Annotated in this window: 48 protein-coding genes and 1 pseudogene (2 of these 49 only partly in view); 25 read left to right on the forward strand and 24 right to left on the reverse strand. The window is 68.5% G+C overall.

Going from position 1 to position 56,487, the window contains the following annotated elements:
* Together ACR80S_RS02210 and ACR80S_RS02215 are read right to left on the reverse strand one after the other, a co-directional pair.
* Positions 1 to 848: the 5' portion of a putative selenate ABC transporter substrate-binding protein gene (locus ACR80S_RS02210; protein ID WP_435400675.1), read on the reverse strand. 10 nt of this gene lie to the left of the window's left edge; the window shows 848 of its 858 coding nt (coding positions 1–848); it begins with the start codon at positions 846 to 848; the stop codon falls past the left edge of the window.
* Positions 849 to 945: 97 nt separating this feature from the next.
* Positions 946 to 1,812 carry a MurR/RpiR family transcriptional regulator gene (locus tag ACR80S_RS02215; protein WP_435400676.1) on the reverse strand — a complete coding sequence of 289 codons (867 nt, stop codon included), beginning with the start codon at positions 1,810 to 1,812 and terminating at the stop codon, positions 946 to 948.
* Positions 1,813 to 2,041: 229 nt separating this feature from the next.
* Here ACR80S_RS02215 and zwf point away from each other — a divergent pair, with 229 nt between their 5' ends.
* From zwf to ACR80S_RS02230, 3 genes are all read left to right on the forward strand, one after another.
* Positions 2,042 to 3,550, forward strand: coding sequence for a glucose-6-phosphate dehydrogenase (gene zwf, locus ACR80S_RS02220; protein ID WP_435402460.1), 1,509 nt, complete (start codon positions 2,042 to 2,044; stop codon positions 3,548 to 3,550).
* Positions 3,551 to 3,651: 101 nt separating this feature from the next.
* Complete coding sequence (pgl, locus tag ACR80S_RS02225; RefSeq protein WP_435400678.1) at positions 3,652 to 4,320, forward strand: 6-phosphogluconolactonase; 669 nt, start codon at positions 3,652 to 3,654, stop codon at positions 4,318 to 4,320.
* 33 nt (positions 4,321 to 4,353) lie between these two features.
* The gene (locus ACR80S_RS02230; protein WP_435400679.1) at positions 4,354 to 5,040 is read left to right on the forward strand and encodes a bifunctional 4-hydroxy-2-oxoglutarate aldolase/2-dehydro-3-deoxy-phosphogluconate aldolase; all 687 of its coding nucleotides are present in this window, start codon (positions 4,354 to 4,356) and stop codon (positions 5,038 to 5,040) included.
* Positions 5,041 to 5,195: 155 nt separating this feature from the next.
* Here ACR80S_RS02230 and pgi read toward each other — a convergent pair whose 3' ends face one another.
* The 3 genes from pgi to ACR80S_RS02245 are packed head-to-tail and all read right to left on the reverse strand — an operon-like array spanning position 5,196 to position 7,566.
* A complete protein-coding gene (pgi, locus tag ACR80S_RS02235) occupies positions 5,196 to 6,881 on the reverse strand; it encodes a glucose-6-phosphate isomerase (protein ID WP_435402461.1) in 1,686 nt (561 codons plus the stop codon).
* 54 nt (positions 6,882 to 6,935) lie between these two features.
* Positions 6,936 to 7,415, reverse strand: coding sequence for a methylglyoxal synthase (locus tag ACR80S_RS02240; protein ID WP_435402462.1), 480 nt, complete (start codon positions 7,413 to 7,415; stop codon positions 6,936 to 6,938).
* Positions 7,408 to 7,566: a hypothetical protein gene (locus ACR80S_RS02245; protein ID WP_435400887.1), complete on the reverse strand. Its 159-nt coding sequence runs from the start codon at positions 7,564 to 7,566 to the stop codon at positions 7,408 to 7,410. Before ACR80S_RS02245 ends, ACR80S_RS02240 begins: the two co-directional genes overlap by 8 nt.
* Positions 7,567 to 7,862: 296 nt before the next feature.
* Between ACR80S_RS02245 and gap the strand changes: the two genes are divergently transcribed.
* Positions 7,863 to 8,885: a type I glyceraldehyde-3-phosphate dehydrogenase gene (gene gap, locus ACR80S_RS02250; protein ID WP_435402463.1), complete on the forward strand. Its 1,023-nt coding sequence runs from the start codon at positions 7,863 to 7,865 to the stop codon at positions 8,883 to 8,885.
* 114 nt (positions 8,886 to 8,999) lie between these two features.
* Here gap and ACR80S_RS02255 read toward each other — a convergent pair whose 3' ends face one another.
* Genes ACR80S_RS02255 through fruB form a run of 3 tightly spaced genes read right to left on the reverse strand, consistent with a single transcriptional unit; the run spans position 9,000 to position 14,658 of the window.
* The gene (locus ACR80S_RS02255; protein WP_435402464.1) at positions 9,000 to 10,748 is read right to left on the reverse strand and encodes a PTS fructose-like transporter subunit IIB; all 1,749 of its coding nucleotides are present in this window, start codon (positions 10,746 to 10,748) and stop codon (positions 9,000 to 9,002) included.
* A complete protein-coding gene (pfkB, locus tag ACR80S_RS02260; RefSeq protein WP_435400684.1) occupies positions 10,745 to 11,725 on the reverse strand; it encodes a 1-phosphofructokinase in 981 nt (326 codons plus the stop codon). The genes ACR80S_RS02255 and pfkB overlap by 4 nt, the downstream gene beginning before the upstream one ends.
* Positions 11,725 to 14,658: a fused PTS fructose transporter subunit IIA/HPr protein gene (gene fruB, locus ACR80S_RS02265; protein ID WP_435402465.1), complete on the reverse strand. Its 2,934-nt coding sequence runs from the start codon at positions 14,656 to 14,658 to the stop codon at positions 11,725 to 11,727. The genes pfkB and fruB overlap by 1 nt, the downstream gene beginning before the upstream one ends.
* A 210-nt stretch (positions 14,659 to 14,868) precedes the next feature.
* Between fruB and cra the strand changes: the two genes are divergently transcribed.
* On the forward strand, positions 14,869 to 15,870 hold the full coding sequence (cra, locus tag ACR80S_RS02270) for a catabolite repressor/activator (protein WP_435402466.1): 1,002 nt from the start codon (positions 14,869 to 14,871) through the stop codon (positions 15,868 to 15,870).
* Positions 15,871 to 15,884: 14 nt separating this feature from the next.
* Here the strand turns inward: cra and ACR80S_RS02275 are convergent, their stop codons facing one another.
* The 4 genes from ACR80S_RS02275 to ACR80S_RS02290 all read right to left on the reverse strand — a co-directional run bounded on the left by ACR80S_RS02275 (position 15,885) and on the right by ACR80S_RS02290 (position 20,080).
* Positions 15,885 to 16,886, reverse strand: coding sequence for a Gfo/Idh/MocA family protein (locus ACR80S_RS02275; protein ID WP_435402467.1), 1,002 nt, complete (start codon positions 16,884 to 16,886; stop codon positions 15,885 to 15,887).
* A 25-nt stretch (positions 16,887 to 16,911) separates the two neighbouring features.
* Positions 16,912 to 17,754, reverse strand: coding sequence for a carbohydrate ABC transporter permease (locus tag ACR80S_RS02280; protein ID WP_435400688.1), 843 nt, complete (start codon positions 17,752 to 17,754; stop codon positions 16,912 to 16,914).
* On the reverse strand, positions 17,751 to 18,641 hold the full coding sequence (locus ACR80S_RS02285; RefSeq protein WP_435400689.1) for a carbohydrate ABC transporter permease: 891 nt from the start codon (positions 18,639 to 18,641) through the stop codon (positions 17,751 to 17,753). Before ACR80S_RS02285 ends, ACR80S_RS02280 begins: the two co-directional genes overlap by 4 nt.
* 80 nt (positions 18,642 to 18,721) lie before the next feature.
* Positions 18,722 to 20,080, reverse strand: coding sequence for an ABC transporter substrate-binding protein (locus tag ACR80S_RS02290; RefSeq protein WP_435400690.1), 1,359 nt, complete (start codon positions 20,078 to 20,080; stop codon positions 18,722 to 18,724).
* 454 nt (positions 20,081 to 20,534) lie between these two features.
* On the opposite strand from ACR80S_RS02290, the gene ACR80S_RS02295 reads away from it, so the two are divergent.
* Both ACR80S_RS02295 and xylB read left to right on the forward strand, forming a co-directional pair.
* Complete coding sequence (locus ACR80S_RS02295) at positions 20,535 to 21,617, forward strand: ABC transporter ATP-binding protein (protein ID WP_435402468.1); 1,083 nt, start codon at positions 20,535 to 20,537, stop codon at positions 21,615 to 21,617.
* A gap of 2 nt (positions 21,618 to 21,619) precedes the next feature.
* A complete protein-coding gene (gene xylB, locus ACR80S_RS02300; protein ID WP_435402469.1) occupies positions 21,620 to 23,110 on the forward strand; it encodes a xylulokinase in 1,491 nt (496 codons plus the stop codon).
* Here xylB and mgrA read toward each other — a convergent pair.
* From mgrA to ACR80S_RS02330, 6 genes are all read right to left on the reverse strand, one after another.
* Entirely contained in the window at positions 23,079 to 24,113 is a 1,035-nt protein-coding gene (gene mgrA / locus ACR80S_RS02305; RefSeq protein ID WP_435402470.1) for an L-glyceraldehyde 3-phosphate reductase, read from the reverse strand. The two genes, xylB and mgrA, sit on opposite strands and share 32 nt — an antisense overlap.
* Before the next feature lie 28 nt (positions 24,114 to 24,141).
* A complete protein-coding gene (locus ACR80S_RS02310; RefSeq protein WP_435402471.1) occupies positions 24,142 to 25,116 on the reverse strand; it encodes a carbohydrate kinase family protein in 975 nt (324 codons plus the stop codon).
* Entirely contained in the window at positions 25,113 to 26,090 is a 978-nt protein-coding gene (locus tag ACR80S_RS02315) for an aldose epimerase family protein (RefSeq protein ID WP_435400879.1), read from the reverse strand. Before ACR80S_RS02315 ends, ACR80S_RS02310 begins: the two co-directional genes overlap by 4 nt.
* Entirely contained in the window at positions 26,090 to 27,055 is a 966-nt protein-coding gene (glk, locus tag ACR80S_RS02320) for a glucokinase (protein WP_435402472.1), read from the reverse strand. Before glk ends, ACR80S_RS02315 begins: the two co-directional genes overlap by 1 nt.
* Before the next feature lie 204 nt (positions 27,056 to 27,259).
* Positions 27,260 to 29,146, reverse strand: coding sequence for a phosphogluconate dehydratase (gene edd, locus ACR80S_RS02325; protein WP_435402473.1), 1,887 nt, complete (start codon positions 29,144 to 29,146; stop codon positions 27,260 to 27,262).
* A 126-nt stretch (positions 29,147 to 29,272) separates the two neighbouring features.
* The gene (locus ACR80S_RS02330; RefSeq protein ID WP_435402474.1) at positions 29,273 to 30,670 is read right to left on the reverse strand and encodes an aldehyde dehydrogenase family protein; all 1,398 of its coding nucleotides are present in this window, start codon (positions 30,668 to 30,670) and stop codon (positions 29,273 to 29,275) included.
* A gap of 95 nt (positions 30,671 to 30,765) precedes the next feature.
* Between ACR80S_RS02330 and ACR80S_RS02335 the strand changes: the two are divergent.
* The 13 genes and pseudogenes from ACR80S_RS02335 (at position 30,766) to lpxL (ending at position 43,333) form a co-directional block, all read left to right on the forward strand.
* Positions 30,766 to 32,068 (forward strand): annotated as a pseudogene (locus ACR80S_RS02335) (GNAT family N-acetyltransferase).
* A 70-nt stretch (positions 32,069 to 32,138) separates the two neighbouring features.
* Positions 32,139 to 32,474, forward strand: coding sequence for a cell division protein FtsB (gene ftsB / locus ACR80S_RS02340; protein WP_435402475.1), 336 nt, complete (start codon positions 32,139 to 32,141; stop codon positions 32,472 to 32,474).
* A complete protein-coding gene (gene ispD, locus ACR80S_RS02345; RefSeq protein ID WP_435402476.1) occupies positions 32,471 to 33,238 on the forward strand; it encodes a 2-C-methyl-D-erythritol 4-phosphate cytidylyltransferase in 768 nt (255 codons plus the stop codon). Before ftsB ends, ispD begins: the two co-directional genes overlap by 4 nt.
* A complete protein-coding gene (gene ispF / locus ACR80S_RS02350) occupies positions 33,238 to 33,762 on the forward strand; it encodes a 2-C-methyl-D-erythritol 2,4-cyclodiphosphate synthase (protein WP_435402477.1) in 525 nt (174 codons plus the stop codon). Before ispD ends, ispF begins: the two co-directional genes overlap by 1 nt.
* A complete protein-coding gene (truD, locus tag ACR80S_RS02355; RefSeq protein WP_435402478.1) occupies positions 33,755 to 34,849 on the forward strand; it encodes a tRNA pseudouridine(13) synthase TruD in 1,095 nt (364 codons plus the stop codon). Before ispF ends, truD begins: the two co-directional genes overlap by 8 nt.
* Positions 34,850 to 34,860: 11 nt before the next feature.
* Positions 34,861 to 35,607 carry a 5'/3'-nucleotidase SurE gene (gene surE / locus ACR80S_RS02360; RefSeq protein ID WP_435402479.1) on the forward strand — a complete coding sequence of 249 codons (747 nt, stop codon included), beginning with the start codon at positions 34,861 to 34,863 and terminating at the stop codon, positions 35,605 to 35,607.
* Positions 35,594 to 36,274, forward strand: a complete 681-nt coding sequence (locus tag ACR80S_RS02365) for a protein-L-isoaspartate(D-aspartate) O-methyltransferase (RefSeq protein ID WP_435400704.1) — start codon at positions 35,594 to 35,596, stop codon at positions 36,272 to 36,274. The genes surE and ACR80S_RS02365 overlap by 14 nt, the downstream gene beginning before the upstream one ends.
* Before the next feature lie 13 nt (positions 36,275 to 36,287).
* A complete protein-coding gene (locus ACR80S_RS02370) occupies positions 36,288 to 37,262 on the forward strand; it encodes a DUF368 domain-containing protein (protein ID WP_435402480.1) in 975 nt (324 codons plus the stop codon).
* A complete protein-coding gene (locus ACR80S_RS02375) occupies positions 37,255 to 38,460 on the forward strand; it encodes a peptidoglycan DD-metalloendopeptidase family protein (protein WP_435400706.1) in 1,206 nt (401 codons plus the stop codon). Before ACR80S_RS02370 ends, ACR80S_RS02375 begins: the two co-directional genes overlap by 8 nt.
* A 116-nt stretch (positions 38,461 to 38,576) precedes the next feature.
* Positions 38,577 to 39,587, forward strand: a complete 1,011-nt coding sequence (gene rpoS, locus ACR80S_RS02380; protein ID WP_435402481.1) for an RNA polymerase sigma factor RpoS — start codon at positions 38,577 to 38,579, stop codon at positions 39,585 to 39,587.
* Between the two features lie 87 nt (positions 39,588 to 39,674).
* Entirely contained in the window at positions 39,675 to 41,117 is a 1,443-nt protein-coding gene (locus ACR80S_RS02385) for a TolC family outer membrane protein (RefSeq protein ID WP_435402482.1), read from the forward strand.
* A 174-nt stretch (positions 41,118 to 41,291) separates the two neighbouring features.
* The gene (gene alr, locus ACR80S_RS02390; protein ID WP_435402483.1) at positions 41,292 to 42,395 is read left to right on the forward strand and encodes an alanine racemase; all 1,104 of its coding nucleotides are present in this window, start codon (positions 41,292 to 41,294) and stop codon (positions 42,393 to 42,395) included.
* 20 nt (positions 42,396 to 42,415) lie between these two features.
* Positions 42,416 to 43,333, forward strand: a complete 918-nt coding sequence (gene lpxL, locus ACR80S_RS02395) for an LpxL/LpxP family Kdo(2)-lipid IV(A) lauroyl/palmitoleoyl acyltransferase (protein WP_435402484.1) — start codon at positions 42,416 to 42,418, stop codon at positions 43,331 to 43,333.
* 37 nt (positions 43,334 to 43,370) lie between these two features.
* On the opposite strand, the gene ACR80S_RS02400 is transcribed toward lpxL, so the two are convergent.
* From ACR80S_RS02400 to ACR80S_RS02420, 5 genes are all read right to left on the reverse strand, one after another.
* Positions 43,371 to 44,714 (reverse strand): DUF2254 domain-containing protein, encoded by a 1,344-nt coding sequence (locus tag ACR80S_RS02400; protein ID WP_435400711.1) that lies wholly within the window; start codon positions 44,712 to 44,714, stop codon positions 43,371 to 43,373.
* A 127-nt stretch (positions 44,715 to 44,841) separates the two neighbouring features.
* Positions 44,842 to 46,503, reverse strand: a complete 1,662-nt coding sequence (gene ettA / locus ACR80S_RS02405; protein ID WP_435402485.1) for an energy-dependent translational throttle protein EttA — start codon at positions 46,501 to 46,503, stop codon at positions 44,842 to 44,844.
* 84 nt (positions 46,504 to 46,587) lie between these two features.
* Positions 46,588 to 46,788: a PA3496 family putative envelope integrity protein gene (locus ACR80S_RS02410; protein ID WP_435400713.1), complete on the reverse strand. Its 201-nt coding sequence runs from the start codon at positions 46,786 to 46,788 to the stop codon at positions 46,588 to 46,590.
* A gap of 210 nt (positions 46,789 to 46,998) precedes the next feature.
* Positions 46,999 to 47,433 (reverse strand): PAS domain S-box protein, encoded by a 435-nt coding sequence (locus tag ACR80S_RS02415; RefSeq protein ID WP_435400714.1) that lies wholly within the window; start codon positions 47,431 to 47,433, stop codon positions 46,999 to 47,001.
* Positions 47,434 to 47,551: 118 nt separating this feature from the next.
* Positions 47,552 to 48,865, reverse strand: coding sequence for an MFS transporter (locus ACR80S_RS02420; RefSeq protein WP_435402486.1), 1,314 nt, complete (start codon positions 48,863 to 48,865; stop codon positions 47,552 to 47,554).
* Between the two features lie 106 nt (positions 48,866 to 48,971).
* On the opposite strand from ACR80S_RS02420, the gene ACR80S_RS02425 reads away from it, so the two are divergent.
* Entirely contained in the window at positions 48,972 to 49,862 is an 891-nt protein-coding gene (locus ACR80S_RS02425) for a DMT family transporter (RefSeq protein ID WP_435402487.1), read from the forward strand.
* A gap of 8 nt (positions 49,863 to 49,870) precedes the next feature.
* On the opposite strand, the gene ACR80S_RS02430 is transcribed toward ACR80S_RS02425, so the two are convergent.
* Positions 49,871 to 50,551, reverse strand: a complete 681-nt coding sequence (locus tag ACR80S_RS02430; protein WP_435402488.1) for an arylesterase — start codon at positions 50,549 to 50,551, stop codon at positions 49,871 to 49,873.
* Here ACR80S_RS02430 and ACR80S_RS02435 point away from each other — a divergent pair.
* The 4 genes in view from ACR80S_RS02435 to ACR80S_RS02450 are tightly spaced (at most 52 nt apart) and all read left to right on the forward strand, a layout consistent with a single transcriptional unit that may run on beyond the window.
* A complete protein-coding gene (locus ACR80S_RS02435; protein ID WP_435400717.1) occupies positions 50,550 to 51,266 on the forward strand; it encodes an ABC transporter ATP-binding protein in 717 nt (238 codons plus the stop codon). The genes ACR80S_RS02430 and ACR80S_RS02435 overlap by 2 nt on opposite strands.
* Positions 51,263 to 53,845: an ABC transporter permease gene (locus ACR80S_RS02440; protein ID WP_435400718.1), complete on the forward strand. Its 2,583-nt coding sequence runs from the start codon at positions 51,263 to 51,265 to the stop codon at positions 53,843 to 53,845. The genes ACR80S_RS02435 and ACR80S_RS02440 overlap by 4 nt, the downstream gene beginning before the upstream one ends.
* 23 nt (positions 53,846 to 53,868) lie before the next feature.
* Positions 53,869 to 55,296: a polyphosphate kinase gene (locus ACR80S_RS02445; RefSeq protein WP_435402489.1), complete on the forward strand. Its 1,428-nt coding sequence runs from the start codon at positions 53,869 to 53,871 to the stop codon at positions 55,294 to 55,296.
* Between the two features lie 52 nt (positions 55,297 to 55,348).
* On the forward strand, positions 55,349 to 56,487 hold the 5' portion of the coding sequence (locus ACR80S_RS02450; RefSeq protein ID WP_435400720.1) for a hypothetical protein. The gene runs 1 nt beyond the window's last position; only the first 1,139 of its 1,140 coding nucleotides appear in the window; it begins with the start codon at positions 55,349 to 55,351; the stop codon is cut by the window's right edge — 2 of its three bases fall inside, at positions 56,486 to 56,487.

Consider the following 56,487-nt stretch of genomic DNA (forward strand, 5'->3'; position numbering starts at 1 on the left):
AGGCCGAGATCCTCGGCCACTTCCTCGATGGGCGCGTAGAGGGCGTTGTCGGCGGGAATGAAGGCCTCGCGGGGGAAGCTGGCCAGCAGGTCCGGGTCATCCATCTCCAGGAAGGCAGCCTGCACCTGCTCGGTGAAGCCCTCGCCGAAGCGCTCGTCGGCGTCGCCGCGCAGGGTCCAGTTGTAGTCGGGGTAGGGCGGGGTGGCCCAGATCACCGAGACCCTGTCGGTATCCACGCGGCCATCGGCCACCGCGGCCTCCCATACGGTGTAGTTCACCGCGCCGATGTCCCAGGTGCCCGCTTCCACCAGGGCGATGGTGCGGGAGTGGTCGCCGGAGTAGCCAACCCGGGAGAAGAAGTCCTCGGGGTCGGCGTTGTCGAAGCGCTGACGGAAGAAGTGCTCCGGCATCAGGCGCCCCGAGGTGGACGTCCGCGAGCCGAAGGTCAGGCTCATGCCCTCGAGTTCGTCGGGCAATTCGTCGGCCAGCTCGAGGCCGCTGGACGCATGGGCGATGAAATAGCTCATGAAGGCATTATCCTCGCTGCCCTGGGCCAGGGCCTGGGAGCTCGGCACCAGACGGCGCGCCTGCACGCCGGAAAGGCCGCCGAACCAGGCCAGCTGCACCTGGTCGTTGCGAAAGGCGGTGACCGCGGCGCTGTAGGACTTTACCGGCACGTACTCCACCTCGACGCCGAGGCGCTCCGCCAGGTAGTCGGCGACCTTGCCGAAGCGTTCCACCAGGCGCGCCTGGTCCTCGTCGGGAATGGCGGTGAAGCGGAAGGTATCGGCGGCCGCGCCCTGGGCGAACAGGGCGAGGGCGGCGGCAGTAAGGGCGATGCGGCGCATGGGGCAGATCCGTGGAATTTGAGACGGGCCGCCAATGGTAAGGCATGGCACGGGAATGGCAAGACGCCAAGGGGCCAGGCGCCATGAGGGGGGGCGTTCAATGCTGGTTGGTGCCGGCCGGGTAGCGGGTTTCCTTGAGGCTATCCTTGATCTTCTTGAGGTGCCCGAGAAAGTCCTCGCCGCGGCGAAGGGTTACCCCGGTGGCCAACACGTCGATCAGCGCCAGCTGAATCATCCTCGAGGTCATCGGCATGTAGTGGTCGGTATCCTCGGGGGTGGCGACCTCCAGGGTCTCGGTGCACTCCCGGGCCAGCGGCGAGTCGGGCGCGGTGATGCCCAGCACCACGGCGCCGCTCTCCCGGGCCAGGCGGGCAATCTCGACCAGTTCCCGGGTGCGGCCGGTCCAGGAGATCACCACCACCACGTCGCCAGTGTGGCAGCCCGAGGCCACCATGCGCTGCATCAGCACATCCACGTAGGCGGTCACCGGGAGGTTGAAGCGGAAGAACTTGTGCTGGGCGTCCTGGGCGACGGCACCCGAGGCGCCCAGTCCGAAGAAATGCAGCTGTCGCGCCTGGATCAGGTAATCCACCACGCGCTCGATGCGCACCGGGTCGGTCTGGCGGCGGGCGTTGTCCAGGGCGGCGATGGTGGCGCCGAAGATCTTCTCGGTGTAGTCGGCGGCCGTGTCGTCGGGCTCCACCGCCTGGCTGACGTAGGGCGTGCCACCGGCCAGGCTCTGGGCCAGCTTGATCTTGAAGTCCGGATAGCCCTTGGCATCGAAGCTGCGGCAGAAACGGTTGACGGTAGGTTCGCTCACCGAGGCGGCCTGTGCGAGGGTGGCGATGCTCATGCCGGTGGCGGTGGCCGGGTCGGCGAGGATGACATCGGCTACCTTGCGCTCGGAGCGGTTGAGCTCCTCGAGGCGCTGACGAATGCGATCGATCAGGTCGTGACGGGCCATAGCGCGGTGGCGCTCTCCATGATAGGCGGCGAGGGGCCGCGGGGTGAAGCCGGAACGGGTGATGTAGTGATTTAACTACATTATGCTGACTATCCTAGCCCGAGGAGGTCTGTCGCGGCCAATTGTCCCCGGTGGCAGGTGATATTTTATGTAAGTTTACAACAAAAGCTTGCCTTTTTCCCGTCTGGTGGGTATTTTTTTGGTAATCCAACGAAAAAGAGAGGCGGACATGAGTTACCCCAGCCGGTCCAGCCAGGCGGTCAGCACCGATATAGACCTGGCCCTGTTCGGCGCCCTCGGCGACCTGGCGCAGCGCAAGCTCTTCCCGGCGCTGTTCCAACTCGACCGCGAGGGACTGCTCGACCCGAATACGCGCCTGCTCGGTCTGGCGCGCGAGGAGCTCGACCTCGACGCCTTCAAGGTCCGCGTCGAGCAGGCGCTCAAGACCCACGTCAAGGCCGAGGAGCTCGACCACAAGGGGCTGGCCCGCTTCCTGGCGCGACTCGACTACCGCCAGCTCGACTTCACCCGTGCCGAGGGCTATACGGCGATTCAGGAATGGCGTAAAGCGGGGCGCGAGGCGGGGCGGGAGCGTCCCATGGTGGTCTACCTCTCGGTGGCGGCGAGGATCTACGGCGACATCTGTCGGAACCTCGAGGCCAGCGACAGCCTGGACGAGGCGAGCCGGGTGGTGGTCGAGAAGCCGATCGGCCATGACCTGGCGTCCTCGGCGCAGATCAATGACGCCATCGGCGCCGTCTTCCCCGAGTCCCGGATCTACCGCATCGACCACTACCTGGGCAAGGAGACGGTGCAGAACCTGATCGCGTTGCGCTTCGCCAACCCGCTGTTCGGCACCCAGTGGAACCAGAACCACATCTCCCACGTGGAGATCACCGTGGCCGAGCAGGTCGGCATCGAGGGGCGCTGGGGCTACTTCGATGACGCCGGCCAGCTGCGCGACATGGTGCAGAACCACCTGCTGCAGCTGGTCTGCCTGATCGCCATGGACCCGCCGGCCAACCTCGATGCCGACGCCATCCGCGACGAGAAGGTCAAGGTGCTCAAGGCGCTCCGACCCTTCACCGAGGACATGCTGGGACGCGACGTGGTGCGCGGGCAATATACCTCGGGCACCATCGACGGCAAGGCCGTGCCCGGCTACCTCGAGGAGGAGGGCGCCAACGTCGAGAGCCACACCGAGTCCTTTGTGGCCATGAAGACCGGCGTGGAGAACTGGCGCTGGGCCGGCGTGCCCTTCTACCTGCGAACCGGCAAGCGAATGCCCGAGAAGCTCTCGCAGATCATCATCCACTTCCGCCAGCAGCCCCACTACATCTTCGACCCGGACCAGCGCGGCCTGGCCGCGAACAAGCTGGTCATTCGCCTGCAGCCGGAGGAGGGCATCGCCCTGGAGGTGCTGACCAAGGACAGCGGACTGGACAAGGGCATGCGCCTCCGCCGCGGCCCGCTGCACCTGGACTTCAACAGCGCCTTCCCCAAGTCGCGGATTCCTGACGCCTACGAGCGCCTGTTGCTCGAGGTGATGAAGGGGCAGCAGTATCTCTTCGTGCGCCGCGACGAGGTCGAGCACGCCTGGCAGTGGTGCGACAATCTCATCGCCGCCTGGGCCGACCGCGACGAGCCGCCGCGGCGCTATCCGGCCGGCTCCTGGGGGCCGGTGGCCTCCATTGCCATGATCACCCAGGACGGCCGCAGCTGGTATGAAGATTATTGACCCACGGTGCCAGCCCTCGGGCCGGTCGCCGCTTTCTCAAGACCGCCATGATCACCCAGGAAGGCCGTTGCTGGTATGAAGACTACTGAGGAGCCCCAACGATGAGCGAACTTTGCCGAGAGCGGCTGGCCACCCAGCTGGCCGAGTCGGTCGCCGAGGCGCTGCGACAGGACCTGAGCCGCCAGGAGCGTGCTCTGCTGGTGGTCTCCGGTGGCTCCACGCCGGTGCCCTTCTTCCGCGCGCTGGTTGCCTGCGAGCTGCCCTGGTCGCGGGTCGAGGTGACCCTGGCCGACGAGCGCTGGGTACCGGAGGAGCATGCCGACAGCAATGCCCGCCTGGTGCGCGAGCACCTGCTGCAGGGGGGCGCCGCCGAGGCGACCTTCGTGGCGCTGACCACCGGGGCCGCTACCCCGGAGCAGGGCGTCGACGAGGTGGCCGAGCGCCTGGCGCCGCTTGCCTGGCCCGCCAGCGCGGTGGTACTGGGCATGGGCAATGATGGCCACACCGCCTCGCTGTTCCCCGACAGCCAGGAGCTGTCGCTGGCGCTCTCCACCGCCGAACCGGCAGTGGCCGTGCGCGCACCGAGCCAGCCCCAGCCGCGTATCACCCTGAGCGCCGACCGCCTGCATCGGGCTCGGCGCCACTTCCTGCATATCACCGGCGGCGACAAGCGCGACGTGCTGGCCAGGGCCCTGGCCGGCGATGATCTCCGTGAGCTGCCGATTCGCGCCTTTCTTTCCTGCCCGCTGGCCACCTACTGGGCTCCTTGAGGCCGGTTCCCTGAATTTCTCGGAGTGACTCCCATGACGTCCGAAAAGCGTATCGAAAAGCGCATCGACAAGCAGCTGCCCTCCACCCGTACCACCGAACTCGACAGCATCACCCTGAAGGCCGAGGTGATCCCGGTGCTGGTCATACATCGCGTGGAAGACGCCGTGCCCCTGGCCACCGCCCTGGTCGAGGGCGGCCTGACCGTGCTTGAGGTGACCCTGCGCACTGACTGTGCCCTGGAGGCGGTTCGTCGCATCAAGGCGGCGCTGCCTCAGGCCAGCGTTGGGGTAGGCACGGTGCTGACGCCGGCTCAGTACCGCCAGGCCGAGCAGGCTGGCGCCGACTTCGTGGTCACGCCGGGGACCACCGAGGCGCTCTATCGCTACGGCGTGACCAGCCCGGTGCCGATGCTGCCCGGCGTGGCCACCGTCTCCGAGTTGATGGCCGGCTGGCAATACGGCTATCGCCGCTTCAAGTTCTTCCCCGCGGAGGCCAGCGGCGGCGTCAAGGCCCTCAAGGCCTTCGCCGGGCCGATCCCCGAGGCACGCTTCTGCCCCACCGGCGGCATCAACCTCGACAATGCCGACGACTACCTGGCGCTCAAGAACGTGATGAGTGTGGGGGGCTCATGGCTGACGCCGAACTCCCTGGTGGAGGCCGAGGACTGGCACGGCATCCGCCAGTTGGCTCGCGAGGCGGCGCAGCGCTTCCACCACTGAGTCACCGCCGAGATACCGAATTCCTGTGTGTCCTCTCGACAGTCTTTGGCTGTCATTCCCCGGCCCCTCGCCGCCGGGATTTTATTGGCTCTTCGCTTCTTGCCGTGAAACGAGGAAGGGCCGGCAATCGCCGGCCCTTCCACTGCGCGCCTGCCTCAGCGCCTGCGTCGCTTGCTGCCTTTCCCCGAGGGGCTCGCCGTGGGCTCGGCGGCATCTGCCGCCGCCCCGGCCGAGGCTTCAGCACCGAAGTGGCCGCGCACCAGGGCCAGCAGCCCCTGGGTGGAGGCGTCGAAGTCCTGGCTCTGTTCGTCGATGCGCTCGCTGATCTCGCCGGCGATGCGCTTGCCCAGCTGCACGCCCCACTGGTCGAAGGAGTTGATGTTCCAGATCACCCCCTGTACGAACACCTTGTGTTCGTACAGCGCGATCAGCGCGCCGAGGTTCTTCGGCGTCATCTCATCGAGCAGCAGCACGCTGGAGGGGCGGTTGCCGGGGCAGCTGTAGGGGTCGGGCCGGTTGCCGCTTTCCTCTCCACCCTTGAGGCTGCCCTCCATGAAGGCGTTGGCCTGGGCCAGCATATTGGTGAGCAGGGCAAAGTGGTGCTCTTCGACGCCGGGCTCCGGCTTCAGCGAGGCGATGAAGTCGATGGGCACGTAGCGGGTGCCCTGGTGGAGCAGTTGGAAGAAGGCGTGCTGCCCGTTGGAGCCGGTTTGGCCCCAGACGATGGGGCCGGTCTTGTAGTCCACCGGGTGGCCGAAGATGTCCACCGACTTGCCGTTGGACTCCATGTCGAGCTGCTGTAGGAAGGCCGGCAGCTGATGCAGGGCCTGGTCGTAGGGCACGATGGCCTGGGTCTCGGCGCCGACGAAGTTGATGTACCAGATGCCGATCAGCGCCATCAGCACCGGCATGTTCTCCCGGAAGGGGGCGGTGAGGAAGTGCTGGTCCATGGCGTAGGCGCCCTCGAGCAGTTCCATGAACCCCTCGAAGCCGACGGAGAGCGCGATGGGCAGGCCGATGGAGGACCACATGGAGTAGCGCCCGCCGACCCACGCCCAGAACTCGAAGACGTTCTCCTCGCGGATGCCGAAGGCCATGGCCGCCTTCTTGTTGGTGGAGGCGGCGATGAAGTGGGCCCCCACGTCGGCGTCCTCGCCGGCATTCTCGAGGAACCAGCGTCGCGCCGTGTTGGCGTTGAGCAGGGTCTCCTGGGTGGAGAAGGTCTTGGTGGAGACGATGAAAAGGGTGGTGGCTGGGTCGAGGCGGCTGAGCACCTTCTGGATATGGGCGCCGTCGACGTTGGAAACGAAGTGGAAGTTCAGCTCCGGGTGGCGGTGCTTGAGCAACGCGCGGCAGGCCATGTTCGGTCCCAGGTCCGACCCGCCGATGCCGATGTTGACCACATCGCGGATGCGCTCACCGCTGTAGCCCTTCCACCCGCCGCTGCGCACCGCCTCGGAGAAGTGTCGAATCTGCTCGCGGGTACGCTGGATCTCCGGCATCACGTCCTGGCCGTCGACCATCAGCGGCCCCTCGCCGAGGTTGCGCAGGGCGGTGTGCAGCACCGGGCGATTCTCGGTGACGTTGACGATGTCGCCGGAGAACATCTGGGCCCGGCGTTGCACCAGCGCCGAGTGGTCGGCGAGTTCGATCAGCTTGTCGAGCACCGCGTCGGAGACCTGATGCTTGGAATAGTCGAGGAACAGGCCGCCCACCCGCAGGCTCATCGTCTCGAAACGCTGCGGGTCGGCGGTGAAGTAGTCGCGAATGCGGTCGCCGGCGGTCTGCTCGTGCAGGCCCTTGAGGGCCTGCCAGGTCACGCTGCGGGTCAACTGGAACATGGAAAGCCTCGCCTCTTGTCTTTGTCGGGGTCGATGGAAGCTGGGTCGGGTGAGTCAGTCGGCGGTGCGCCCGGAGACCCAGGCGCCGGCATCGGGAATGGTCATCTCGTAGACCGTGTCGAGCCAGGGGGAGCTGATCAGGAAGTCGGCGCTGGCGGGGTTGCAGGCCACCGGGATGTTCCATAGCGCCGCCAGGCGCAGCAGCGCCTTGACGTCGGGGTCATGGGGCTGCGGGGAGAAGGGGTCCCAGAAGAAGATCAACAGGTCAAGCCGCTGTTCGGCGATGCACGCGCCGATCTGCTGGTCGCCCCCCAGCGGGCCGCTCATCAGGCCTTCTACCTCGAGGCCCAGCGTGCGCGAGACGCGTTCCGCCGTGGTGCCGGTGCCGGTGAGCGCATGGCGGGCCAGGGTCTCCCGCCAGCGTGCCGCCCACTCCAGCAGCTCCCCCTTCTTGCCGTCGTGGGCGACCAGGGCGATGCGCTTGCGGGCCGGCAGGGTCCGCTGCACGTTGCGCGGTGGGCGGATGTCACTCATGGCTGGCCTCCACGTCGAGGATCTTCATGGTGTTGGTGCCGCCGTGGGCGTTCATGTGGTCGCCGCGGGTCAGCAGCACATGATCGCCGGGCGCGGCGATGCCCTGCGTCACCAGGCGCTGGCGATGATCTTGGTGCGGCTGGCTCGACATCTCGATCTCCTGATGCAGGGGGTGTGGCTAGGATAGTGGCTTTTAGGTAAGTTTACTACTTGATTGGTGGTCGTATCACGGAAAATCGCCATGAATCGGGTGAGTTTCGGGCCGGATATGTTCATTATGATGTAAGTTTAACAAAAAATATTGAGTCGTCCCCTGCCTTGAGGCACATTGATGACAGGAGGAGCCCGAGCGCATCTCTGGCGACAGCTGGCCGCTACTTCCGCCGAGCGGCTCACCCCCGGCTACGACAACCTCACCACCGTCCCACTGCCATGAAGGAGTGACTCATGACCCTCAAGATCGCCATCAACGGCTTCGGTCGCATCGGCCGCAACGTGCTGCGGGCCCTGTATGAAAACGGCTACCGCCAACGTGTGCAGGTGGTGGCCATCAACGACCTGGGCGCCCCCGCCCTGAATGCCCACCTGCTGCGCCACGACACCGTGCATGGCCACTTCCCCTTCAGGGTGGAGCACGACGAGGCCAGCCTCAGCGTGGACGGCGACCACATCGCCACCCTCTCCGAACGGGACCCGGCAGCTCTGCCTTGGAAGTCCCTGGGCGTCGACCTGGTAATGGAGTGCACCGGCCTGTTCACCAAGCGTGCCGCCGCCGCCAAGCACCTGGAGGCCGGCGCCAGGCGGGTGCTGATCTCCGCGCCGAGCCCGGATGCCGACGCCACCGTGGTCTACGGGGTCAACGAGGGCGTGCTGAGCGCCGAACATAAGGTGGTCTCCAACGCCTCATGCACCACCAACTGTCTGGCGCCGGTGGCAAAGGCGCTCAACGACAGCGTGGGCATCGAGAACGGCCTGATGACCACGGTGCATGCCTACACCAATGACCAGAACCTCTCCGACGTCTATCACAGCGACCCCTACCGGGCGCGCAGCGCCACCCACTCCATGATTCCCACCAAGACCGGCGCGGCGGCGGCGGTGGGCCTGGTACTGCCCGAGCTCGCCGGCAAGTTCGACGGCCTGGCGGTGAGGGTGCCGGTGATCAATGTCTCCCTGGTCGATCTGGTGTTCACCGCCGGCCGGGACACCACCCGAGAGGAGATCAACGCGATCGTCGCCAGGGCCGCCGAGGCGTCCCCGGTGCTGGCGGTCAACGCCGAGCCGCTGGTCTCCATCGACTTCAATCACGACGCCCACTCCTCCACCTTCGATGCCAATCACACCCGGGTGAATGGTCGCCTGGTGAAGGTCATGGCCTGGTATGACAACGAGTGGGGCTTCTCCAATCGCATGCTGGATACCGCTCTGGCCATGCAGGCGGAAAGCGACGCCAAGCGCAACGCGGCCTGATTGTTCGCGTGACCCGAGTGCCGCGCCGTCATGGCGCCTCCATCGCGGGTGAAGGCAGCAGGGCCCGGGTATTGCTGGGGCCCTCTCGTTGGATATCGTTGCAAACATGGGGAATCAGGCGGTAGCGCTGACCGCCACTGGTGCGGCGCCGCGCTTGATCATGGCGTAGCCCAGGCCGGTGATCAGGGAGCCGATCACGATGGCGGCCAGGTAGAGCAGCATCGGAGTGATGGCGTTGGGAATCAGCAGCACGAAGATGCCGCCGTGGGGTGCCATCAACTGGGCGCCCACCAGCATGGAGAGCGCGCCGGTCACCGCGCCCCCGGCGATGCAGGCGGGGATCACCCGCAACGGATCCTTGGCGGCGAAGGGGATGGCGCCTTCGCTGATGAAGCATAGCCCCAGCACGAAGGAGGCCTTGCCCGCCTCGCGCTCCGGTTCGGAGAACTTGTGCCTGGCCACGAAGCTGGCGATGCCCATGCCGATGGCCGGCACCATCCCGGCGGCCATGATCGCCGCCATGGGCGCATAAGTCTGGGAGGCGAGCAGGCCGACCCCGAAGGTATAGGCCGCCTTGTTGATCGGGCCGCCCAGGTCGAAGCACATCATGGCACCGAGCAGGATGCCCAGCAGCACGGCATTGGCGGAGCCCATGCCGGCCAGGAAACTGGTCAGGCCGGCGAGAATTGCCGCCACCGGCTCACCGATCACATAGATCATGGTAAGGCCGGTCACCAGGCTGGCGACCAGCGGAATGATCAAGATCGGCTTGAGGGACTCGACGCTAGCCGGCAGCTTGACATGACGCGCCACGGCCAGCGCCACATAGCCTGCCAGGAAGCCGGCCAGGATGCCGCCGATGAAGCCGGCCTCGATATTGGCCGCCAGCATGCCGCCGATCATGCCGGGGGCGATGCCGGTGCGGTCGGCAATGGAGTAGGCGATGTAGCCGGCCAGCACCGGGATCATCAGCGCGAAGGCGGTGCCGCCGCCGATCTGCATCAGCGCCGCGGCCAGGGTGCCCTCTTCCTGGAAGGCCTCGATGCCGAACGCGAATGAGAGCGCGATCAGCAGCCCCCCGGCCACCACCATGGGCAGCATGAAGGAGACCCCGGTGAGCAGGTGTTTGTAGACGCCCGTCTCCCTGGTTTCCTGCCTGGCCTCGTGGCCGTCGACCGGCGCCGTGGCGTCTTCCACCTCGGCCAGGGCGAGGGCCGTCTCGAGGGTGGCTTGCGGCTTCTTGAGGGCGTTGCCGGTGGAGGTGCGGTAGATCCGCTTGCCGGCGAAACGGGTCGGGTCCACTTCGATGTCGCAGGCCAGGACCACCAGGTCGGTGGCGGTGATCTCCTCCTCGGTGAGCTTGTTCTGGGCCCCCACCGAGCCCTGGGTCTCGACGCGGATCGCATGCCCCAGCGCCTTGCCGGCCTCGGCGAGCGCCTCGGCCGCCATGAAGGTGTGGGCGACGCCGGTGGGGCAGGCGGTCACTGCCACGATCCGGCGGGCCCCCGAGGTGGCGGCGGCCGGTGCGGCGGGCTCGGCTTGGTCCGGCGGGGTAAAGGGCGCTGCCTCGCGCTCGGCGCGGGCCAGGAAAGCCGCCGGGTCCGGCAGGGCCTGGTCGATGGCGGCCTGGAACAGCGGCTTACCGGCGAAGCGCTGGGGGGCCGGCACCGGGTCGGCGGCGACGATCACCAGGACGGCGGCGGCGATGGCTTCGGCGGAGACCGGCATCGGGGGGGCCAGCTCGCCATGCATCTCGACGCAGGGCGACCAGCCCAGGCGTTGGGCGGCCTGCTCCAGGCGGCGGGCGGCGAGGAAGGTAGTGGCCATGCCACTGGGACAGGCAGTGACGATGATGACGTTCATGCGAGGGCTCCCCCCGCGCTGGCATCGACGTCGTTCAGGCGACGCACGCGGGTCTGTTGTTGAAGGTGGGGGAAGTCGGGGGCGCGGGGATTGCCCACGCCCAGGTGACGGACGGACTCGGCGGAGAGCGCCGTGGCCAGGCGCAGGGTCTGCTCGGGGGTGTGGCCTTCGATCACGCCATGCAGCAGGGCGGCGAGCAATGTGTCACCGGCGCCTACGGTGCTGGCCACGTCGAGGCGTGGCGGGACCGCCTGCCAGGCCCCGCGCTGGCTGACCCAGAGCACCCCGGCGGGGCCCGCGGAGATCAATGCCTCCTCGACGCCTTCGGCATAGAGCCTGAGTGCGGCCCCAAGGCGGGCCTCGTCGCTGGCCAGGGGCTGGCCGGCCCAGTCGGCGAGCTCCAGCTCATTGGGCTTGACCGCGGTGGCGCCGGCGCGAATGGCGGCGGCCAGCGCCGCGCCGCTGGTATCGACCCAGACCGGTACGCCCTCGCCGCACAGGCGCTTGACCAGCTCGGCCAGCTCCTTGGGGCTGAGCCCGGGCGGAAGGCTGCCGGCGATCACTACCGCCGCGGGGCGACGCTCGGGATTGGCCAGGTGGGCATCTAGCCAGGCCAGCAGCCGCTGCCAGGCGGTGGTGCCGATGGTGGCGCCGGGTCCGTTGATGTCGGTGACCCGCCCATTGGCCTCGGCGAGCTTGGCATTGATGCGGGTCTCCCCCGGCACGCGCAGGAAGGCGTCCTCCACGCCCAGGGCCTCGAAGGCGCGAAGGAAGGGACCGTCGTTGTCGGCGCCCAGAAAGCCCGAGACGATGACCTCATGGCCGAGGGCGACCAGCACCCGGGCCACGTTGACCCCCTTGCCGGCGGCCTCGAGATGGGTCTTGCGGGTGCGGTTGACCTCCCCGGTGGCGAGCCGGTCGAGGTGCACCGAGAGGTCCAGGGCCGGATTGAGGGTGAGGGTGAGGATGCGGGCCATCAGCCTGTCTCCAGGACGTCGCGTACTGCCTCGGCGGTGGACTGGGCCAGGGCCAGGGTGGCCTGGGCGCGGGCCTCGGCCAGGTCGAACTCGCGCAGGCGTGCCTTGACTAGCGGGACCTGGCGGGCACTCACCGAGAGCTCGTCGACGCCCAGGCCCACCAGCACGGGCACCGCCGTGGCATCGCTGGCCAGTTCGCCGCAGACGCCGACCCACTTGCCCCGGGCATGGGCGGCCGCGACGGTCATCTCGATCAGGCGCAGCACCGCCGGGTGCAGGCCGTCGGATTGGGCGGCGAGGTCGGGATGACCGCGGTCGATGGCCAGGGCGTATTGGGTGAGGTCGTTGGTGCCCACCGAGAAGAAGTCCACCTCGGCGGCCAGGGTCGGCGCCAGCAGCGCCGCGGAGGGCACCTCGATCATCACGCCGAGCTGGACATCGGTGGCGCGCTCGGCCTGGGGAAGCTCCTCCAGCAGTCGGTCGAGAAGGGCGCGGACCGTGCGGAACTCGCCGACGTCCTTGACCATGGGCAGCATGATGCGCAGTGGCCGGGCGTTTTTATTAACAGCAGCCGCGGGCGCTGGCTTGAGCCCAGCCGCAGGCGCTTGTTCCGGTTCAGCCGCAGGCGCCGCGGCCATCAACAGGGCGCGTAGCTGGGTCTCAAGCATCTCGGGGCGGGTCAGGGACAGGCGGATGCCGCGCAGGCCGAGGAAGGGGTTGTCCTCCTTCGGCATGGGCCAGTAGGGCAGCGGCTTGTCGCCGCCTACGTCCAGGGTGCGGGCCACCAGCGGGCGACCGTCGAGGGCGTCGAGGGCCTCGCGGTACTCCTCGACCTGCGTCGCCAGGTTGGGCGCCGAGGCATGGGCCATGAAGAGGAACTCGGTGCGCAGCAGGCCGACCCCCTCCGCGCCGCGCTCCACGGCGTCCAGGGCGTGGGCGGTGTTGCCCAGGTTGGCGGCCACCTCGACGCGGTGGCCGTCACGGGTCGTGGCGGTCCGGTGGCGGGCCTCCCATGCCTCGGCCTCGCGGTGGTGCTGGTCGGCCAGGCGCTGCTCGGCGGTGGCCAGGCGCTCCTCGGAGGGGGCGACGGTGAAGCGACCGCGGTCGCCATCGAGGATCAGCAGGGTGTCGTTGGCGAGCCGCAGCACCCGTTTGCCGGCGCCCACCGCGGCGGGGATGCCGAGCGCCCGGGCCAGGATGGCGCTGTGGGCGGTGGCGCCGCCGCGTGCCGTGAGCAGGCCGCGTACCCGGGCGGTGTCCAGGCGCGCGACGTCGGAGGGCCCCAGGTCGTCGGCCACCAGAATGTAGGGGATGTCCGGCGGCTCGGGGAGCTCTATCCGGCAGAGCAGGCCCAGCACCCGGCGGCCCACGTCGCGCAGGTCGGCGGCGCGCTCGGCCAGCAGGCGGTCGGCGAGCATCTCCTGGGCGTGGGCGGCGGTCTCGATGGCGTGCCACCAGGCGGCCTCGGCGGAGGCACCTTCACCGATGTCCTCGCGGGCGGCCTGATGCAGCTCGGGATCGGTGAGCATCGCCTCGTGCATGGAGAGGATCTGGGCCACTTCGCAGCCGCGGGCCTGGCGCACCAGGGCCTCGAGCTGCTCGGCACCCTCGCCCATGGCCTCGTCCAGCCGACGGTTCTCGACGGCCGGATCATCGGCCCGCTGGGGGTAGTCGAAGCGCGGGAGGCGCAGCACGAAGGCCGGGGCGATGGCCAGGCCCGGGGAGGCAGCCACCGCCGCTTGGGGCGCGTTCTCGGGCAGCGGCTCGATCATGGCCTGCGTATCGGACAGGTGGTGTTCGCGACTCTCGTCGAAGGGCAGGACCGACTCGCCGAGGCCCTCGGTGACGGCCCGACACACGGCATCCAGCGCGGCCTCGGTGCCCTCACCCTCGGCGGAGAAGACGAGCGGCTGGCCGCGCCGGGCACCCAGGCCAATCACCTTGGTCAGGCTGGTGGCGGAGACCGCTTGGCCGCCGCCCTCCTCCAGGTGCACCCGGATCGCCACGCTCTGGGCGCGGGCCACCTGCACCAGCTGCTTGGCCGGGCGGGCGTGCAGGCCGTGGGCGTTGAGCACCCGCACCCGGCGGGTGGAGGCGGCCGCGCTCTCGCCGGCCAGCCGCGTCAGCACGGTGGCCGCATCGGCACCGGCCAGGTCGCCGGCGCTGCCGCTCTCGAGCAGGGTGAGCAATCGTTCCAACAGGCCGCGGTGAGCGTCACCCTGGGCGGCCAGGCAGAAGACCCCGACCAGGGGGGAATCCCCGTGAGTGAGCAGGGACTCCGGCGTGGCCAGGGCCAGGGCTGGCCGGGTCACGCCGCGCGCGCTGCTCACCAGCCACAGCCCCTGGCCCAGGTCGTGGGGGGCCTGGTTGGCCACGGCGGCGACGAAGGTGCTCTCCGCGCAGCCGGCCTGGCGCAGGCGGGCGGCGGCGGCCAGCGCCAGCTCGCTGGCGTCCCGAGCCGGGAAGCCGAGGCACAGGGTCCCGGTATCCAGACGCGCTTCTACCACCGCCTTCGACAGCAGTCCGGCGATCTCGGCGCGGGAGTCGGCGGCGGCCAGGCGCTCGACGACGCCCTCGCGGTCCAGTACATGGGTCAGCTGGCGCAGGATGTCCAGATGCGCGTCGCTCCGGGCGACGATGGTCACCAGCACATGCACGCGATTGCCGTCGTGCCAGTCGATGCCGCGGGGAAACTGCAGCACCCGCACCCCGGTGGCCCTCACGTGTTCACGGCTTTCCGGCGTGCCGTGGGGAATGGCGATGGCGCTGCCGAGGAAAGTGGAAGACTGAGCCTCGCGAGCGTGCAGGCCATCACGGTAGCCGGCGGCCACCAGGCCGGCCTGCTGCAGGGCCTCCGCGGCGCAGTCCAGGGCGCCGCGCCAGTCGGGGGCCTCGCAGCCGAGCAGGATGTCGTCCTGGGACAGGGTCAGCATGGGCGCTTCCTTCTGGGGCGTGATCGGGCGCTGACTACGATGCGGTGAGCTGTTGGCTGAATCGTGTCACTTGTCTTCGCAAGGCTGAAAGGATTCCAGGCGGTTAGCAAGTGGCAGCGTATTCGACATTGGTAGGGGGGGGGTGGCGGCTCGGGCCAGAACGCTGTCGGTCGCGTAGAATCGAGTCACCTATCCCTTCGAGAGATCGTCATGACGCTCGCCGAAATCGCCCGCCTGGCCGGTGTCTCGCGCACGACCGCCAGCTATGTCATCAACGGCAAGGCCGAGGAGAAGCGCATCAGCCCGCAGACCGTGGAGCGGGTGATGGCCGTGGTGCGCAAGCACCGCTACCGGGTCGACGCCCAGGCCGCCGCGCTGCGTCGCGGCACCAGCCGAATCCTGGGGCTGATCGTGCCCGATCTGGAGAACGTCAGCTATGCGCGCCTGGCTAAGCGGCTCGAGCGAGGCGCCCGGGAGCAGGGCTACCAGTTGCTGATCGTCGGCTCCGACGACAGGCCGGAAAGTGAGCGAAACCTGGCGCTGGCGCTGCGGGCGCAGCGCTGCGAGGTGTTGATTACCGCCAGCTGCCTGCCGCCGGAGGATCCCTTCTATGCCGAGCTGATGACCGACGGCCTGCCGGTGGTCGCCGTGGACCGTGGCTTCGACCCGACGCGCTTCGCCAGCGTGGTGAGCAACGACGGCGAGGCCGCCGAGCGCCTGACTCGCTCGGTGCTGTGGCCAGGCGTGAGGCGGGTGGCCTGGCTCGATGCGGTGCCGGGGATCTCCATCACCCGGGAGCGCAGGGATGGCTTCACGCGCGCCCTGGCGAGCCTGGACGTCGAGCCGATCATCGCAAGCGGGGAGCGCTACGAGCGCGACGAGGGGGCAAGGCTGCTGCGGGCGCTGCTCGATGCCCAGGGCCTGCCCGACGCCCTGATCACCGCCTCCTATACCCTGCTCGACGGCGTCTTCGACGTGTTGCTTGAGGAGGGGGGGCTGCCGCCGGGGCTGCGGCTCGCCACCTTCGGCGACAGCCGGCTGCTGGACTTCCTGCCGGAGCCGATCAATTCGGCGGTGCAGGACCATGATCGCATCGCCGCCACAGCCCTGGAGGCCGCGATGGCCGCGGCGAAGGGCGACTACCGGCCTGGCGAGACGGTCATCCCCCGCCTGCTGCGCTGGCGCCGGCCGGAGCGGCAGGCGGTTCGGTAGGGCCGCGGCGCGACCTACTCCGGGGCAGCGAGGATGACCGTGCCGCCCATCTTCAGCGAGTGGCGGCAGGCCTCCAGGAGTGTGGCCTGGTCGAGCAGTTCGCTGGGGATGTCCGGGGCCGGGCCTTCCCCCAGGGCCCAGGCGGAGAAAGCCTCGATCTGGGCGGGGTACTGGTCGCCATGCACCCACTCGCGACGCGTACGCCCCTGTTCGTCGGTGATCACCAGTTCGCCCACGCCGCCCTGCTTGTCGGGGCGGAAGGCGGTGGACAGCAGCAGGCGCCCTCGGGTGCCGATCACCTCGTAGCGGTTGAGCATGGTTTGCTCGAAGCTGGCGGCGAACTCTGCCAGGCGCCCGTCGGCGTAGCGCAGGATGCCGCTGACGCTGGTGTCCACCCCTAGGGCGTCAGGCACCCGGCCCACCACCGTCACCGCCTCCGGCATGCCAAGCAGCCGGCGAAGGACGTCCAGCGGGTAGCAGCCCACGTCGTGCAGGCTGCCTCCTGCCGCCTCCCGAGAGAGGCGGATGTTCTCCGCGCCGAGGTCCAGCGGAAAGCAGAACAGGCCGCGTACCTGGCGTACCTCGCCGATCTCGCCGCTGTCCATGATCTCCCGGGCCCGGGCGTGCTGCGGGTGATGGCGGTACATGTAGCCCTCCATCAGCGCCACCCCGGCCTGGTCGCAGGTCGCCTGCATGGTCCGGGCCTCCTCCCGGGTCAGGGCGGCGGGCTTCTCGCACAACACGTGCTTGCCGTGGCGAGCCGCCTCGCAGGCCCAGCGGGCGTGGAGATGGTTGGGCAGCGGCACGTAGACCGCCTCCACGTCGGGGTCCTCCAGAAGGTGGCGAAAGCTGTTGTGGGCGCGCGGGATGCCGTACTCCGCGGCCACATCACCGGCCTTGCCGCTCTCGCTGGCGATGGCGGTGAGGCGTGCATTGGGGGCCGCCTGGATGGCCGGGATCATCGCCTTGCGGGCGATGCCGGCGGTGCTCAGGATGCCCCATTGTAGCTGTCTCATCGATCTCTCCTCGTGGCGGTTCGGTTCAGCCCTTCACCGCGCCGGCGGTCATGCCGGTGACGATATAGCGGTTGGCCAGCAGGGCGAAGATGATCACCGGCAGGACGATCAGGCTGGCGTAGGCGGCGATCACCCCGTACTGGGCACCGGCCTCGACCCCGCCCATGAAGCGGGTGATGCCCACGGTGAGCGGCTGGGCGTCGCTGCCGGCCAGGAACAGCGCGAACAGGTACTCGTTCCAGGACATGATGAACACCAGGATCGCCAGGGCGTTGAGACCGGGGCGCACCACCGGCAGCGAGATGCTCCAGAACAGGCGCCAGGGGCCGCAGCCATCGACGATGGCGGCCTCCTCCATCTCCTTGGGTACGTTCTCGAAGAAGCCCACCATCATCCATACGGCGAAGGGGATATGGATCGACAGGTGGGCCAGCAGCAGCCCGATCCGCGAGCCGGACAGACCCATGTTGACGAAGATCAGGAACAGCGGCAGGGCCAGCACCACGTGGGGCAGGAAGCGCATCGCCAGCACCGCGAAGGAGAGGCTGGAGCGCACCCGCGGGCGCAGTTTGGTGAGGCCGTAGGCCATGGGCACGCAGACCACCACCGAAATGATCACCGCCGCGGTGGCGATAAACAGGCTGTTGCGGAAGAAGAACCAGAAATCGCCGGCGCTGAAGGCCGTGGCGAAGTTGTCGAGGGTGAAGTCGCGCAGGGTCAGCAGCGCCAGGGGCGAGCGGAACATGGCGGTCTCGTTGAGGGCGGCGGCCAGCAGGATCACCGGCGGCAGCAGGGCGATGATCAGCCACAGGGTGAGGCCGACATACTGGCCGCCGAGGATCAGGCGGCCCTTGGTGCGATCGTTCATTCGCTGGCCTCCTTGTTGACCTTGTAGACCTTGATATACAGCCAGGCGACCACGGCCATGATGATGAACATGGTGAAGGCGATGGTGTTGGCCATGCCCATGTCCTGATTGGCGATGCCGCGGTTGTAGGCGAGGATGCTCATCACCGTGGTGGAGCGTCCCGGGCCGCCGCCGGTCATGGTGAAGATCATGTCGAACTCGCGGAAGGCGCTGGTCATGATGATGATCGACACGAACAGGATATGGGCGCGGATCATCGGCAGCACTACGTGCCAGAGGGTCTGGAAGGGACCGGCGCCGTCCACCCGGGCCGCCTCGTAGAGCTCCTCGGGGATGGTCGTCAGGGCGGCGTAGAGCACCAGGATCGCCATCGGCGTGAGGTGCCAGGCGTTGGTCAGCGCCGTGGCGAACAGCGCCGTGGAGCGGTCGGTCAGCCAGTGGGGGCCGCCGATGCCGAAAAAGCCCAGCACCTGATTGACCACCCCGAAATCCGGCTCCCACATGAACAGCCGCCAGGTGATGCCGACGATCACCGGGGTCATCACGAAGGGCATCAGGAACAGGGCCATCCAGCCGGGCTTGAAGCGGATCTTCTTGCCGCTGAGCAGGAAGGCCACCAGCATGCCGATCACCAGGCAGCCGACGGTGTTGGCGATGGTGAACAGGGCGGTGACGCGTACTGAGTTCAGGAACAGCGGATCCTGGATGGCATAGAGATAGTTCTCGAGCCCGACGAACCACTGGTTGCCGAAGTCGTAGAGGAAGACGTCATGGAGGCTGAAGCGGAAGGCGATCGTCAGTGGAAAGACGACGATCAGCAGCATGGCGATCAGGCCGGGCAGCACGAAGTACCACCCCCGCGTAAAGCGGTTGAGATTGTTCTGCATGGGGGCTCACCTCGGAGCGGATAGGGAAGGTCGAGTCGGGTCATGCGGGGCCGGCGCGCCGACCCCGCTTCCGGTCGTCCTCAGTCGAGGTAGCCGGCGCGACGGAAGGTGCGTTCGATGTTGCGCACCCAGCGGCTCTGTGCCTGCTCGGGGGTCATGTCGCCGCTGAGCACGTCGGTGGCGAAGTCCACGGTGCCCTGCCACATTGCGGTGCCGTACTCGGGGATGCCCTGGCGCACGAACACCTGCTGCAGCACCTGCTCGTAGGCGGGCAGGAAGCGCTCGTAGTGGTCCTCGAGTCCGCGCAGCTCCTCGCTGGAGAAGTGGGCCTGGCGGGAGAACTGCTGGGTCTGCTTGCCCCACTCGATCTCGTTGTCCTGCAGCATCCACTTCAGGAACTTGAAGGCTTCCTCGGCGTTGGGCGTGTCGAAGATGAACACGCCGCCGCCACCCAGGAAGGGCACGCCCTGCTCATAGCCCTTGAGGTTGCCCTCGAAAGCGGGGAGCGGCTGGTAGAGCACCTTGCCGGCGGCGACGCCGCTGGGGTCCTCCACGGTGCCGAGACCCTGCGGCCACATGGTGGCCATGGCCAGGCGGCCGTCACGGAAGTAGCTCAGCCCTTCCAGGAAGTCCCAGTTTCGGGCGGCGGGGGGGGCGGTGTCGTTGGCCAGGTCGACGAACAGTTCGGCGGCCTCGACCAGGATCGGGTGATCGAGATCCGGCTGGAAGTTCTCGTCCCAGCCCTCCAGGCCCGTGGAATAGAGCATCACGATGAAGCTGCGCGCCACGCCACTGCCGGCGCCCAGGGCGTCGGTCCAGCCGTAGAGATCCTGTTCGAGCACCTCGCCGGCCACCGTCTCGCCGGCCTCGCGGGTGAAGAACTCGGCGACCTCGTAGAGCTCCTGCCAGGTGGCCGGCACTTCCAGGGCGCGGCCGTACTGGTCCTCGAAGGCGGCCTGCTCATCGGGGTGTTCGAAGAAATCCTCGCGGGCAATCAGCATCGGCGCCGCGGGGGTGGTGGGCAGGGCGATGATGTCGCCGGGGCGGGAGCTGCTCTCCATGTGTGAGCGGCGGATCAGCTCCGGGTAGGCGTCCAGGTCGAAGCCGTACTTCTCGATGAAGGGTGTCAGGTCGGCTACATGGTCGCGGAAGGTGCCGAACCAGCCCGGGCTGTGGTAGCCCATGTCCCAGCGGCCGGTGCCGCCGATCGCCTCGATGGACATGCGGTCGCGCAACTGGTCGGGTGGCAGGATCTCGCCGACCACGCGGACGCCAGTCTGGCGCTCGTACTCTGGTGCGAAGTGCTCGATGACCGCATTGGCTTCCTCGCCAGGATGCAGGGCCCAGCGGATGGTGATCTCGTCGGCGAGGGCGATGGCGCTGCCGGTGGCCATCGCCAGGCCGAGGCCGGTAGCGGTGAGCAGTTGTGTTGTTGTCATGGATGATATCTCCCAGCACGTTTCACGTTTGTTGTTGTGCAGCATTTCCAACTGGATGATCCGGCTCGATGGCATTCCGTGGATGAACTGACACAAGCCAGTTCACTGTGGCCAATATGGGCGGGTTTGCCAGTGGCTGTGACCAAGATAGTGGATTTGCAGAATCGTGTCACCTAGCGTAGATAATTGAGCTAGAGTGTGAGGAAATCGGATGTTATGAAAGATTGAGAATACCCGATGGTAGACCGCCAGGCCTCCCGAAAATACATGCTAAAACATAACGTTGAAGATGATTTTCGGGATGTTGGAAGAGCCGCCATGGCCCCGCGGTGAAGGGGGTGGAAGTGGCTTTCAGCGACAAGGATATTAGACCAATGTCTAACGGATTCATCGGCGAGGCGGTCTCGCCCGGGAAAAATGACATCAAACTAGACCAAAGTTGGATATAACAATTATGGCTAACATCAAGCTCGAGAATATCAAGAAGCGTTTCGGTAACGAGACGGTCATTCATGAGGTCAACATCGACATTCAGGATGGCGAGTTCGTGATCCTGGTAGGCCCCTCCGGCTGCGGGAAGTCGACCCTGCTGCGCATGATCGCCGGCCTGGAATCCGTCAGCGGCGGGGACGTGAGCATCGGCGGCAGGGTGGTCAATGACATGCCCCCCAAGGCGCGGGACATCGCCATGGTCTTCCAGAGCTACGCGCTCTACCCCCACATGACGGTGGCCGAGAACATGGGCTTCTCGCTGAAGATTTCGAAGGTCGACAAGGCGATCATCGACGAGAAGGTCAACAATGCCGCCGACATTCTCAATCTCGGTCCCCTGCTAAAGCGCCATCCGCGAGAGCTGTCGGGTGGGCAGCGACAGCGTGTCGCCATGGGGCGCGCCATCGTACGCGACCCCCAGGTGTTCCTGTTCGATGAGCCGCTGTCGAACCTCGACGCCAAGCTACGCGTCTCGATGCGCACCGAAATCAAGGAACTCCACCAGCGCCTGAAGACCACCACCGTCTACGTGACCCACGACCAGATTGAGGCCATGACCATGGCCGACCGCATCGTGGTGCTTCACCAGGGCTATGTGCAGCAGATGGGTACCCCGCTTGAGCTCTACGACCGCCCCGCCAACCTCTTCGTGGCGAGTTTCATGGGCAGCCCCGGGATGAACCTGATCCATGGGCGCCCGGGTCAGGACGGCCAGTTCGAGGTGCAGGGTGGAGGTCAGCTGCCGCTGGGCGAGCTTGACACTTCCAGCTCGCCCGCCGAGGCGGTCTACGGGATTCGGCCGGAAGACATCACCCTGGCCGACGAAGGCGTGCCGGTGAAGGTGGTGTCGGTGGAGCCCACCGGCGCCGAGATCCACGTGGTGGCGATTCTGGGTGACCATCACATCACCATGGTGTTCCGCGAGCGTCATGACGTCCATCCGGGCGAGACCATCCACCTGGCAATCGATCTTGCCAAGGTGCACCTCTTCGATGCCGAGAGCGGAGAGCGCATCGCCTGGCATCCGGTCACCCGGGCGGCCTGACCATGGCCGATGACACCTATCTGGGGCTGGATATCGGCACCTCGGCGGTCAAGGCGGTGCTGGTGGATGCCGACCAGCGGGTGCAGGCGAGCACCGGGCAAGGCTACGCGGTGGACTATCCGCGCCCGGGCTGGGCGGAACAGCCGCCGTCGCGCTGGTGGCAGGCCGTCGAGGCGGCCATGGCCGACCTGCGCCGCCAGGCGCCGGTGGCCCTGGGGAAGGTGGCCGGCATCGGACTGTCAGGGCAGATGCACGGCCTGGTGCTGCAGGATGCCCGGGGCGAGGTGCTGCGCCCGGCGATCCTGTGGAACGATGCCCGCGCCCAAGCCGAGTGTGGTGAGCTGACCCGTCGGCTGCCGCGGCTCGGCGAGATCACCGGCATCGGTGCCATGCCGGCCTTCTGGCCGGCCAAGCTGGCGTGGCTCGCGCGCCATGAGCCGGAGGTCATGGCGCGCGTGCGCTACCTGCTGCTGCCCAAGGACCAGGTCCGCTGGCAGCTGTGTGGTGAACGTTTCACCGACTGCTGCGATGCCGCCGGCACCCAACTGCTCGATCAGGCCAGTCGCCAGTGGTCGCCGGAGGTGCTCGCCGCGTGCGCCGTCGACCCGGCCTGGCTACCCGGCCTGGTGGAGGGCAGCGTGCAAGCGGGGCGGCTGTGCCCCGAGCTGGCCCGGCGCTGGGGACTTCGCAAGGGGGTGGTGATCGCCGGTGGGGCGGGCGATGTGGCCGCCGGCGCCCTGGGCATCGGTGCCATCGATGAGGGCAGCGCCTTTCTCACCCTGGGTACCTCCAGCCAGCTGTTCGTCGCCACACCAGGCTATCGCCCGGCACCCGAGCGGGCCCTTCACGCCTTCGCCCATGCGCTGCCGGGCCGCTGGTTCCAGATGGCCGCGCTGCTCAACGGCGCCAGTGCGCTGTCCTGGGCTGCCGGCCTGATGGGCGTCACCATCGAGGAGGCCCTGGCCCGTGCCGAGGTCCGCGGCGGCCGGCCCGAATCGCTGCTCTTCCTGCCCTACCTCAACGGCGAGCGCACCCCCCACGACGACCCCGCGGCCCGGGGTGTGCTGTTCGGCCTGACCCCGGCCAGCGATGTCGGCGAGGTGACCCGGGCGGTGCTCTCGGGAGTGGGCTACAGCCTGCGCGAGGCGATGGGGGTGATCGAGGGGGCGGGCACGCCTATCGAGCGCCTGGCGGCCATGGGCGGCGGGACACGCAGCGATCTGTGGCTGCAGCTGCTGGCCGATATCCTTGAGCGGCCGCTGGTGCGCTATCGCGACAGCGAGGCGGGCCCCGCCTTCGGGGCGGCCCGGCTGGCACGCCTGGCGGTGAGCGGCGAGTCGCCTGACACGGTATGCCGGACGCCCGAGGTCGACCGGGTCTTCGCGCCCTCGGCAGATGCCGGCCACCACGCGGCCCACTATGCCCGCTTCCGGCGTCTCTATCGGGTGCTCAAGCCCGAGTTCAGCGCTGCGATGACATCGCCCAGAGGTTGATCCCGGCATCCTGCGGGGCGTGCTGGTCGATCTCCGCCAGCTCCGGCTCACTGAAGGCGAGGTTGTCCAGGGTGGCGACGTTCTCCTCGAGCTGGGCGGTGTGGCTAGCTCCGATGAGCACCGAGGTCACCCGGGGATCGCGCAGCAACCAGGCCAGCGCCATCTGTGCGAGGCTCTGGCCGCGGCGCTCTGCGATGGCATTGAGAGCCGCGATCCGCGCCAGATTCGCCTCGCTGAGATGCTCGGGGCGCAGCGATTCGCCTCCCGGCCGGTTGATGCGTGCCGACTCGGGAATCCCGTCCAGGTACTTGTCGGTGAGCAGCCCCTGCGCGAGTGGGGTGAAGGCGATACAGCCCATGCCCTCGGCGTCCAGGGTGTCGAGCAGTTCGGCTTCTACCCAGCGGTTGAGCATGTTGTAGGCCGGCTGGTGGATGACGCAGGGCACTCCCTCTGCGCGCAGCAGGGAGATGATCTCGCGGGTCCGCGGCGCCGAATAGGAGGAGATGCCCACGTAGAGGGCCTTGCCCTGCCTGACGGCGCTGGCCAGGGCGCCGGCGGTCTCCTCCGACGGGGTATCCGAATCGACGCAGTGGGAGTAGAAGATATCCACATAGTCGAGCCCCATCCGCGCCAGGCTCTGGTCGAGACTTGCCAGCAGCGATTTTCGGGACCCTCCCCGGCCGTGGGGGCCTGGCCACATCGGATAGCCTGCCTTGGTGGAGATGATCAGCTCATCACGATAGGGGCGAAAGTCCTCGTGGAAGAGGCGCCCGAAATTGCGTTCGGCACTGCCCGGCGGTGGGCCGTAGTTGTTGGCCAGGTCGAAGTGGATGATGCCCAGGTCGAAGGCGCGGCGCAGCAGCTGGCGCTGGATGTCGAGGGTATTCACGTCACCGAAGTTGTGCCATAGACCCAGGGACAGGGCAGGCAACTGCAGGCCGCTGTTTCCGCAGCGGCGGTAGTGCATGGCGTCGTAGCGTGACGCCTGGGCCAGGTAGGGCATGGCGGGGCTCCTCTGTGGCAGCGAGGCTTCAACCCTTCAGCCGCGCCAGGTCCTCATGAGTAGGAAGGGCGACATAGGCGCCCGGACGGGTCACGGCGTGGGCGCCACAGCGGCAGGCGGTATCGACGGCGCGGGACAGGAAGTCGGCATCGCGATGCCAGTCGCCATGGATGCCCGCGCTGCCGAGATAGGCCGAGAGCTCGGCCAGCAGGCCACCGATGAAGGCGTCGCCACCGGCGGTGGTGTCCACCGCCTGGACGGTGGGCGGTGTCACCCGCCGCTCGAGGCTTGTGCCCAGCAGCCGGACCTCGCCCGGCCCGTCGGTGATCACAATGGCCTTGACCCCGGCGGCCAGCCGCTCGGCCAGCCAGGCGTCGGCGGGGTGGTCGGCGCTCAGGTAGCCGAGCTCGTCTGACGAGAGCTTGAGCAGCCAGGCGGCGTCGAGCAGGCGGGTGACCAGGGTGATGTCGGCCTGGCCGCTGGCCCACAGGTTGTGGCGTAGGTTGGCGTCCACGCTGACCAGGCAGCCGGCGCGGCGGGCCATCTCGGCCATGGCCAGGGTGGTCTCGGCGATCGCCGGCTCGGTCAGGCTGTTGGTGCAGAAGTGCACGATGGCGGGCTCGGCGAAGACCCCGGTCGGCAGGTGCTCGAGGCGGTAGAGCAGGTCCGCCGCCGGCGGGCGATAGAAGTCGAAGGTGCGCTCGCCCGAGGCATCCCGGGAGACGAAGGCCAGCGCCGTGCGCGCCTGCCGGGTGCGTACCACCCCGGAGGTGTCAACGCCGTGGCTGGTCAGCTCCCGGGCCAGGAAGTCGCCGAAGTGGTCTTCGCCGAGCATGCCCAGGAAGCGGCTCGGGACGCCCAGGCGGGCGCAGGCGACGGCTACGTTGGCCGGTGCGCCGCCGGCGTAAGGGGTGAAGGTCTCGGTGGCGGTGGGGTCGCTCTCGCCGAGGCGGCTGGAAAGCATGTCGACGAGGGCCTCGCCGAAGCTGATAACGGGGGTCATGACGTCTTCTCCAGACTGAGAGTGGTACCCAGCAGGTGCTGGGCGCCGGGGACCAGCCACACCGGGTCGAGCCGGGTGTTGGCGGATTCGACGCACAGGAAGTGGCGTCCGGCCTCCGGCGGCGTATCGTCCGGAAGTGCCTCGCCCGGGTGCCAGACCACGGCGGAATCGCTGCCCTGGCGGGCGATGCGCATGCGGCGTGTGCCGTCGTCCAGGGTGAGCTCGGCGTTGCTGTGGTAGATGCGATCAAGCCCGCCCTGCACGCCGAGTTCGCCCTGCTGCTCGCGTTCGGCGAAGCCGGCCAGCTTGTCCAGGTAGCGGGCGCCGGCCAGCCCCTCCAAGCGGCAGGTGAAGGCGTCGCGCACGGCCAGGTAGCTGTGCAGGGCACCGCTGATCTTCACCGGGGTCTCGCCGACGTGTTCGGTGATCAGCTCCACATGCAGGCGGCGGGCATTGGCCTGGACCACCAGGCGCGGCGAGAGCTGGCTGTGCAGTCGCGCCTCCGGGGAAAGATGCAGTTCGACGCCCTCCTCGTGGTCGTCCACGGCATCGAGGCGCCAATCTGCCTTGCGCGCCGGACCATGGAAGGGGCCGCTGTGGTCCGCCGACTCGTCGGCATAGCGGTCGTCGGCGAACCAGGGCCAGCACAGCGGGATGCCACCGCGGATGGCGCCGGGCAGCGGCTGGGGCGTGGTCGTCACCCACAGCCAGCCGCCGGCCACCATCCCTTCGTTACCCTCGTCTGGGGCCGGTGCGCTCGCGTGCCTTCGCGTGTCTTCGGACGCGATAGAGAGCGGCGCTGGTAAACCGCCTGCGGCTGGGTTTGGAAGATAGTGCAGGACCTGCGCGCCCTGGAGCGAGACGGCCAGCTCCCCCCAGGCCTCGTTGGCCAGCCACACCTCGCGGCCGGCCCACCGGGCGCGGCGCCGGCCGCGGGTCTCGTCGAGCAGGGTGCGCAGAGTTTGCGGAATCATCATTGGACCTCTTCATTGTACAGGGCCTCGGCGGCGCCCAGCAGCCCCGTCCAGGGGCCCGTGACCACGTGCACGGGGATCGCCGCGGTGTAGGCGCCCATGCGCCCCTTGGCGGCGAAGGCCTCTCGGAAGTGGCTCCGGGGCAGCCAGTCGAGTAGCCGCGGCAGGATGCCGCCGCACAGGGTGACGCCGCCCCGGGCGCCCAGGGTCAGGGCGGCGTCGCCACAGACGTCGCCGAGGATCTTGAGAAAGCGCAGCAGGGTATCACGGGCCAGCGGGTCACCGTCGGCCGCCGCGGTGACCTCGGCGGGCGTGGCATGCACCGGATTGGCGCCCTTCAGCGAGCAGTGAGCCAGGTAGAGATCGAGCAGCCCCTGGCCGCACAGCAGGCGCTCCACCGAGACGCGGCCATAGCGGGTGCGGAAGTGGCGCAGCAGGTTCTGTTCGCGCTCGTCGGTGGGGGCGAAGGTGACATGGCCCCCCTCGGTGGGCAGGGGAATCCAGGCGTGGCGACCGGGAAACAGGCCGGCCATGCCGAGGCCGGTGCCGGGGCCGATCACCAGGCGGGCCGCATGGGGAATCGCCTCGCCGGGCTGCACCTCAACCCGATCCGTCTCGGTCAGGTGGGGAACGCCGAGGGCCTGGGCGGTGAAGTCGTTGATCACCTTTAACAGCGTGAGCTCAAGCGCCGCTTGGAACTCGGCCCGGGAGAACGACCAGGGGTTGTTGGTCATGCTTATTCGGTCGCCGCGAATCGGGCAGGCGAGGGCCAGGCAGGCCTCGCGGGGGGCGGCCTCGCCCGTGGCGCCGACCCGTGCCAGGTAGTCGCGCACCGCCTCCACCAGGCCGGGGTAATCGGCGCAGGGCAGGCTCTGGATGTCATGGGGCGCGAAGGCGCCCGGGGTCGCCAGGGCGAGGCGGGCGTTGGTGCCGCCGATATCACCGATCAGCGCGGGTCTTGTCATTGCCAAGTCGTCCTTTCTGGCCGTCCCTAGCTCTTGCAGATTGCTGAAGCGCTCGAAGCTGTTCCGGCGACAGGTCTTTGAGGGGGCGCTGTAAACCCCTCCCTGGGCGCTACCGACGCCATCCCTGGCGTAGGACCCCCTCTCCAACCTGTCCCCGGCGCTTCTCGCGATGTGCAACTACAATGGCCTCGTTATGGCAGTGGCTCAGGCGTCCTCTTCGTGAATCTGGCCAGCCTGGCGGGCCAGGTCGTCGGCCTCGAAACCGCCGAACACGCTGCCGCCCTCCTCGCCACGCATGGCCAGGTGGCGAAAGCCGCCGAACAGCTCGCGCCCCAGGCCAACATGGTAATGGTCGAGATCGCCAACCCGCCGCTCGCGTTCTGCCCAGCTGAGGGCGTCCATCTTGACCTCGAGGCTGCCCTGGTTGGCATCCAGGCGCACGATGTCGCCATCGCGCAACTTCGCGAGCGGCCCGCCGTCCAGCGCCTCGGGGCTGATGTGGATGGCCGCCGGCACCTTGCCGGAGGCGCCGGACATGCGCCCGTCGGTGACCAGCGCCACCTTGAAGCCGCGGTCCTGCAGAACGCCGAGGTAGGGGGTGAGCTTGTGCAGTTCGGGCATGCCGTTGGCCTTGGGGCCCTGAAAGCGCACCACGGCGATCACGTCGCGGTCGAGTTCGCCGGCCTCGAAGGCGCCCTTGAGCTCGTTCTGGTCCTCGAAGATCCTGATCGGCGCCTCGACGATGCGGTGCTCGGGGGCCACCGCCGAGACCTTGATCACGCCGCGACCCAGGTTGCCGTCGAGCACGGTGAGCCCGCCGGTGGGGGCGAAGGGTCTCGCCACCGAGGCCAGCACCTCTGCGTCGAGGCTCTCGGTGGGGCCCTCACGCCAGGCCAGCTTGCCCTCCTCGAGAAAGGGCTCCCGGGTGTAGGCGGTGAGGTCGGTGCCGAACACCGTGGGGATGTCGTTATGGATCAGGCCGGCGGCGATCAACTCACGGATCAGCAGGCTCATGCCGCCGGCGGCCTGGAAGTGGTTGATGTCGGCCTGGCCGTTGGGATAGACCTGCATGAGGCTGGGGGTCACCGCGGAGAGGTCGGTGAAGTCCTCCCAGGTGATGGTCAGGCCCGCCGCGGCGGCCATGGCCACCAGGTGCAGGGTGTGGTTGGTGGAGCCGCCGGAGGCCAGCAGCCCGACGATGGCGTTGACGATGGCGCGCTCATCGATCTGCTTGTAGAAGGGGAGGTAGTCGCCGCCCGGCTCGGTGTTGCGGATCGCCTGCTCGGTGGCGAAGCGGGTCAGCGCCTCGCGCAGTTCGGTGCCGGGATTGACGAAGGAGGTGCCTGGCAGGTGCAGGCCCATGATCTCCATCATCAGTTGGTTGGAGTTGGCGGTGCCGTAGAAGGTACAGGTGCCGGGGCTGTGGTAGGAGGCGGATTCGGCCTCCAGCAGCTCCTCGCGGCTCGCCTTGCCCTCGGCGTAGAGCTGACGGATGCGCGCCTTCTCCTTGTTGGGCAGGCCGCTCTCCATGGGGCCGGCGGGCACGAACATCGCCGGCAGGTGGCCGAAGCGCGCCGCGGCGATGAACAGCCCCGGCACGATCTTGTCGCACACCCCCAGGTAGAGGGCGGCATCGAACATGTTGTGGGAGAGGCCCACGGCGGCGGCCATGGCGATCACGTCGCGGGAGAACAGCGACAGCTCCATGCCCGGCTGGCCCTGGGTGACGCCGTCGCACATGGCCGGCACGCCGCCGGCGAACTGGGCGGTGGAGCCCATGGCGCGGGCGGCGGCCTTGATGGTGGCGGGGAAGGTCTCCAGCGGCTGGTGGGCCGAGAGCATGTCGTTGTAGGCCGAGATGATGCCGAGGTTGGCACTGTTCATCAGCTTCAGCGAATTCTTGTCCTCGCTGCCGCAGGCGGCGAAGCCGTGGGCCAGGTTGCCGCAGGAGAGCTCGCCGCGATGCACGCCGCGCCGGTGCTGGTCCGCCATGCGCGCCTCGTAGAGGGCGCGGCGCTCGGTGGAGCGCTCGCGGATGCGGCGGGTAACGTCGGCGACGGTGGCGTTCAGGTCAGGGGTCGGCGTGGCCATGGGGCACCTCGGTTTCTGTGTTTAATTTGGTAAGTTTACCAAATTAATGTCCGAAATCCCCGCCATTCTAGCTAGAATTTCAGGATATTTTTAGTTTTATTACCTCATGAGCGGTTGCTCTTTCGGCTAGAGCCCCAGTAGCCTCAGCAGCCAGCGCCGGTAGGGGGGATTCAGCAGCCCCACGGCGTTGCGACGCGCCTGGAGGAAGACGCTGCGCTCGAGGCTGAAACGCAGGAAGCCGGCCTCGCCCTGGTAGGCGCCCATGCCGCTTTCGCCCACGCCGCCGAAGGGCAGGGCGGGGACGGCGTTGTGCCACAGGGTGTCGTTGAAGACCACGCCGCCGGAGTGGGTCGTCTCGAGCACCTGCCGGCGCAGGTCGGCATCGCCGGTGAAGGCGTAGAGCGCCAGCGGCCGCGGCCCGGCGTTGACGTGGTCGATGGCGGCGTTGAGGTCGCGCACGCCGAGGATCGGCAGCCAGGGGCCGAATATTTCCTCCTGCATCAGGGCCAGACCCTCATTGGGGTCGATCACCAGGGTAGGTGGCAGCTTGGTACCGCCGCCCGGCAGCGCGAGACGCTCGCCCAGCGGGATTATTCGGCAGCCATGGTCGCGGGCCTCCTCAAGCATCGCCTCGAGACGCACCCGCTGGCGCTGCCCCAGCACGGCGCTGTAGTCCTCGCTGGCGGTACCCTTCGGGTAGAAATCCCCCACCGTCCTGCGCATCGCCTCGATGAAGTCGCCGAGCCGTGAGGCCTCGATCAGCACGTGATCGGGTGCGATGCAGGTCTGACCGGCGTTGAGCCACTTCCCAAATGCGATGCGCTCGGCGGCGTGGGTCAGGTCGGCATCATGGCCGATGATGGCCGGGGTCTTGCCACCCAGTTCCAGGGTGATGGGGGTCAGGTTGGCGGCGGCCGCCCGGGCCACCTCCCGGCCCACCCGGGCGTTGCCGGTGAACAGCAGGTGGTCGAAGGGCAGGGCCGAAAAGGCGCGCGCGGTCTCCACGCCGCCCGGGACCACCGCGAGCTCCTCGGCGTCGAAGTAGCGCTCGGCCAATCGTGCCATCAATGCGCTGGTGGCCGGGGTGTGCTCGCTGGGCTTGATCAGCACCCGATTACCGGCAGCCAGGGCGTCCACCGCCGGCAGCCAGGCGAGGTTCCAGGGGTAGTTGGAGGGAGCGATGATGCCCACCACGCCCAGCGGCTGGCGGTGGACCCTGGCCCGCCCCGGCTTGAGCCGCCAGGGCACGGCGGCGCGCTTGGGGCGCATCCAGCGGCGCAGGCGCCGCCGCGCATGGTGGGCCGCCTGCAGCACGGTGGTGATCTCCGCCAGGCGGCTCTCGGCGGCGGCGCGGTGGCCGAAATCCTCGCTGATGGCGGCGATGATCTCATCGCGGTGGCGGCGGGTCAGCGTGGCCAGCCGCGCCAGGCGATCGCGGCGGATGGCCAGGCTCGGGTAGGGCTCGGCCGCGCAGGCGCGGCGCTGGGCGTCGAACCGCAGTTGCAGTTCGCGGGCATCGGTCATGCACGTCTCCGTGTGTCGATGAAGATGGAAGGGGGCTTCGGCACTGGGCACAATGTAGGCCTTCTGCCTACGCCTTGTCAGCTGCCGGAGCCTCCATGACCCCGCTCGTGTTGCACGCACTGCCCGCCATCGAGGCGGTACCGGCCGCGGCCTGGAATGCCCTGGTCGGCGACGACCATCCCTTCCTGCGCCACGCGTTCCTGCACGCCCTGGAGGCCAGCGGGTCGGTGAGTCCGGCCACCGGCTGGGTCCCGCGCCACCTCACCCTGTGGCGGGGCGAGGCGCTGGTGGGGGTGATGCCCTACTACCACAAGCACCACTCCTTGGGTGAGTATGTCTTCGACTGGAGCTGGGCCGATGCCTGGGAGCGGGCCGGCGGGCGCTACTACCCCAAGGGGCTGACGGCGATTCCCTATACCCCGGCGCCGGGGCCGCGGCTGGCGCTGTCGGAGGGGGTCGACCCCCTGGCGGCCCGGCAGTTGCTGGCCACGGCCTGGGGGGGGGGCGGGGGGGCGCTACTACCCAAGGGGGCTGATGGCGATTCCCTATACCCCGGCGCCGGGGCCGCGGCTGGCGCTGTCGGAGGGGGTCGACCCCCTGGCGGCCCGGCAGCTGCTGGCCACGGCCTGGGAGGGAGGCGGGGAAGGAGGCGGAGAGGACGTTGCGAGCGTGCTTTCGAGCTGGCACCTGCTGTTCGCCGAAGAGGCCGAGGTGGCCGCCTGGCAGGCGGCGCGCCCCGGTCTGCTGGCCCGCCACGGGGTGCAGTTCCAGTGGCGGGATGCCGGCTACGGCGACTTCGATGGTTTCCTGGCCGCCATGACCTCGAAGCGGCGCAAGGCGATCCGCCGCGAGCGACGCATCGTTGCCGACCAGGGGCTGAGCCTGCACCGCCTGGAGGGCGAGGCGATCGACACGCAAGCCCTCGAGCACTTCTTCCGCTGCTACGAGATCACCTACCTGGAGCGCGGTCGCCACGGCTACCTGAACCTAGACTTCTTCCGACGGCTGCGCGCCACGATGCCGGAGGCGCTGCTGCTGGTGCAGGCGCGGCTCGGGGGCAAGCCGGTGGCTGCGTCGCTCTGCCTGCAGGGCGCTCGCACCCTCTATGGGCGCTACTGGGGCAGCGAGGTCATGGCCGACTGCCTGCACTTCGAGGCCTGCTACTACCAGGGCATCGAGCACTGTCTGACGCGGGGGCTGGCCCTCTTCGACCCCGGCACCCAGGGCGAGCACAAGCTGGCAAGGGGCTTTGCGCCCCGCCTGCTCACCTCGCTGCACCATATCGCCGACCCGCGCCTGCGCGACCCCGTGGCGCGCTTCTGCGCCGAGGAGCGGGTCCGGGTAAGGGCCTACTGCGGTGCCGCCCGGGACGCGCTGCCGTTTCGCGATGCGTCCTGAATTGCCCCTGCTCCCGGCCGATGAAGATGGCATAATGCCCAGCATCGAAACGTCGTGACGGAAGTGTCGAATGCTCAAGTGGTTGGCCATCGTGCTGCTGGTCCTGCTCGCCCTGCTGCAATATCGCCTGTGGCTGGGAGAGGGGGGCGTGGGCGACCTCGGCGAGGTGCGTGAGCGCGTGGCGGCCCTGGAGGCGGCCAACAAGCCGCTGCGGGACCGCAACGCCCGCCTGGGCGCCGAGGTGCTCGACCTCAAGACCGGTCTGGATGCCATCGAGGAGCGCGGCCGCAGCGACATCGGCATGGTGCGCGCCGACGAACACTTCTTCTGGGTGCCCGGCGTGGCGGTGGAGGCGATGCCGGTGGTCAACCCGGCTCCGGCGGTGAGCCTGGAGGCAGGTCGATGAGCGCAGTGCTCTGGCTGGTGGTCCCTGCGGCCGGCCAGGGTCGACGCATGGGGGCCGACCGTCCCAAACAGTACCTGGAGATCGCCGGCCGCCCGGTGTTGGCCTGCACCCTGGAGCGCCTGTACGCGGCCTTTCCCGTGGCGCGGCTCTGCCTCTGCCTGGATCCCGATGACACCCACTTCGACCCGGCCTGGGTGCCCTTCGCCGAGTGGCGCCGAGTGCCTGGTGGCAATGAGCGGGTGGATTCCGTCACCCATGCCCTCGAGACCATCGCCCTGGAGGCGGCCGACGACGACCTGGTGCTGGTTCATGACGTGGCCCGCCCCTGCGTCACGGTGGCGGATCTGATGCGCCTGCACGCTGCCCTGGCCGTTGACCCGGTGGGGGGGCTGCTGGCCGCGCCGGCGGCCGACACCATGAAGCGCGACGACGGCGCCGGCCGAGTGGGGGCCACCGAGCCCCGTGCCGGCCTCTGGCATGCACTGACCCCGCAGGGCTTCCGCTATGGCCTGCTGCGCCGGGCGTTGAGCGCGGCGGCGGCGGCGGGTGTCACGGTCACCGACGAGGCCTCCGCGGTGGAGGCGCTGGGGCTCTCGCCGCGGTTAGTGTGCGGACGTCGCGACAATCTCAAGATCACCCACCCCGAGGACCTGGCCCTGGCCAGGCAGATCCTGGCCGCCCAGGGCGAGGCCCTCGGGATGGGTGGGCCAACCTCGGTCGAGACAGAACCGGCGCCTGCGGGCGCGGGTGTTATGGAGAGATGATGCGCATCGGCCACGGCTTCGACGTCCACCGTTTCGGCGCGGGCGACCACCTGATGATCGGCGGCGTCGCCGTTCCCTTCGACCACGGCTTCGTTGCCCACTCCGACGGCGACGTGCTGCTCCACGCGGTAAGCGACGCCCTGCTGGGCGCCTGTGCCCTGGGCGATATCGGCCGCCACTTCCCCGATACCGACCCGGCCTGGAAGGGCGCCGACAGCCGCCTGCTGCTGCGCCACGTGGTTGGGCTGGTGCGCCAGGCCGGCTACCGCGTCGGCAACCTGGATGCCACCCTGATCGCCCAGGCGCCGAAGATGGCCCCGCATATCGCCGCCATGGCCGCCCATATCGCCGAGGATCTCGGCGTCGAGGGCGGCGCGATCAACGTCAAGGCCACCACGACCGAGTGGCTAGGCTTCACCGGCCGCGGCGAGGGCATCGCCGCCGAGGCGGTGGTGGTTCTGCTCCCCTGCGCCCTGGTCGGTGAGCGAGGAGGCGTCGGTGAGCGAGAGGGCGTCGATGAGTGAGAGGCAGCCGGTGAGTGAGGCCGCCCCCAGGCTCGGGCCGGATGCCATCGCCTGGCCGCCGGTCTGGCCGCGGGTGCTCGACGCCGAGTTCGGCCCGCCGCCGGCGGGGGAGTACCGTGCCACCCCCGAGGATTTCCAGGTGGCCGAGGCGCTCGACTTCGCTCCGGAGGGCGAGGGCGAGCACCTCTGGCTGCATATCGAGAAGCGCGATCTGACCACCGCCATGGCGGTGCGCGAGCTGGCCCGGCTGTGCGAGGTCTCGCCCCGCGACGTCGGCTATTCCGGCATGAAGGATCGTGTCGCCGTCACCCGCCAGTGGCTGTCGGTACGGCTGCCCGGGCGCGAGGCGCCTTCAGGCCTCGCTGAGGCCCTGGCCGAATGCGGGATCCGCGTGCTGGCCGAGGCGCGTCATCCTCGCAAGCTCAAGCGCGGGGTGCACCGCGCCAACCGCTTCCGTTTGCGCATCACCGGAGCAGCGCTGGCGGACCCCGCCCTGGAGGCGCGCTGGGCGCGACTGGTGACGCAGGGTGTGGCCAACATTTTCGGCCCCCAGCGCTTCGGGCCGGACGGGCGCAACCTGCATCGCGCCCGGTCGCTGCTGGCCCGGGGCTGGCGCAAGCGCGACGACCGCGACGGCATGCTGCTCTCGGCGGCGCGCAGCTTCCTGTTCAACGAGCTGCTGGCCGAACGGGTCCAGGAGGGCAGCTGGAATCGCCTGTTGCCTGGCGAGGTGGCGATCCTCGACGGGACGGCGAGCCAGTTCCGCGTCGAGGCGCCGGATGCCGAGCTGGACGCGCGGTCGGCGCGGCTCGACCTGCACGGAAGCGGGGTGCTTTGGGGCGTCGGCGACTCGGTGGCCGAGGAGGAGGCCCTGGCCCGGGAGGTGCGGCTGCCCGAGCGTTACCCGGCGCTGTGTGCCGGGCTCGAGCGAGCCGGAGTGCGTCTGGCGCGGCGCCCCCTGCGCCTGCGGCTGGGCGAGCCGCACCTGATCCGCGGCGAGGATGAGCTATGGCTCGCCTTCAGCCTGCCGCGGGGCGCCTTCGCCACCGCCGTGCTGCGCGAGCTGATCGCCCACCCCACCCTCTGAAGGAGTCTGGCATGCGCCGACTACTGCTCTCCAATGACGACGGCGTGCATGCCCCGGGCCTGCGCGCCCTGCACGATGCCCTGCTGCCCCACGCCCGGCTGCGCGTGGTCGCGCCGGACCGCGACAGGAGCGGGGCCAGCAACTCCCTGACCCTGAGCCGCCCGCTGTCACTGACCGACATGGACAACGGCTTCTACAGCGTCGACGGCACCCCGGCGGACTGCGTCTACCTGGGCGTCAATGGGCTCTGGGACGAGAAGCCCGATCTCGTGATCTCGGGCATCAACCACGGCGGCAACCTGGGTGACGACGTGCTCTATTCCGGCACCGTGGCCGCCGCCATGGAGGGGCGCAACCTGGGCATGGCGGCCATCGCCATGTCGCTGGTCGGCTCGCGGCACTTCGACACCGCAGGAAGGGTGGCGGCGAGCCTGGTGGGCGCCGCCGACCAGCTCTCGCTACCGCCGCGCAGCCTTCTTAACGTCAACGTGCCGGACCTGCCCTGGGACGAGATCCAGGGTTTTCGGGTCACTCGGCTGGGTTATCGCGGCCCGGCGTCGCGCCCCCTCGAGGTGCGCGATCCCCGGGGTCGCATGCGCTGGTGGATCGCCGCCGCCGGCGAGAACGCCGACGACGGTGCCGATACCGACTTCGCCGCCGTCGAGGCGGGCTACGTTTCCATCACCCCGCTGCAGACCGATCTCACTCGGCATACGGCGATTCGTGACGTACAGGGCTGGCTGGATGCACTCACCTGACCGACTGCCGGCGTTGGTGCGCGGAGTGGGGATGACCTCCCAGCGCACCCGCGACCGCATGGTGGCCAGGCTTGCCGATCAGGGCATCCGCGATCCCCGCGTGCTGGCCACCATGGCCGCCGAGCCGCGCCACCTCTTCCTGGACGAGGCGCTGGCCCATCGCGCCTACGAGGATACCTCGCTGCCCATCGGCCTTGGCCAGACCCTCTCCCAGCCGTGGATGGTGGCCAGGATGACCGAGCTGGTGCTGGAGGCTGCCCCCACCCGGGTGCTGGAGATCGGCACCGGCTCGGGCTACCAGACTCTGATCCTGGCGCGACTGGTGCCGGAACTCTGGTCCATCGAACGGATCAATGCCCTGCACCGCCGCGCCGCCGAGCGTCTGCGCCTGCTCGGGGCCTTTGGGGCGCGGCTGCGCCTGGCCGATGGCGGCCACGGCTGGCCCGAGGAGGCCCCCTTCGATGTCATCCTGCTCACCGCCTGTGCCGGTGAGCTACCCGCCCCGCTACTGGCCCAGCTGGCCGACGGCGGGGTGCTGATCACGCCGCTGGCCGATGTCCGGGGGCGCCAGTGGCTAACCCGGGTGCGTCGTCAGGGCGATACATTTGAACAACAGCGTCTGGAATCGGTGCGCTTCGTGCCGCTGCTGGAAGGCGTCATTCGTTGAAAGGAGTTCACGCTTGAAGCGTTATCCAGGAATCTTTCTCAGGGGGGCCGGCATGGGTGCCGCCGATGCGGTGCCGGGTGTCTCGGGCGGTACCATCGCCTTCGTCACCGGCATCTACGAGGAACTGATCCACACCATCAAGCAGTTCGGACCCAGTGCCTTCATGGCCTGGCGCCGCGGCGGGCTGCCGATGCTGATCGCCCATCTCAACCTGGGCTTCGTGGTGCCGCTGATGGCCGGCATTGCCGCCAGCCTGATCACCGTGGCCCACCTGGTGGTGTGGCTCATGGACGACTACCCGCTGCTGCTCAACGGCTTCTTTTTCGGCCTGGTGGCGGCCTCGGCCCTGGTGGTGGGGCGTCATCCCACCGACTGGAAATGGTGGCACCTGCTGCCGCTGGTGGCGGGACTGCTGCTGGCCCACTTCCTGCCGGTGGTGATGCCCCTGATCACCCTGCTCGGCAGCCCGAACCTCATGCTGATGGTGGGGGGCGCCATCGCCATCAGCGCGCTGCTGCTGCCCGGGGTCTCCGGTAGCTTCCTGCTGCTGACCATGGGGCTCTATGGCACCGTGATGCAGGGCATTCGCACCTTCGATCTGGGCCTGATCGCCGTCTTCGGCGTGGGTTGCCTGATCGGCCTGTTCTTCTTCTCTCGCCTGCTTTCCTGGCTGCTGCGTCGCCACCATGCGGCGACTATGCAGCTGCTGGTGGGCTTCATCGTGGGATCGCTGCCGGTACTCTGGCCATGGCGCGAACTGGTACGCTATCAGCTCGGCCCCGAGGGGCAGATGATCCCGCTAGACTATCGCTATCTCACCCCGGGCGACTTCGCCCTGCTCACCGGCGACTCGGCCCAGCTGCCGGCGGTGGCCGCGCTGATGCTGGCCGGTCTAGCCCTGGTGCTGCTGCTGGATCGCGGCGGTCGGCGACCGGCCGCCGCGAGCACGCCCAAGGGGGCGAACAAGGAGGATCCTTCCGATGCGTAAGGCAATGATGATTTCCGCTCTGACTCTGGCCATGGCGGGCTGTGCCGCCCAGCAGGGGCAGGCGCCGCAGGTGCAGGTGCGCGACCTGTCCGCGAGCCGCGAGCATACACCGACCTCCCAGTACACCGTGGAGGCGGGCGATACCCTCTATGGCATCGCCTGGCGCCACAACATGGATCACCGCGACCTGGCGCGCATCAACCGTATTGGCCCTCCCTACCAGATCCAGCCGGGCCAGCGCCTGGTGCTGGACCCCGACGCCCAGGCGCCGGTACGCGATGAGGGCACCACCGCCGTGGCCAGAACGCCCGGGGTGGTGGCCACGCCGCTGGGCGGCGGCCCGCCGGCCAGCGAGGATGCCGGCAGCATGGAGTGGTTGCTGCCCGACGGCACTACCGAGCAGGGGCGCCGGCTCTCCGCCCAGCCGCTGGACGAGGCGGACGGCCCGACTCGGGTGGCCATGGAGGGTGCCATGGAGGCTGCCGGTGGCACCGCGGGCCCCGGCCCCGTCTATGACTATGACAGCCCCGGCGCCGACGGTGAGCTGAGCGAGCGTGACCTCGGCGAGAGAACTGCTGCCGAGAGAACTGCTGCCGAGAGAACTGCTGCCGAGCGAGAATCGGCACCGGTAGCCCGGGAGGCGACCCCGGAGGTGGCGGCGACCGTGCCGGCACTTCGCCCCGAGCCGGAACCGGAACCCGAGCCAGCGCCCGCGGCACAGCCCGAGCCAGCGCCCGCGGCGCAGCCCGAGCCGGATGCTGGCACCGCCGTGGCCGGCGGCAGCCCGGCGCCGGACCGCAGTTCGCGCAGCTACACCCCGGTGGAGGAGGTCAGCTGGCGCTGGCCCGTCGACGGCGATATCGTCAGCCGTTTCGGCGAGGGTGGCAGCATCACGGCTGGCATTGATATCGCTGGGCAAAAGGGGCAACCTGTCAAAGCCGCCGGTCCGGGCATCGTCGTCTATGCGGGTAGCGGGGTAAGGGGCTACGGCAACCTGATCCTGCTCAAGCATAATGACGAGTACCTGAGCGCTTACGCCCACAACGATTCCCTGCGCGTGCGCGAGAACGATGTGGTCGAGGCGGGAGAGGTCATCGCGACCATGGGCGACAGTGACGCCGAGGACGTGCGACTGCACTTCGAGGTACGCAAGAACGGCCAGCCGCAGGATCCCCTGAATTACCTGCCGTCTCGCTGATGCGCCCTGAGGCCCCGCCGGCCAGCGCAGCAGCGGGGTGTCACACAATAATAATCAGGCGCGCCGATGCTCTTGTCAGGCATCGGTGCCAGGACGCAACCACAGGGTAGCCATTGATGAGCATGCTTGAACGGGACCTTCAGGATGTGAATCTCGACACGCTCGAGGAAAAGGACGACGGGGTAGTGGAAGACGCTGACGACGACGTAACCGACGACGACGACACCGACACCCGCCGTGACGATGAGCAAGCCTTCGAGAAGGCCTTGAGCCGCGAGGATCGCTACAGCAACCACAGCCTCGACGCCACCCAGATCTACCTCAACGAGATCGGTTTCTCGCCGCTGCTGACCCCGGAGGAGGAGGTCTTCTTCGGTCGACTGGCCCGCAAGGGCGATCCGGCGGGGCGTTCGCGGATGATCGAGTCCAACCTGCGCCTGGTGGTCAAGATCGCTCGGCGCTACCTCAACCGTGGCCTGTCGCTGCTCGACCTGATCGAGGAGGGCAACCTCGGCCTGATCCGCGCGGTGGAGAAGTTCGATCCCGAGCGCGGCTTCCGTTTCTCCACCTACGCCACCTGGTGGATCCGCCAGACCATCGAGCGGGCGCTGATGAACCAGACCCGCACCATTCGCCTGCCCATTCACGTGGTCAAGGAGCTCAACATCTACCTGCGGGCGGCCCGCGAGCTGACCCAGAAGCTCGATCACGAGGCCACCGCCGAGGAGATCGCCGAGCACCTCGACAAGCCGGTGGAGGCGGTCAAGAAGATGATGGGCCTCAACGAGCGCATCTCTTCGGTGGACTATCCGGTCGGCGGCGACAGCGACAAGCCGCTGATCGAGACCCTGGCCGACGACAACGACCTCGGACCCGAGTCCTCGCTGCTCGACGGCGACATCAAGCAGCACGTCGACGAGTGGCTCTCCGAGCTCACCGAGAAGCAGATGGAGGTGGTGGTCAGGCGTTTCGGCCTGCGTGGCCACGAGGCGGCGACCCTCGAGCAGGTGGGCGAGGAGATCGGCCTCACCCGCGAGCGGGTCAGGCAGATCCAGGTCGAGGCGCTCAAGAAGCTGCGTCGGGTCCTCGACAAGCAGGGCCTTTCCCTGGATTCGATCTTCGCCTAGCGGATCGCGTAGCCCGCCCTTGCCGATTTCCTGCATGCTGCTGCGTCAGCATGCAGGAAATCGGCCCCGTACAGGAATCGCACGCCCATGCATCGCCCGACCCTGACCCGCCTGGTGCCCCGGCCGCTGGTCCTTCTCGTGGGGCTGGCCGTGGCCGGCTCTGCCCAGGCCACCGACCTCTGGACTGTCGCCCGCGACGCCCTGGACAACGATGCCAGCCTGGCCGCCGCCCGCTCGGGCTTCTCCGCCGTGGAGGCGGGGCGCGACGTGCAGCGCGGCACCCTGCTGCCCCAGGTGAGCGTAGGCGGCAGCCTGACCCATAGCCGTACCTATCAGAGCCAGGCGGGCGGGGCGTTACAGCCCGGCCAGCTGTCGCGGGACGAGGAGGGGGACGTCAACACCCTCGGGTTGAACCTGGAGGCCAGCCAGTCGCTCTATGATCCCGCCCGCCGCGCCCAGCTCGACCAGGCCGAGCGCCAGGTGGACCGCGAGGCATTGTCCCTGGCGGTAGCCGAGCAGCAGCTGCTGCTGGAGGTGGCCGAGGCCTACTTCGAGATTCTGCGCGCCCACGATATCCTCTCGGCGCGGCGCTCCCAGGAGACCGCCATCGAACGCCAGCTCGAACAGGCCCGTGAGCGCTTCGAGGTGGGACTGATCGCCATCACCGAAGTGCACGAGGCCCAGGCTTCCTTCGATCTTGCCCGCGCCCAGCGCATCGCCGCGGAGAGCGCCATGCAGATCAGCTTCGAGGCCCTGGAGCGTCTCACCGGCCAGCGCTACGAGAGCATCGATGTGCTCGCCGAGGAGATCCCCATCGTGCCGCCGCAGCCCGTGGACCGCGGGGACTGGGTCGCGCTCGCCATGGACAACAGCCCCATGCTGCAAATGGCCGAGGCGGGCATCGAGGTGGCCCGCAGCGAGCTCGACGTCTCCCGTGCCGGCCAGCTGCCCCGGGTCGAGGCCTTCGCCAGCTATGATGTCTCGGACAACGATCGCAGCGGCGTCTCCGGCTACAACTCCGGCAGCCAGCTCGGGGTGCGCGCCAGCATGCCGCTCTACACCGGCGGCGGCACCCAGGCGCAGATTCGCCAGAGCGGCTACGCCCTGGAGGTCTCCCAGTACGACTTCGAGGCCCAGCGCCGCGATACCGTCCAGCAGGTGCGTTCCCTGTTTACCCGGGTGAGCAACGACGTGGAAACGGTGGAGGCCCGCGCCCAGGCCATCGTCTCCAACCAGAGCGCCCTGGAGGCGACCCGATCCGGCTACGAGGTGGGCACCCGCAACATCGTCGACGTACTCAACGCCGAGCGTAACCTGTTCAACGCCATCGCCGACCATGCGGAGGCGCGCTACGATTACGTGCTCGGCCTGCTGCGCCTGCAGCAGCAGGCGGGCCTGCTCGACGCGGCATCGATCCAGGCCGTCAATGCGTGGCTGCGCAGCGAGGGAGCGGTGTCGCTGGAGCTGCCGCGGGCCGGCAGCGACGACCCGGTGATGAACATCGGCGAGCGGCCCCAGACGCCAACCTGATGATTCACTGCTGATGGATGTTTTTTCGAGTCAGACCACCCGAAACCACCATGAAATTGGTGGTTTATTTCATGAGGTGGCCGGTGCATCCATGGATAATGCCAGGTCTTTCTGGTCAGTCGTGCTCGCCAGCCCTTCTCGCCAGTCGTTCTCTTCACTGCTTCAGGATCTGCCATGGCCCGGCCGCTGATCGCCGATATTGACCTCGAGGCGCTGCGTCACAACTACCGCCTCGCCTGCTCTCTCGCCCCCGACAGCCGCGCCGTCGCGGTGCTCAAGGCCGATGCCTACGGCCATGGTGCGGTGGCCTGCGCGCGGGCCCTGGCGGACATCGCCCCGGCCTTCGCGGTGGCCTGCATCGAGGAGGCGGTGACCCTGCGCGAGGCGGGCATCACCACGCCCATCGTGCTGCTCGAGGGGATCTTCGAGGTCGGTGAGCTTGAGCAGGTCGAGGCGCTGGGGTTGTGGATGGCGGTGCACAGCGACTGGCAGGTGGCGGCGCTGCTCGCCCATCGGCCAGAGCGGCCCATTCCCGTCTGGCTCAAGGTGGACTCCGGCATGCACCGCTTGGGCTTCTCCCCCGAACGAGCCCGGTCGGTATGGCAACGCCTGGCGGCGGCCCCGGCCCACGTTTGCGATCTGCACCTGATGAGTCATTTCGCCACTGCGGACCTGGTCGACAGCGGCTACTTCTCCGGCCAGATGGCACGACTCATGGCTCTGGCCGACAGGCTCGGCGCACCCCTGTGCCTGGCCAACTCGCCGGCGACCTTGGCCCGGGCCGAGGCCCACGGCGCCTGGAATCGCCCGGGGGTGATGCTCTACGGCAGCGACCCGCTGGAGCATGCCAACGAGGCGAGCCGCCGCCTCGCCCCGGTGATGACCCTGCGCTCGGCGATCATCGCCGTGCGCGAGTTGCGCGCCGGCGAACCGGTCGGCTATGGCGGCCGCTGGACCACGCCACGGCCGTCCCGGATCGGCGTCGTCGCCGGCGGATACGGCGACGGCTACGACCGCCACGCGGTGGACGGTACCCCGGTGCTGGTGGCGGGCCAGCGCACCGCCATCGCCGGCAAGGTCTCCATGGACATGCTCACCGTGGATATCACCGACATTCCCGAAGCCGATATCGGCAGCGAGGTGGTGCTGTGGGGCAGGGCGGCCAACGGCGAGGTCCTCTCGGTGGACGAGGTGGCCCGCCACTGCGACACCATCAGCTACACCCTGCTCACCGGGGTGCTGCCCCGGGTGCCGAGGCGGTACCATGGGCTGTCTTGACTGTCCGACAGGAACCGAGCATGTTCAGGGACGATGACACCCGGCCCAACTTCGCCCATCCTCGCTACTGGCCAGTGTGGATCGCCATCGGCGCCATGCACGTGGCCGCCTGGCTGCCCTGGCGCTTGAAGCTCTGGGTCGGCAAGAGGGTCGGCCTGGCCGCCTGGCGCTTCGCCAGGCGCCGGCGCCATATCACCGAGACCAATATCCGCCTCTGCTTTCCGGAACGGGACGAGGCGGACCAGCGGCGGCTTGTCAGGGAGACCTTCATCGCCAACGGCATCGGCATCATGGAGACCGCCACCGGCTGGTGTCGCGACCCGGAGCACCTGCGCCACCGTGTCACCTTCAAGGGCCAGGCGCACATGGCGCGGGTACAGGCCGAAGGCAAGGGGGCGCTGATCATCGGGGTGCACTTCTCTACCCTGGACCTGGGTGCTGCCTTGCATTCCCTCTACTTCCGCGCCGACGCCGTGCAGCGCCCCCATGACAACCCGCTCTTCGCCCGCTTCATGGGACGCGCCCGAGACCCCTACTTCGATGCCATCATCGATCGCCACGACCTGCGCGGTGTGGTGCGCCGGATCAAGGCCGGCCACGCCGTCTGGTACTCGCCGGACCAGGACTTCGGCCGAGACGCCAGCGTCTTCGCTCCCTTCTTCGGCATCCCGGCAGCCACGGTGAAGATGACCTCCCGGATCGCCCGCATGACCGGGGCGCCGGTGATACCGCTGATCTTCCACCGTAACCCGGACAATCGCACCTACACCCTGGAATACCTGCCACCCCTGGAGAACTTCCCAAGCGGGGATGAGGTGAACGATGCGGCGCAGATCAACGCCTTCATCGAAGGGGCCATCTGCCGGCATCCCGAGCAGTACCTGTGGCTGCATCGTCGCTTCAAGACTCGCCCCGAGGGCGAGCCGGGCTTCTATTAGCCCGTCACGATGATTTCGACGCTGAGGGCTTGTTCCTCTACGCACGGTCACCGAGGCGGTCGGGAAGCTCGAGTCGATGTTCGCCGCTACTCAGGCGGGCGCTGATGAAATCGCGATCCAGACGGTGGTCGGCGGCGTCGGCCAGGGTTTCGATGATGCGGTCGGCATAGGCCTGCAGTAGCTGCCTGTCTGGGTCTTGTGCATACAAAGAGAGGCTCTTGACGGCCTTGAGCAGACTCAAGCCGATGGTCAGGTCTTCGTGGCCGTAGTGGAGAATCGGCGTGAGCACCCGGTACAGCAGGCTCTCGAAGCTTTCCACCGGCCAGGTGACGCGCAACTGGTCCCGATCATCCAGCATGGCGTTGCAGGGGGCAAAATCAATTCGGCGGCGCAGCAGGTCTGTCAGCTGGTTGATGCATAAACGGGCTGTGCCCGGGTCGTTGATGCCGGGCGACAGCGACTTCACGGCCATTTCCATCAGCTGCGTCAGGCCGTGCACATGGATGTCCTCGATCGACTCCCCCTCGCCATAAATCAGATGGGCCAGGGCCTCCTCGGCCCAGTCACCGTCGGGCTCGGTGGGGGCATCTATGTACAGCAGCGGGAAGTCGTCCAGGGTGAAGTCGCCCGGGGAGAAGTTCAGGTGAATCACGCCCTCGATGCCGGTGGCGAGTTTGGCGAGCTTGGCGTAGTCGGCGTTCTGGATGAACCCAGTCCGGCGCGAGCGGATCTCGTGAAGCGCTTGCGATCTTGGCGCCGCGGAGGGGTTCGGTGCAGACACCCGCGTGAAGCGTGACGACTTTTGACGATGTATCAGCTCGGCCAGCGAATGGCTCGTTGCCAGGTGCAGGCCCGCGACCACCGAGTTGACCTGTACCGTCTGGGACGTCTTGTGAATGAAGTAGACGAACAGCGCCAGGCAGTGGATGACCATGGCGGTACCCAGATAGGCGGCAAGGGAGCGCCATGTGCCGGGCGTATCGCCATTTTCCGGCACCATCAGCAGCATCAGGATGAACAGGATGGTGCCGAGATAGTTGCCCAGCACCCATTGATGGTGGCGCTCGGTCACCAGTCCGAAGACCAGCTTGTGCGAGAACTGGCCGCCGGCCTGGGAGAGCACCGACATCACCATCGAGAAGCTGAACACCACCAGCGATATCATGCCGGCGATCAGCGTCGAGAGCAGAGTGCGCAAGGTATCGGTGTCGTCGAAGCGTACGGACACCAGCCAGCCGGGCATCGCACCGGGTCCTTCCTGCGGCACCACCGCCAGCAACCCCACCAGGAAGTAAGCCAGCGAGAGCAGACTGGGCAGGTAGGCGATGCTCTGGCGAAACGCCTTGGCGACCTGCAGCGGGGTGTTGAACAGGACGATCATCGAGACATCCTTGCAAGTAGATACGGGCAGGGGTGGAAAGCACCCACGAATGATACCAATCCGTAAGCAAAAGCCCCGGCTGAAAGAAAACAGACGGGGCTAAGGCATCAGCATGGCCGTCGAGCCATCAGGCATCGATGCGCTTGTACTTCATGCGGTGCGGCGTGTCATCGCCCACGCGTTTCCTGTGGTCCGACTCGTACTCGGCGTAGTTGCCCTCGAAGAACTCCACGTGGGAGTCGCCTTCGAAGGCCAGGATGTGGGTGGCGATGCGGTCGAGGAACCAGCGATCGTGGGAGATCACCAGGGCGCAACCGGGGAAGGCCAGCAGCGCCTCCTCCAGTGCCCGCAGGGTCTCGATGTCCAGGTCGTTGGATGGCTCATCGAGCAGCAGCACGTTGGCGCCCTGCTTGAGGGTCTGGGCCAGCTGCAAGCGACCTCGCTCACCGCCGGAGAGCTCGTTCAGGCGCTTCTGCTGGTCATTGCCCTTGAAGTTGAAACGCCCCACGTAGGCCCGCGAGGAGACCTCATAGCCGTTGATGTTGAGGATGTCCTGGCCGTCGGAGACCGCCTCCCACACCGTCTGCTTGTCGTCGAGGCCGTCGCGCAGCTGCTCCACGTAGGCGACGTCGACGGTGTCGCCGACCATCACCTCGCCGGCGTCGGGTTGCTCGGCACCGGTGATCAGCTTGAACAGGGTCGACTTGCCCGCGCCGTTGCCGCCGACGATGCCGATGATGGCGCCCTTGGGCACGGTGAAGGTCAGGTCTTCGTAGAGCAGCTTGTCATCGAAGGCCTTGGAGACGCCGTGGAACTCGATGACCTTGTCGCCCAGGCGCGGGCCGGGTGGAATGTAGATCTCGTTGGTCTCGTTGCGCTTCTGGAAGTCGCCGGACTGCATCTCCTCGAAGCGGTTGAGGCGCGCCTTGCTCTTGGCCTGGCGGCCCTTGGCGTTGGAGCGCACCCACTCCAGTTCCTGCTTGATGGCCTTGTTCTTCGAGGCCTCCTGCTTGGCCTCCCGGGCCAGGCGCTGCTCCTTGGCCTCCAGCCAGCCAGAGTAGTTGCCCTCGAAGGGAATGCCCTGGCCGCGGTCGAGCTCGAGGATCCAGCCGGCGACGTTGTCGAGGAAATAGCGGTCGTGAGTGATCGCTACCACGGTGCCGTTGTAGTCGTGGAGGAATCGCTCCAGCCAGGCCACGGACTCGGCGTCCAGGTGGTTGGTGGGCTCGTCGAGCAGCAGCATGTCGGGGCTGGAGAGCAGCAGGCGACACAGCGCCACGCGGCGCCGCTCGCCGCCGGAGAGATGGCCGACGCGGGCCTCCCATGGCGGCAGGCGCAGGGCCTCGGCGGCCACTTCCAGCTTGCGCTCCAGGTTGTGGGCGTCGGCGGCCTCGATGATGTTCTCCAGGCGCGCCTGTTCGGCGGCCAGGGCGTCAAAGTCGGCATCCGGTTCGGCGTAGGCGGCATAGACGCCGTCGAGCGTCTCCTGGGCCTCCTTGATGGCCCCCAGGGCCTCTTCCACGGTCTCGCGGACGTTCTTGTCGTCGTCGAGCTGCGGTTCCTGGGGCAGGTAGCCGACGTTGATGCCCGGCATCGGGCGCGCCTCCCCCTCGAACTCGGTGTCGACCCCGGCCATGATGCGCAGCAGGGTCGACTTGCCCGAGCCGTTGAGGCCCAGTACGCCGATCTTGGCGCCGGGGAAGAAGGAGAGGGAGATATCCTTGAGGATCTGCTTCTTGGGGGGCACGACCTTGCCCACCCGGTTCATGGTGTAGACGTATTGCGCCATGGGAACCCGTCGGTTGGAGGATTTTCAGTGGTCACGATGATAGTGGCCACTGCGGTCAAAGGCCAGCCGCAGCCCTATTCCTCTTCATTCCTCTTCGTCGATGGCCCAGTCATCCTCGATGGCGCGACGCAGGCGACGCTCCTCGAGCAGCGCCTCCACGCGGCGGCGGGCGCGCAGGGTATCGGCGCGGCTGGCACGGGGACGAGCGTACTCCTCGTCGTTCACTGCTTCGGAAAAATCCACCTCGTCATCGAGGCTCGGTTCGAGAAGGTTTTCACGGCCCATGCGCCGTCCTCCCAAGGCCAGTGTCGACACGGCGTCGACGCATCACTACCGCTTCTCGTCCCCTGTGCGTCGTGATGCCCTAACGCGGAGCCCGAAGCGCCCAGGCAACCAGGTTGCCTGGGCGCTATATATCGTCACTCGGCCCGGGGCACAAGCCCAATCGTGAACTTTTTTGATGGCTATGCCTGCCGAGGGTCAGCCGAGTCCGTCTCACTCCAGGCCATGCTGGGCCTTGAGGCGCTCCAGCTCCTGTTGGGCCTCCACCCGCTCGGTGACGTCCTTCTGCACGCCAATGTAATAAGTCAGGTTGTCATCGTCGTCATGGACGGGGGTGATGGAGAGCTCGTTCCAGAACAGGGTGCCGTCCTTGCGGTAGTTGCGCAGCACGGTGCGGCAGGGACGACCCTCGGCCAGTGCCTTGCGGATGGCGGTAAGACCCTCCTGGTCGCGATCCTCGTTCTGCAGGAAGCGGCAATCCTGGTAGAGGATCTCGTCGGCGCTGTAGCCGGTCAGACGCTCGAACCCCTTGTTCACGTAGATCAGGATGTTCTCGTCGCCTTCCTGCTCGGCGACCACGATGCCATCCTCGGAGGCATCGACGATGCGCTCGAGCAGTTCCGGGCTGATCAGGGGTGATCGTTTCATTCTGGGCGTTCCATTCTAGGCGTTCCTGTCCTGGCCGCCCGGGCAGGGCGACGGCGGCGGGCACTTCACAGCTGGCTACATCATGGCCAGACGGCCACGGGATTTCAACGCGGCGCTTTCACTCAACCTCCGGCAGGCGGTTGGCACTGGCTGCAGCGGCCAGTGCCATCAGCGCCAGCACCACCATCAGCGCCGCAGTGCCGAGCCACTGGGCCAGGGCACCGACGGCTCCGCCCACCGCCAGCATCAGCACTCCGGTGATGGTGTTGGAGAGCGCCACGTAGAGGGCGCGTCTGTCGCTGCCGGCCATGTCGACGATATAGGTCTTGCGTCCCAGGCGCACTCCGGCGTGGACGATCACTAGCAGGGCATAGACCAGCGCATAGGGCCACACGGTTTGGCTCCAGGTGCCCGGCAGCCAGGCGATGGCGGCGGCCAGCAGGCAGCAGAGGGTGGCGCCGAGGCCGGCGTCGCGCATCACTCGCCGGCTGGAGGCGTCGGCGCGCTTGCCCCATACCGGGCTTGCCACCATGCCGGCGAGCCCCGAGACCACGATCAGCACGCCGAGGCCACCCAACTCGGCGCCGCTCTGCTGCTGGCCGAGCAGCGCCACGTAGGGCAGCGCCAGGGCGCTGGCCAGCAGCAGCGCACGGGCGAGGTTGAAATGCAGGAAGCCGCGATCCTCGCGCAGCAGGCGCAGGCCCATCTTGACGCTGTCCCAGGCGTTCTCGCCGCCCTCCACGGCGCCGGGGGTCTCCCTGATGCGCGCCGCGCACAGGGCGTTGAACCCCCAGCCCAGGGCCGCGATGCCCAGCAGCACCGCCAGGGCCAGCTCGCCGGGCCGGTCACCGAAGAGCATCAGCACGCCACCGGCGACCAGCGTCACCGCGCCAGCCACGCTCCCGCTCCAGCCCATCAGGGTGCCGCGGCGCTGCTTGCTGATGGTCTTGCCCAGCACGTCCTTGGTGGCCACCGAGGAGAGCCCCCGGGCCAGGGAGAGCGCCACCAGCACGGCCAGCACCAGCCCGCCGCCGAGGGCGCCCGAGCCGAATAGCGCCAGCATGGCAAGCGCTGCCGCCGTCACCGCCTGCAGCAGTCCGCCCACCACCCAGGCCCACTTGCGCTCGGGCTTGAGCCGGATGAAGCCGGCCACGAACAGCTGGGGCAGCAGGGCGCCAGCCTCGCGTATCGGTACCAGCAGACCCACCATCCAAAGTGGACCGCCGATCACCCCCATCAGCCAGGGCAGCACCAGCCGGGCGCTTGCGAGCTCATCGGCCAGCTTGTTGCCCAGCGAGGCCAGCAGGTGCACGAAGAAGTTGCGCGGCTGTTCGTCGCAGGCCTCATCCGGGATGTCCTTGCACATCCGGCTGTCCTCGTCGCCGGTCAGCCACTCGTAGAGGCGGCGCTGGCTGATATCCGATGCGGCCATGGGAGCTCCTCGCTGGTAGGATGATTTGCTCATAGTGTGGCGACAGGGAGACCGACGTGTCACCTATTCGAATCCGCTACTGCAACCGGTGTGAGAAGCCAGCCGCATGACCCGCGACGGCCAGGCGATGCTCCATGGCCTCGGCGCCGTGGCGCTGTGGTCCACCGTGGCCACCGCCTTCAAGGTGGCGCTGGGCTTCATGTCACCGCTGGAACTGATGTGGCTTGCCTCGCTGGTCTCCTGGGCACTGATCGGCGCGCTGGTGGTGCGCCAGGGGCTCCCCGGCCAGGCGCTGCGCCGAGGCTGGCGCACCGCCGCCTGGGCGGGGCTGATGAACCCGGTGGCCTACTACCTGATGCTGTTCGGCGCCTATGACCGACTGCCCGGCCAGGAGGCCATGGCGCTGAACTACACCTGGGCACTGGCCATGGCCTTCCTGGCGGTGCCGATCCTCGGACAGCGGCTGACCCGCATCGACGTGCTGGCGGGGCTGGTTGCCTACGCCGGAGTCTGGGTGATCGCCACCCGCGGGGCGGTGTTCGACGTGGCCTTCGCTGACCCGCTCGGCGTCGTCATGGCATTGGCCTCGACGCTGATCTGGGCGCTCCACTGGCTGCTCAACGCTCGCGATCATCGCCCGCCGCTGGTGGCCCAGTGGCAGAACTTCAGCATTGGGTTGCCGGTGCTCACGGTGCTGTTGCTGGCCGGCCCCGGCCTTCAGTGGCACGGCTGGGCGGGGCTGGGCGCCGGGGTCTACGTGGGGCTCTTCGAGATGGGCATCGCCTTCGTGCTCTGGCAGCTGGCTGTCCACAAGGTCTCGCGCACGGCCAAGGTCTCCAACCTGATCTTCCTCTCGCCGCCGGTATCGCTGCTGCTGCTCTTTCTGGTGGTGGGTGAGCCGATCCTGGCCTCCACCCTGATCGGTCTGGTGCTGATCCTGGGCGGACTCGCGCTGCAGCAGTGGCAGAAGGCGCCGGCACCGGCCGCACAGTCCTGAGCCGGTCGTCAGTCCTGGCCGGACTTCGCCACAACGGCGCCATTTTCCTCCAGCATGGCCTCCAGTTCGGGCCAGACGTTGTCGAGGATGACCGGCTGGCCGGCGGCGGTGGGGTGGATGCCATCGCCCTGCATCAGCGCCTCGTCCAGGGCTACCCCCTCGAGCAGGAAGGGCACCAGCGGCAGGTCGAAGTCGTCGGCCAGGCGGTGGAAGACCCCGGTGAAGGCGTCGCGGTAGGCCCTGCCGTAGTTGGGCGGGATGTCGATGCCGAGCAGCAGCACCTCGGCATCGGCCTCTTGGCTCGCCTCGATCATTCGCCGCAGGTTGGCCTCGAACTGGCCCGGGGGCAGGCCGCGCAGGCCGTCGTTGCCGCCGAGCTCGAGCAGAACAATGTCCGGGGCGTGCTGTCCGAGTAGCTCGGGCAGGCGGCTGGCGCCACCGCCGCTGGTCTCGCCGCTGATGCTGGCGTTGATCACCCGCGCCTTTCCGTCCAGCCGCGCTTCCAGCAGACTGACCCAGCCCTCGTCGGCCTCGATGCCATAGGCAGCGCTCAGGCTGTCGCCCATCACCAGCAGGGTGGGGCGCTCGTCGGCCAGCGCCGCGGCAGAGCCCAGGGCCAGCGTCAGGGGCAGGACCAGCAGCCAGGCGGAGAATCGACGCAACGCAACCTCAGGGAATCCCTTCAACATGAACGACACCTCTCGTATGGATATGACACCGATTCTACACGCCGAGCACCTGTCCAAGCAGGTCAGGAGCGGCGACCGGCAGCTCACCATTCTGAGTGACCTGGCCATCTCGGTGTTCCCCGGCGAGACGGTGGCGATCCTCGGCCAGAGCGGCGCGGGCAAATCGACCCTGCTGGGACTGCTGGCCGGGCTCGACCTGCCTACCGGCGGCGAGCTCTCGATGTTCGGGCAGCAGCTCTCGGCACTGGACGAGGATGGCCGGGCCCGGCTGCGCAACGGTCGAGTCGGCTTCGTGTTCCAGAACTTTCAGCTGCTGCCCACCCTCACCGCACTGGAGAACGTGATGCTGCCGCTTGAACTCTCGCCGCGGCCAGGCACCGAGGCCCGTGCCCGCGAGTGGCTCACGCGGGTGGGCCTGGGCGAGCGGCTCGACCACCTCCCCAAGCAGCTTTCCGGCGGCGAGCAGCAGCGGGTCGCCCTGGCCCGGGCCTTCGTCACTGGCGCCGAGCTCGTGTTCGCCGACGAGCCCACCGGCAACCTCGACCCGGACACCGGCGAGCGAATCATCGACACGCTCTTTTCCCTGAATCGCGAGGCCGGTACCACCCTGGTGCTGGTCACCCACGACCACGCCCTTGCGCGGCGCTGTGATCGCTGCCTGCGCCTGGACCACGGCCGCCTGGAGACTCTGCACCTCGACGAGGTGAGCGCATGAGCCTGACCGCCCTGCGCCTGGCGCGCTTCTCGGCCCGGGGTCTGGCCCGCGACCTGCGCGCCGCCGACGTGCGCGCGCTGTTCGTGGCGCTCGCCCTCGCGGTGGCCGCCTCCACCATGATCGGCTTCTTCCTGGACCGCCTGGACCGCGGCCTGACCCGCCAGGCCAGCCAGCTGCTGGGGGGCGACCTGGTGCTGGAGCAGGGCCGCCCCTTCGGCAGCGAGCTGCGCCAGACCCTGGAGGAGGCCGGCCTGGTGCTCGCCGATCAGGTGGGCATGGTCTCCATGGTCAGTTTCGGCGACGCCTTCCAGCCCGCCAGCCTCAAGGTGGTCGACCAGCGCTACCCGCTCTACGGCGGGGTTCACGTGGACCTGGGCGAGGGCAGCGAAGTGGTGGCCCGGGGCCCGGCCCCGGGCGAGGCGTGGCTGGCGCCCCGCCTGGCGCTGCTGCTCGGGGCCGAGATCGGCGACCGGGTGCGGGTCGGGGAGACCGAGCTTGCCGTGGCCGGACTGGTCGAGCGCGAGCCCGACCAGTCCGGCGGGTTCGCCAACTTCAACCCGCGGCTGATGATGCATGCCGCGGACCTCGCCGCCTCCAACCTGGTGCAGGACGGCTCCCGCGTGGAGTTCGAGCTGCTCGCCGCCGGGCCGCCGGACATCATCGACGACCTGGCGCCGTTGCTGGCCCAGCTGCGCCGCGACGGGGTCGAGGTGCGCGACGTGCGCCGCGACCGGCCCCAGTTGGGCAACGCTCTGGAGCGGGCCGAGCGCTTCCTGAGCCTGGCGGGGCTGGCCGCCGTGCTGCTGGCCGGGGTGGCGGTGGCCATGGCCACGCGGCGCTATGTGGATCGCCACCTGGATACCGCGGCGCTGATGCGCTGCTTCGGGGCCACCCAGCGGGAGCTGATCCGAGTCTTCAGCCTGCAGCTGCTGTGGCTGGCGCTGGCGGCCTCGGCGGTGGGGGCGGTGCTGGGGCTGGCCGGTCAGGCGGGTCTACTGGCCCTGCTCACCGCCTTCCTGCCCATGGAACTGCCCCCCCCCGGGGCGCTGCCGTTGTGGCTCGGCGTGCTCACTGCGCTGGCCGTGCTGGTGGGCTTCGCCGGCCCGACCCTGATTCGCCTGAAGAAGGTCAGCGCGCTCAAGGTGCTGCGTCGCGAGCTCGACCCGCTGCCGGCCTCGGCCTGGCTGGTGGTAGCGGTGGCCAGCGCCGTGTTCGGGGCCCTGCTGTGGCTCTACTCCGGCGATTTCGGTCTCTCGGTGGGGCTGCTGCTCGGCGGACTGGTCATGCTGGTGGTGCTGTGGGGGCTTGGTTCGCTGTTGCTCACGGGGGTGCTGCGCCTGACCGCCCGCCTGCCGCGCCGCGGCGGTGAGGCCGACCTTACCCAGGCGCTGCGCTTGGGTGGGGCCCAGCTGGCGCGTCGGCGCACGGCAAGCCTCGGCCAGCTGCTGGCCTTCTCGGTGACCTTCTTCGCCATGGCGATGATTGCCTTGGTGCGCGGCGACCTGCTCACCACCTGGGAGGCCCAGCTGCCCGAAGACACGCCCAACTACTTCGCCATCAACATCCAGCCCCAGGAGCGCGAGGAGTTCGAGGCGACCCTGGGCAGCGCCGCCGATGCGCGCAGCGCCCTCTACCCGATGGTGCGCGGGCGCATCACCGCCATCAACGATCTGCCGCCCCGGGACGCGGTGCCGGCGGATGCCCGCGGCGACAACACCCTGCGCCGGGAGCTCAACCTCACCTGGCGGGAGACCCTGCCCGAGGGCAACCGCCTGGTGGCGGGGCAGTGGTTCGACGCCCTGGATGGCGCCGAGCCCGGCGACTGGCTGAGCGAGGTGGCCGCCGAGCTCAGCGTGGAGCGGGTGCCCATCTCCGTTGAGGACGGCCTGGTCGAGCGTTTCGGCCTGGCGATCGGCGACACCCTGACCTTCACCATCGGCAGCGAGGAGATCATCGGCGAGATCGCCAGCCTGCGCGACCTGGACTGGGACAGCTTCCAACCCAACTTCTTCGTGATCTTCCCGCCCGGGGTGCTGGAGCGTTTCGGCCACAGCTACATTACCGCCTTTCATCTGGACGCCGGGGAGACCAGCACCCTGCGCGAACTGGTGCGGGCCTTCCCCGGGGTCTCGCTGCTCAACGTCGATGCCATCCTCGCCCAGGTGCGCGATCTGCTCACCCAGGTGACCCGCGCCGTGGAGCTGGTGCTGCTCTTCGTGCTGCTGGCCGGGGTCAGCGTGCTCTATGCGGCCCTGACGGCCAGCCGCCCGGTGCGCGCCCACGAGAGCGGGCTCCTGAGGGTGTTCGGTGCTAGCAACAGCATGCTCTCCCGGGTGCAGGGGGCGGAGTTCGCCATCCTTGGCCTGGCCAGCGGCTTGATGGGGGCACTGCTGGCGGAGCTGGCCACCGCGGCCATCTACCTGACCTGGTTTGACCTGACGCCGCGCCTGCATCTCGGGCTGTGGCTGGCGCTGCCGCTGGGCGGGGCGCTCTTGATCGGCGCCATCGGCCACCTGCTCTCCCGGGACCTGCGTCGCCAGGCCCCGGCGGCGAGCCTCGGCCTGCTGGGCGAGGCGTGAGGGGCGATACAGGAGGAAAACCCATGAAGACCGATACCCTGCGCTACCGGCTGCTGGATGCCCAGCTCTCCCTGGCCCGAGAGAAGCAGCGCGCGGTGATCCTGCTGCTCAGCGGTCATGCGGTGACCCACAAGGGGCAGGTGGTCAACCGCCTCAACCATTGGCTGGAGAACCGTTATACCGAGGTGCACGCCCTTGGGCCGAGCAGCGAGGAGCAGTCGCGCCCCTACTGGTGGCGCTACTGGCGGCGAATTCCCGATCGCGGCCGTATCGGCATCTTCATCCACGGCTGGTACGGCGATGCGCTGTTCGCCCATGCCGAGCGGCGGCTCTCCCCCGGCGCCTTCCAGGATCGCCTCGAACAGATCCGCCACTTCGAGGCCGAGCTGGCCGCCGAGGGCGTGGTGCTGCTCAAGCTGTGGACCGACATCGGCCGCCGCGAGCAGCGCCACCACCTGGCCGAACTGCAGCAGGACCCGGCCCGCGCCTGGCAGGTGGGACCCAACGAGTGGCAGCGCCACGTCCAGCATGCCGCCATCGAAGCGATTGGCAAGACGCTGCGTAACGATACCGAGGCGCCCCATGCCCCTTGGCAGCGGCTCTCCTTTCGCGAGCCAGACGAGCAGCTTGGCCGGGTCGGCCGTGCCCTGCTGGCGGCCATGGAGGCCCCGCCCGAGCCGCCGGCGGCGGAGCTTCCGACGCTGTCGGAGCACGCGCCCGGTGTTCCCTCGCTGGGTCGCGCCGACGCTGCGGTGGAGGAGCGCCTCGACAAGGCCGTCTACCGCGAGCGTCTGGCCCGTGGGCAGGCCCGTCTGGCCATCAATGCCCGGGAGATCGCCCGGCGGCGCATCCCGGTGATGATCGCCTTCGAGGGCCATGACGCGGCGGGGAAGGGGGGCAGCATCCACCGGATTACCGCGGCGCTGGATGCCCGCCAGTACCGCGTGCATCGCATCGGTGCGCCCAGCGACGAGGAGCTGGCGCTGCCCTGGGGCTGGCGCTTCTGGCGCCGCCTGCCGGTCGATGGACGCATCGTCATCTTCGATCGCAGCTGGTACGGTCGGGTGCTGGTGGAGCGGGTCGAGGAACTGGCCAGCCCGGCCCAGTGGCAGCGCGCCTATGGCGAGATCCGCCACTTCGAGCAGCAGCTGCTGGCCCATGGCGGGGTGCTGATCAAGCTGTTCCTCGCCATCGAGAAGGACGAGCAGCTCAGGCGCTTCGAGGCCCGCGCCGACACCCCCCACAAGCGCCACAAGCTCACCGACGAGGACTGGCGCAACCGCGAACGCTGGGACGACTACCAGCGCGCTATCGACGAGATGTTCGCCCGGACCCATCTCACGGGCGCCGAGTGGTCGCTGATCGCCTGTGACGACAAGCGCCGCGCTCGGCTGGCGGTGCTGGAACAGGTCAACGAGCGGCTCGAGGCGCGCCTAGCCTCGGCCGTCTGAGCTAGGCTCTCTGTCGGTTCCCCCTTTTCTCCGGTCACACAGGAGGTGATCCATGTCTCGTTCCATCCGCGCCGCGGCGCGCTTTGCCCTGCCCCTGAGCCTCGCTGTCACCTTTGTCACGGCCCCGTCGGCGTTGGCCGACTCCGGGCGTCTGGAGGCCGACCTGCGCGCCTTCTTCGCCGGCGAAGGCACCCTCGAGATCGGCGAGGTCTCCTCGGCGCTGCTGCGCAGCCGCGTCACCGCCGAGGACTTGCGCTTCGAGAGCCACGACGGCGAGCGGCTCTCGGTCGAGCGCTACATCGTCCGCGGCGACTACGACCGTCCCGACGAGGTCACCCTGGAGGGTATTCGCCTGGAGGCGTTCCTGGACGAGCCGGCAGTACTGAGTATCGAACAGGTGGTGCTGGATGAACCCGGTCGCCCGGTGCCGCCGCGCGACGAGGAGGCTCTGTCCGAGCAGTGGCTGGGGAGCCTGGCACTCTCCGGGCTGAACCTCGATCTCGACGAGGGGACGGTGGCCTCCCTGGCCAGCCTGCGCCTGGATGGGGGCCTCGAGGACGGCAGCGGCAGCCTGTGGTTCGAGGCCCTGGAGATCGACCTGGCGCGGGTGATTGACCAGGCCCCGGCCGACGAGCGCACCCGGCTGCGCATGATCAGCAACGTGCTCACCGACGGCAGCGGGCGACTGCGTCTGGACGCCACCTTCGACGCCGAGTGGGAAGAGCTTGACGACCACACCCGGCTCGCCAGCAAAGGGCAGATCGACCTGGTGGACGCCCTGCGCCTGGCCCACGCCGTGACGCTGCCGGTGCGGCTGCCCGAGGGCGTGACCCCGGCGGAACTGTTCACCGACGAGAGCCTGCTCGAAGTCGCCACCCTGCTGGGCGGCGAGCTTCGCCTCACCCTGGGTGACCGCGGGCTCTTCCCGCGCCTGGCCACCCTGGGGGCGGCCATGGGGGGCGTCAGCGAGGCCCAGTACCTGGAGCAGGCGCGCACTCAGGCCCAGGGCTTCGGCATGATGTTCGGCCCCCAGGTGCAGTCCCTGCTTTCCGGGTTGGTCCAACTGATGGAGGGCAGCGCCAGCGAACTCGAGATCAGCGCCAATCTGCCCGTCGAGAGCCGGCTGGACAGCCTGGCCGACGACCCCCTGGCCCTACCCGAGCGGCTCGATCTGCGCGTGGAGACACGCTG

This window comes from Halomonas salsilacus, assembly GCF_051216275.1.
Classification (GTDB): domain Bacteria; phylum Pseudomonadota; class Gammaproteobacteria; order Pseudomonadales; family Halomonadaceae; genus Halomonas.

Bases quoted from the DNA above. Each gene is read 5' to 3' on its own strand.
- ACR80S_RS02215 (WP_435400676.1), bottom strand. From the start codon at position 1,812: ATGGCCCGTCACGACCTGATCGATCGCATTCGTCAGCGCCTCGAGGAG.
- zwf (WP_435402460.1), top strand. From the start codon at position 2,042: ATGAGTTACCCCAGCCGGTCCAGCCAGGCGGTCAGCACCGATATAGAC.
- pgl (WP_435400678.1), top strand. From the start codon at position 3,652: ATGAGCGAACTTTGCCGAGAGCGGCTGGCCACCCAGCTGGCCGAGTCG.
- ACR80S_RS02230 (WP_435400679.1), top strand. From the start codon at position 4,354: ATGACGTCCGAAAAGCGTATCGAAAAGCGCATCGACAAGCAGCTGCCC.
- pgi (WP_435402461.1), bottom strand. From the start codon at position 6,881: ATGTTCCAGTTGACCCGCAGCGTGACCTGGCAGGCCCTCAAGGGCCTG.
- ACR80S_RS02240 (WP_435402462.1), bottom strand. From the start codon at position 7,415: ATGAGTGACATCCGCCCACCGCGCAACGTGCAGCGGACCCTGCCGGCC.
- ACR80S_RS02245 (WP_435400887.1), bottom strand. From the start codon at position 7,566: ATGTCGAGCCAGCCGCACCAAGATCATCGCCAGCGCCTGGTGACGCAG.
- gap (WP_435402463.1), top strand. From the start codon at position 7,863: ATGACCCTCAAGATCGCCATCAACGGCTTCGGTCGCATCGGCCGCAAC.
- ACR80S_RS02255 (WP_435402464.1), bottom strand. From the start codon at position 10,748: ATGAACGTCATCATCGTCACTGCCTGTCCCAGTGGCATGGCCACTACC.
- pfkB (WP_435400684.1), bottom strand. From the start codon at position 11,725: ATGGCCCGCATCCTCACCCTCACCCTCAATCCGGCCCTGGACCTCTCG.
- fruB (WP_435402465.1), bottom strand. From the start codon at position 14,658: ATGCTGACCCTGTCCCAGGACGACATCCTGCTCGGCTGCGAGGCCCCC.
- cra (WP_435402466.1), top strand. From the start codon at position 14,869: ATGACGCTCGCCGAAATCGCCCGCCTGGCCGGTGTCTCGCGCACGACC.
- ACR80S_RS02275 (WP_435402467.1), bottom strand. From the start codon at position 16,886: ATGAGACAGCTACAATGGGGCATCCTGAGCACCGCCGGCATCGCCCGC.
- ACR80S_RS02280 (WP_435400688.1), bottom strand. From the start codon at position 17,754: ATGAACGATCGCACCAAGGGCCGCCTGATCCTCGGCGGCCAGTATGTC.
- ACR80S_RS02285 (WP_435400689.1), bottom strand. From the start codon at position 18,641: ATGCAGAACAATCTCAACCGCTTTACGCGGGGGTGGTACTTCGTGCTG.
- ACR80S_RS02290 (WP_435400690.1), bottom strand. From the start codon at position 20,080: ATGACAACAACACAACTGCTCACCGCTACCGGCCTCGGCCTGGCGATG.
- ACR80S_RS02295 (WP_435402468.1), top strand. From the start codon at position 20,535: ATGGCTAACATCAAGCTCGAGAATATCAAGAAGCGTTTCGGTAACGAG.
- xylB (WP_435402469.1), top strand. From the start codon at position 21,620: ATGGCCGATGACACCTATCTGGGGCTGGATATCGGCACCTCGGCGGTC.
- mgrA (WP_435402470.1), bottom strand. From the start codon at position 24,113: ATGCCCTACCTGGCCCAGGCGTCACGCTACGACGCCATGCACTACCGC.
- ACR80S_RS02310 (WP_435402471.1), bottom strand. From the start codon at position 25,116: ATGACCCCCGTTATCAGCTTCGGCGAGGCCCTCGTCGACATGCTTTCC.
- ACR80S_RS02315 (WP_435400879.1), bottom strand. From the start codon at position 26,090: ATGATTCCGCAAACTCTGCGCACCCTGCTCGACGAGACCCGCGGCCGG.
- glk (WP_435402472.1), bottom strand. From the start codon at position 27,055: ATGACAAGACCCGCGCTGATCGGTGATATCGGCGGCACCAACGCCCGC.
- edd (WP_435402473.1), bottom strand. From the start codon at position 29,146: ATGGCCACGCCGACCCCTGACCTGAACGCCACCGTCGCCGACGTTACC.
- ACR80S_RS02330 (WP_435402474.1), bottom strand. From the start codon at position 30,670: ATGACCGATGCCCGCGAACTGCAACTGCGGTTCGACGCCCAGCGCCGC.
- ftsB (WP_435402475.1), top strand. From the start codon at position 32,139: ATGCTCAAGTGGTTGGCCATCGTGCTGCTGGTCCTGCTCGCCCTGCTG.
- ispD (WP_435402476.1), top strand. From the start codon at position 32,471: ATGAGCGCAGTGCTCTGGCTGGTGGTCCCTGCGGCCGGCCAGGGTCGA.
- ispF (WP_435402477.1), top strand. From the start codon at position 33,238: ATGCGCATCGGCCACGGCTTCGACGTCCACCGTTTCGGCGCGGGCGAC.
- truD (WP_435402478.1), top strand. From the start codon at position 33,755: ATGAGTGAGAGGCAGCCGGTGAGTGAGGCCGCCCCCAGGCTCGGGCCG.
- surE (WP_435402479.1), top strand. From the start codon at position 34,861: ATGCGCCGACTACTGCTCTCCAATGACGACGGCGTGCATGCCCCGGGC.
- ACR80S_RS02365 (WP_435400704.1), top strand. From the start codon at position 35,594: ATGCACTCACCTGACCGACTGCCGGCGTTGGTGCGCGGAGTGGGGATG.
- ACR80S_RS02375 (WP_435400706.1), top strand. From the start codon at position 37,255: ATGCGTAAGGCAATGATGATTTCCGCTCTGACTCTGGCCATGGCGGGC.
- rpoS (WP_435402481.1), top strand. From the start codon at position 38,577: ATGAGCATGCTTGAACGGGACCTTCAGGATGTGAATCTCGACACGCTC.
- ACR80S_RS02385 (WP_435402482.1), top strand. From the start codon at position 39,675: ATGCATCGCCCGACCCTGACCCGCCTGGTGCCCCGGCCGCTGGTCCTT.
- alr (WP_435402483.1), top strand. From the start codon at position 41,292: ATGGCCCGGCCGCTGATCGCCGATATTGACCTCGAGGCGCTGCGTCAC.
- lpxL (WP_435402484.1), top strand. From the start codon at position 42,416: ATGTTCAGGGACGATGACACCCGGCCCAACTTCGCCCATCCTCGCTAC.
- ACR80S_RS02400 (WP_435400711.1), bottom strand. From the start codon at position 44,714: ATGATCGTCCTGTTCAACACCCCGCTGCAGGTCGCCAAGGCGTTTCGC.
- ettA (WP_435402485.1), bottom strand. From the start codon at position 46,503: ATGGCGCAATACGTCTACACCATGAACCGGGTGGGCAAGGTCGTGCCC.
- ACR80S_RS02410 (WP_435400713.1), bottom strand. From the start codon at position 46,788: ATGGGCCGTGAAAACCTTCTCGAACCGAGCCTCGATGACGAGGTGGAT.
- ACR80S_RS02415 (WP_435400714.1), bottom strand. From the start codon at position 47,433: ATGAAACGATCACCCCTGATCAGCCCGGAACTGCTCGAGCGCATCGTC.
- ACR80S_RS02420 (WP_435402486.1), bottom strand. From the start codon at position 48,865: ATGGCCGCATCGGATATCAGCCAGCGCCGCCTCTACGAGTGGCTGACC.
- ACR80S_RS02425 (WP_435402487.1), top strand. From the start codon at position 48,972: ATGACCCGCGACGGCCAGGCGATGCTCCATGGCCTCGGCGCCGTGGCG.
- ACR80S_RS02435 (WP_435400717.1), top strand. From the start codon at position 50,550: ATGAACGACACCTCTCGTATGGATATGACACCGATTCTACACGCCGAG.
- ACR80S_RS02430 (WP_435402488.1), bottom strand. From the start codon at position 50,551: ATGTTGAAGGGATTCCCTGAGGTTGCGTTGCGTCGATTCTCCGCCTGG.
- ACR80S_RS02440 (WP_435400718.1), top strand. From the start codon at position 51,263: ATGAGCCTGACCGCCCTGCGCCTGGCGCGCTTCTCGGCCCGGGGTCTG.
- ACR80S_RS02445 (WP_435402489.1), top strand. From the start codon at position 53,869: ATGAAGACCGATACCCTGCGCTACCGGCTGCTGGATGCCCAGCTCTCC.